At 72.7% G+C, this 57671-nt stretch carries 44 protein-coding genes (1 of these 44 running past the window's edge); 30 read left to right on the top strand and 14 right to left on the bottom strand.

The window, feature by feature from the left end:
- The 3 genes from K2F47_RS29775 to eccCa all read right to left on the bottom strand — a co-directional run.
- Window positions 1-325 carry the 5' portion of a YbaB/EbfC family nucleoid-associated protein gene (locus tag K2F47_RS29775; protein ID WP_242909082.1) on the bottom strand. Its footprint begins 137 nt before the window's first position, so only the first 325 of its 462 coding nucleotides appear in the window; its start codon is at window positions 323-325; the stop codon falls past the left edge of the window.
- Between the two features lie 50 nt (window positions 326-375).
- A complete protein-coding gene (locus K2F47_RS29770; protein WP_242909081.1) occupies window positions 376-1434 on the bottom strand; it encodes a hypothetical protein in 1059 nt (352 codons plus the stop codon).
- Window positions 1435-1558: 124 nt separating this feature from the next.
- Window positions 1559-5533 (bottom strand): type VII secretion protein EccCa, encoded by a 3975-nt coding sequence (gene eccCa / locus K2F47_RS29765; RefSeq protein ID WP_242909079.1) that lies wholly within the window; start codon window positions 5531-5533, stop codon window positions 1559-1561.
- Between the two features lie 398 nt (window positions 5534-5931).
- On the opposite strand from eccCa, the gene eccD reads away from it, so the two are divergent.
- The 7 genes from eccD to K2F47_RS29730 all read left to right on the top strand — a co-directional run bounded on the left by eccD (window position 5932) and on the right by K2F47_RS29730 (window position 12948).
- Window positions 5932-7329, top strand: a complete 1398-nt coding sequence (eccD, locus tag K2F47_RS29760; RefSeq protein ID WP_242909077.1) for a type VII secretion integral membrane protein EccD — start codon at window positions 5932-5934, stop codon at window positions 7327-7329.
- A gap of 9 nt (window positions 7330-7338) precedes the next feature.
- Complete coding sequence (eccB, locus tag K2F47_RS29755; protein WP_242909075.1) at window positions 7339-8748, top strand: type VII secretion protein EccB; 1410 nt, start codon at window positions 7339-7341, stop codon at window positions 8746-8748.
- A gap of 240 nt (window positions 8749-8988) precedes the next feature.
- Window positions 8989-9309 (top strand): WXG100 family type VII secretion target, encoded by a 321-nt coding sequence (locus K2F47_RS29750; RefSeq protein ID WP_272497676.1) that lies wholly within the window; start codon window positions 8989-8991, stop codon window positions 9307-9309.
- 43 nt (window positions 9310-9352) lie between these two features.
- The gene (locus K2F47_RS29745) at window positions 9353-9640 is read left to right on the top strand and encodes a WXG100 family type VII secretion target (protein ID WP_156214012.1); all 288 of its coding nucleotides are present in this window, start codon (window positions 9353-9355) and stop codon (window positions 9638-9640) included.
- Between the two features lie 158 nt (window positions 9641-9798).
- Window positions 9799-10170: a DUF2563 family protein gene (locus K2F47_RS29740; protein WP_242909071.1), complete on the top strand. Its 372-nt coding sequence runs from the start codon at window positions 9799-9801 to the stop codon at window positions 10168-10170.
- Window positions 10171-10205: 35 nt separating this feature from the next.
- Window positions 10206-11465, top strand: coding sequence for a hypothetical protein (locus K2F47_RS29735; protein WP_242909069.1), 1260 nt, complete (start codon window positions 10206-10208; stop codon window positions 11463-11465).
- Window positions 11466-11583: 118 nt separating this feature from the next.
- Window positions 11584-12948, top strand: a complete 1365-nt coding sequence (locus tag K2F47_RS29730; RefSeq protein WP_242909067.1) for a S8 family serine peptidase — start codon at window positions 11584-11586, stop codon at window positions 12946-12948.
- Window positions 12949-13014: 66 nt separating this feature from the next.
- On the opposite strand, the gene K2F47_RS29725 is transcribed toward K2F47_RS29730, so the two are convergent.
- Window positions 13015-13761, bottom strand: coding sequence for a hypothetical protein (locus K2F47_RS29725; protein WP_242909731.1), 747 nt, complete (start codon window positions 13759-13761; stop codon window positions 13015-13017).
- Between the two features lie 350 nt (window positions 13762-14111).
- Between K2F47_RS29725 and K2F47_RS40975 the strand changes: the two genes are divergently transcribed.
- Entirely contained in the window at window positions 14112-15842 is a 1731-nt protein-coding gene (locus K2F47_RS40975; RefSeq protein ID WP_308198481.1) for a CpaE/TadZ family protein, read from the top strand.
- Window positions 15842-16312 carry a hypothetical protein gene (locus tag K2F47_RS29715; protein WP_242909065.1) on the top strand — a complete coding sequence of 157 codons (471 nt, stop codon included), beginning with the start codon at window positions 15842-15844 and terminating at the stop codon, window positions 16310-16312. Before K2F47_RS40975 ends, K2F47_RS29715 begins: the two co-directional genes overlap by 1 nt.
- Window positions 16313-16335: 23 nt before the next feature.
- Here K2F47_RS29715 and K2F47_RS29710 read toward each other — a convergent pair whose 3' ends face one another.
- Window positions 16336-17751 (bottom strand): DUF1266 domain-containing protein, encoded by a 1416-nt coding sequence (locus K2F47_RS29710; protein WP_242909063.1) that lies wholly within the window; start codon window positions 17749-17751, stop codon window positions 16336-16338.
- Window positions 17752-17806: 55 nt separating this feature from the next.
- Window positions 17807-18748: a DUF6177 family protein gene (locus K2F47_RS29705; protein ID WP_242909061.1), complete on the bottom strand. Its 942-nt coding sequence runs from the start codon at window positions 18746-18748 to the stop codon at window positions 17807-17809.
- A 113-nt stretch (window positions 18749-18861) separates the two neighbouring features.
- Here K2F47_RS29705 and K2F47_RS29700 point away from each other — a divergent pair, with 113 nt between their 5' ends.
- Both K2F47_RS29700 and K2F47_RS29695 read left to right on the top strand, forming a co-directional pair.
- Window positions 18862-20334: an LCP family protein gene (locus K2F47_RS29700; RefSeq protein ID WP_242909059.1), complete on the top strand. Its 1473-nt coding sequence runs from the start codon at window positions 18862-18864 to the stop codon at window positions 20332-20334.
- A gap of 197 nt (window positions 20335-20531) precedes the next feature.
- Window positions 20532-21467 (top strand): glycosyltransferase, encoded by a 936-nt coding sequence (locus tag K2F47_RS29695; RefSeq protein WP_242909057.1) that lies wholly within the window; start codon window positions 20532-20534, stop codon window positions 21465-21467.
- Here K2F47_RS29695 and K2F47_RS29690 read toward each other — a convergent pair.
- Together K2F47_RS29690 and K2F47_RS29685 are read right to left on the bottom strand one after the other, a co-directional pair.
- Entirely contained in the window at window positions 21464-24718 is a 3255-nt protein-coding gene (locus tag K2F47_RS29690) for a sialidase family protein (protein WP_242909055.1), read from the bottom strand. The two genes, K2F47_RS29695 and K2F47_RS29690, sit on opposite strands and share 4 nt — an antisense overlap.
- A gap of 170 nt (window positions 24719-24888) precedes the next feature.
- Window positions 24889-26394, bottom strand: coding sequence for a sulfatase family protein (locus tag K2F47_RS29685; protein WP_242909053.1), 1506 nt, complete (start codon window positions 26392-26394; stop codon window positions 24889-24891).
- 122 nt (window positions 26395-26516) lie between these two features.
- Between K2F47_RS29685 and K2F47_RS29680 the strand changes: the two genes are divergently transcribed.
- Entirely contained in the window at window positions 26517-27989 is a 1473-nt protein-coding gene (locus K2F47_RS29680) for a family 43 glycosylhydrolase (protein WP_242909052.1), read from the top strand.
- Here the strand turns inward: K2F47_RS29680 and K2F47_RS29675 are convergent.
- The 3 genes from K2F47_RS29675 to K2F47_RS29665 are packed head-to-tail and all read right to left on the bottom strand — an operon-like array spanning window position 27971 to window position 31388.
- Window positions 27971-28924 carry a glycosyltransferase gene (locus K2F47_RS29675; protein WP_242909051.1) on the bottom strand — a complete coding sequence of 318 codons (954 nt, stop codon included), beginning with the start codon at window positions 28922-28924 and terminating at the stop codon, window positions 27971-27973. The genes K2F47_RS29680 and K2F47_RS29675 overlap by 19 nt on opposite strands.
- On the bottom strand, window positions 28921-30141 hold the full coding sequence (locus K2F47_RS41550) for a hypothetical protein (RefSeq protein WP_242909050.1): 1221 nt from the start codon (window positions 30139-30141) through the stop codon (window positions 28921-28923). The genes K2F47_RS29675 and K2F47_RS41550 overlap by 4 nt, the downstream gene beginning before the upstream one ends.
- Window positions 30138-31388 carry a hypothetical protein gene (locus K2F47_RS29665; protein WP_242909048.1) on the bottom strand — a complete coding sequence of 417 codons (1251 nt, stop codon included), beginning with the start codon at window positions 31386-31388 and terminating at the stop codon, window positions 30138-30140. Before K2F47_RS29665 ends, K2F47_RS41550 begins: the two co-directional genes overlap by 4 nt.
- Window positions 31389-31532: 144 nt before the next feature.
- Between K2F47_RS29665 and glf the strand changes: the two genes are divergently transcribed.
- The 8 genes from glf to K2F47_RS29625 all read left to right on the top strand — a co-directional run bounded on the left by glf (window position 31533) and on the right by K2F47_RS29625 (window position 46585).
- On the top strand, window positions 31533-32699 hold the full coding sequence (gene glf, locus K2F47_RS29660; RefSeq protein ID WP_242909046.1) for a UDP-galactopyranose mutase: 1167 nt from the start codon (window positions 31533-31535) through the stop codon (window positions 32697-32699).
- Window positions 32696-34717 carry a glycosyltransferase gene (locus K2F47_RS29655; protein ID WP_242909044.1) on the top strand — a complete coding sequence of 674 codons (2022 nt, stop codon included), beginning with the start codon at window positions 32696-32698 and terminating at the stop codon, window positions 34715-34717. The genes glf and K2F47_RS29655 overlap by 4 nt, the downstream gene beginning before the upstream one ends.
- Window positions 34714-35583 carry an ABC transporter permease gene (locus tag K2F47_RS29650; protein WP_242909042.1) on the top strand — a complete coding sequence of 290 codons (870 nt, stop codon included), beginning with the start codon at window positions 34714-34716 and terminating at the stop codon, window positions 35581-35583. The genes K2F47_RS29655 and K2F47_RS29650 overlap by 4 nt, the downstream gene beginning before the upstream one ends.
- 2 nt (window positions 35584-35585) lie before the next feature.
- Entirely contained in the window at window positions 35586-36347 is a 762-nt protein-coding gene (locus K2F47_RS29645; RefSeq protein WP_242909040.1) for an ABC transporter ATP-binding protein, read from the top strand.
- A gap of 118 nt (window positions 36348-36465) precedes the next feature.
- On the top strand, window positions 36466-39153 hold the full coding sequence (locus K2F47_RS29640) for an HAD family hydrolase (RefSeq protein WP_242909038.1): 2688 nt from the start codon (window positions 36466-36468) through the stop codon (window positions 39151-39153).
- Entirely contained in the window at window positions 39143-41002 is a 1860-nt protein-coding gene (locus K2F47_RS29635) for a class I SAM-dependent methyltransferase (RefSeq protein WP_242909036.1), read from the top strand. Before K2F47_RS29640 ends, K2F47_RS29635 begins: the two co-directional genes overlap by 11 nt.
- Window positions 41003-41295: 293 nt before the next feature.
- Window positions 41296-43365 (top strand): coiled-coil domain-containing protein, encoded by a 2070-nt coding sequence (locus tag K2F47_RS29630; RefSeq protein ID WP_242909705.1) that lies wholly within the window; start codon window positions 41296-41298, stop codon window positions 43363-43365.
- 196 nt (window positions 43366-43561) lie between these two features.
- Complete coding sequence (locus tag K2F47_RS29625) at window positions 43562-46585, top strand: ATP-binding protein (protein WP_242909034.1); 3024 nt, start codon at window positions 43562-43564, stop codon at window positions 46583-46585.
- Window positions 46586-46589: 4 nt separating this feature from the next.
- On the opposite strand, the gene K2F47_RS29620 is transcribed toward K2F47_RS29625, so the two are convergent.
- Entirely contained in the window at window positions 46590-47666 is a 1077-nt protein-coding gene (locus K2F47_RS29620; RefSeq protein WP_242909032.1) for a flagellar basal body-associated FliL family protein, read from the bottom strand.
- A gap of 140 nt (window positions 47667-47806) precedes the next feature.
- Entirely contained in the window at window positions 47807-49198 is a 1392-nt protein-coding gene (locus K2F47_RS29615; protein WP_242909030.1) for a hypothetical protein, read from the bottom strand.
- Window positions 49199-49556: 358 nt separating this feature from the next.
- Here K2F47_RS29615 and K2F47_RS29610 point away from each other — a divergent pair, with 358 nt between their 5' ends.
- The 7 genes from K2F47_RS29610 (at window position 49557) to K2F47_RS29580 (ending at window position 54768) form a co-directional block, all read left to right on the top strand.
- Window positions 49557-50807: a MurT ligase domain-containing protein gene (locus tag K2F47_RS29610; protein ID WP_242909028.1), complete on the top strand. Its 1251-nt coding sequence runs from the start codon at window positions 49557-49559 to the stop codon at window positions 50805-50807.
- On the top strand, window positions 50797-51513 hold the full coding sequence (locus K2F47_RS29605; RefSeq protein ID WP_242909026.1) for a type 1 glutamine amidotransferase: 717 nt from the start codon (window positions 50797-50799) through the stop codon (window positions 51511-51513). The genes K2F47_RS29610 and K2F47_RS29605 overlap by 11 nt, the downstream gene beginning before the upstream one ends.
- 134 nt (window positions 51514-51647) lie before the next feature.
- The gene (locus K2F47_RS29600) at window positions 51648-52058 is read left to right on the top strand and encodes a VOC family protein (protein WP_242909024.1); all 411 of its coding nucleotides are present in this window, start codon (window positions 51648-51650) and stop codon (window positions 52056-52058) included.
- A complete protein-coding gene (locus K2F47_RS29595) occupies window positions 52055-52594 on the top strand; it encodes a YdeI/OmpD-associated family protein (protein ID WP_242909023.1) in 540 nt (179 codons plus the stop codon). The genes K2F47_RS29600 and K2F47_RS29595 overlap by 4 nt, the downstream gene beginning before the upstream one ends.
- A 72-nt stretch (window positions 52595-52666) precedes the next feature.
- Window positions 52667-53473: an NAD-dependent epimerase/dehydratase family protein gene (locus K2F47_RS29590; RefSeq protein WP_242909022.1), complete on the top strand. Its 807-nt coding sequence runs from the start codon at window positions 52667-52669 to the stop codon at window positions 53471-53473.
- Window positions 53409-54026: an FG-GAP repeat protein gene (locus tag K2F47_RS29585; RefSeq protein ID WP_308198499.1), complete on the top strand. Its 618-nt coding sequence runs from the start codon at window positions 53409-53411 to the stop codon at window positions 54024-54026. Before K2F47_RS29590 ends, K2F47_RS29585 begins: the two co-directional genes overlap by 65 nt.
- A 100-nt stretch (window positions 54027-54126) precedes the next feature.
- Window positions 54127-54768 carry a DUF2238 domain-containing protein gene (locus K2F47_RS29580; protein WP_242909021.1) on the top strand — a complete coding sequence of 214 codons (642 nt, stop codon included), beginning with the start codon at window positions 54127-54129 and terminating at the stop codon, window positions 54766-54768.
- Between the two features lie 12 nt (window positions 54769-54780).
- On the opposite strand, the gene K2F47_RS29575 is transcribed toward K2F47_RS29580, so the two are convergent.
- Window positions 54781-55143, bottom strand: coding sequence for a DsrE family protein (locus K2F47_RS29575; RefSeq protein ID WP_242909020.1), 363 nt, complete (start codon window positions 55141-55143; stop codon window positions 54781-54783).
- 198 nt (window positions 55144-55341) lie between these two features.
- Here K2F47_RS29575 and K2F47_RS29570 point away from each other — a divergent pair, with 198 nt between their 5' ends.
- The 3 genes from K2F47_RS29570 (at window position 55342) to ygfZ (ending at window position 57584) form a co-directional block, all read left to right on the top strand.
- Complete coding sequence (locus K2F47_RS29570; RefSeq protein ID WP_242909019.1) at window positions 55342-55827, top strand: heme-binding beta-barrel domain-containing protein; 486 nt, start codon at window positions 55342-55344, stop codon at window positions 55825-55827.
- Between the two features lie 306 nt (window positions 55828-56133).
- Window positions 56134-56550, top strand: a complete 417-nt coding sequence (locus K2F47_RS29565; RefSeq protein ID WP_242909017.1) for a Fur family transcriptional regulator — start codon at window positions 56134-56136, stop codon at window positions 56548-56550.
- Window positions 56551-56600: 50 nt separating this feature from the next.
- A complete protein-coding gene (gene ygfZ, locus K2F47_RS29560; RefSeq protein ID WP_242909015.1) occupies window positions 56601-57584 on the top strand; it encodes a CAF17-like 4Fe-4S cluster assembly/insertion protein YgfZ in 984 nt (327 codons plus the stop codon).
- Window positions 57585-57671 lie beyond the last annotated feature (87 nt).

Here is a 57671-nt window from a genome sequence, read left to right as displayed (position 1 = left end):
ACAGCATCTCGCGGTATCGGCCCATGTCTCCGAGCAGCGGCGCCACCAGTTCCTGGCTCTCCTTCGACAGGTTCTCCTGGGCGGTCTTCACCGTCTCCAGGATCTGCTCGGCGAGCGCCTCCGAGCCCTGCTTCATGGCCCGCGGGTTGATGGTCAATCCGGAGAGCATGCCGTTCGAGGAGAGGGTGACCTGGACGAAGCCGTCCCTGCTCTCGGCCTCGCCCTTCAACTCGGCCATCGCGGATACCAGGGACAGCGCCTGCTGCAACCGGCCGTTCAACCGCTCGACTTCGCGGTCGAGTTCGGGGTTTCCGGTGCCTGCCATTCTTCCTCCGTGCTGAGCGGTGTTCGTGGGGTGGTCCGTCCGGGCGAGCGTCAGCTCGGAACGGGGACGTTGGGCTGGGCCCAGTTGATGTTGACCTCCTTGAAGGAGGTGCCGCCGCCGCCCTGGTTGACGGCGAGGGTGGCGAAGTTCGCGCCCAGCACGTCGAGCATGTCGCGGAGCGGGCCGAGCCCTCCGGCCACGACGGCGAGGACGGCGGCGATGACGGTTCCGGTGCCGCCGCTCAGGATCAGCCCCTGGATCTCCTTGAGAACCCGGCATATGGGGCCGATGTAGGGAGCGTTCTCGGCCACCGCGAAGGCGATGATGGCGACCAGGCATCCCATGGCGAAGATGAACATGCTGTTCTGGAGATTGTGGATCTGCTTGATGATCTCTTCGAGGGCCGTCTTGTTCTTCTCGGCGGCCGCCTTGGTCTGGTCGACTTCGGCCTTAAAGACCTCCGCCCATGTGTCGTAGGCGTTCTTGGAGTCGCCCTCCCAGTTCTTGTCGAGCGACTTGCTGATGTTCTCCCAGGTCCCGCCGGTCACCCCGGCGATCTGGGTGGCCACCGACTCCCAGCCGCCGACGGCCTTGGACAGCGTCGGGTCGTCCGGGGTGAACATCGCCCACAGGACCGTCGAGACGATCGCGGTCGGCGCGAGCGCGGACGAGGCGCCGCACGCCGTCGCGATCGCGAGGTTCTCCACGGCGAGCGTCACACCGCCGAACAGCGCCGCGCCCTCGGCCATGCTCAGCCCGGACTTGCCGTCGGGCTCTTTGTACTTGAACCCGGGGTCCCGGGCGGCCTTGGTGTCGGCGCTGCTCGCGACCTCGGCCTCGGCGATCGTGTTGGCCACCTTGACCAGGCCGCCCGACGCGATCTCCAGCTGCTTGACGCCCGCCTTGATGCTCTCCGAGAGAGCGTGCCGCGAGTTCTCGTACTCGCTGGAGAGCAGCGCGCTACAGATGACACCGAACGCCAGGGGGTGCATGTGGCAGGCCTTGTCGGTGTACTCCTGAGCCAGCTTCATATAGCCGTAGGGCTCGGACTTCATCTCGCCCGCGTTCTTGGCGATCTCCTCGGCTTTCGCGCGAAGTTCAGGTGCCATCGTCAACTCCTTGGAAAGAACAGAGATTCCCCGGTCTGCCAGATTCCTCAGGCGGAATGCCGCGGGGGAGATGGGTGGGTTCGGGAGCTTGTCGCAGGTTGATCAACATAGCAGGGCGTGCCGGTCACTGAGGGGCGTCTTCGCGGTGGACGGTCTGGATGAGGCGGGTGCCGGTGCGGCGGTCGATGTGGTAGCCGCGGCCGGGCGGGAGTTTGTGCGGTTTGACGTTGCCGAGCAGGATGCCCTCGTCCTTGTTGCCGGACATCAGGAGGCCGGGCGACGCCATTTCCTTGATGCGGGTGATGGCGGGGTCGAACATGCCGCGGCCGGCGCCGCCCATGGCGCGGGCGACGATGAGGTGCAGGCCGATGTCGCGGGCCTGGGGGAGCAGTTCCACGAGTGGACGCAGGGGGTTGTCCGAGGTGGCGACCATCTCGTAGTCGTCGACGATGAGGAACAGGTCCGAGCCCGTCCACCAGGAGCGCGAGCGGAGCTGGTCGGGGGTGAGATCGGCCGGGGGGAGGCGCTGCATCATCGCGCCGCGGATGTCGTTGACCAGGGACGTCGCCGCCGGGGCCGAGGCGCCGAAGCCGATCTGGTGCTCGGTGTTGGCGACGTCCAGCAGCGAGCGGCTGTAGTCGATGAAGATGATCCGGGCCTGCTCGGGGGTGTAGCGGGTGGTGATCCCGGTGGTGATGTGCCGGAGCAGGTTGGACTTGCCGCATTCGGCGTCGCCGAGCATGAGGAAGTGCGGATCCTGCGCGAAATCCAGGTAGACGGGGGAGAGTGACTCCTCGTCGATTCCGATCGGGATGCGCATACCGGTCTCGGCGGGTGTCGGCAGGGACGACAGCGGCAGGACGTCCGGCAGCATGCGGACCTGCGGGGCGCGCGGGCCGTGCCACGCCTCGGAGGCCGCCCGGACCATTTTGAGGACGCCGTCGTTCAGCGACTCGTCGGCGCCGCCGCCGTCGATGCGGGGGACGGCGGTGAGGAAATGGAAACCGTCGCGGGAAAGGCCGCGCCCGGGCCGCCCCTCGGGGACGTTGTCGGCGAGCTTGCGGTCGATCTCCGACTCGTAGGAGTCGCCGAGCCGCAGCTCCAGCTTGGTCCCCAGCAGGTCGCGGACGTTGGTGCGGAACTCCGTCCACTTGTTGGTCGCGGCGATGACGTGGATGCCGTAGCCGAGGCCGCGCGCGGCGAGCTGGGTGATGGTGTCCTGGATCGCCTCGTAGTCCTGGCGGAGCGTCAGCCAGTTGTCCACGACGAGGAAGACGTCGCCGTAGCCGTCGCCGGGGTGCTCGCCGGACGCGCGCATCCGCCGGTAGGTCGCGATGCCGTCGATGCCCCGCTCGGCGAACTCCCGCTCGCGCTGCTCCAGCAGGCCGCTGACCTCAGCGACCGTCCGGCGGACGCGGTCGGCGTCCAGGCGGGTGGCGATGCCGCCGACATGCGGCAGGTCGGCCAGCGCGGCGAGGGCGCCGCCGCCGAAGTCCAGGCAGTAGAACTGCACCTCGGCGGGGGTGTGGGTGAGCGCGAGGGACGCCATCAGCGTCCTGATCAGGGTGGACTTGCCGCTCTGCGGGCCGCCCGCGATGCCGACGTGGCCCGCGGCGCCCGACAGCTCCAGCCAGTACGGGTCGCGGCGCTGGTGGAACGGCTTGTCGACGATGCCCGCCATCGCGTACAGCTTGCCGCGGCCGTCCCACCCGGCGGTGGTGAGGCCGTGCTCCTGGGTGACCTGGAGCTGGGGGAGCATCTCGTTCAGCGCGGGCGGCTCGTCGAGCGGGGGGAGCCAGATCTGGTGCGCCTGCGCGCCGTGCCCGGCGAGCTGCCCGACGACGACGTCGAACAGGGAGGCCTGGTTCTTCCTCTCCTCGGGTTCGGGCTCCTGCTCGGACTGGTCCTCGATGACCTGCGGACGGATGTAGCCCGGCAGGTACGGGACGATCTGGGCCGCGATCTGGCTGCCCTGCCGGTCGTCGTTCTGCTTCGGCTGCTCGTCCACGGGCCCCGACACGTAGGCCGCCTTGAAGCGAACCATCGGCTCGGTGGCGAACTTCAGGTATCCGTTGCCGGGGGCGGGAGGCAGCTCGTACGCGTCCGGGACGCCGAGGACGACGCGCGACTCCATCGCCGAGAACGTCCGCAGGCCGATCCGGTAGGACAGGTGGGTGTCCAGGCCGCGCAGCTTGCCCTCCTCCAGGCGCTGCGACGCCAGCAGCAGGTGGACGCCGAGCGACCGGCCGAGCCGTCCGATCATGACGAACAGCTCGGCGAAGTCGGGCTTGGCGGACAGCAGCTCGGAGAACTCGTCCAGGACGAGGAACAGCGTCGGCATCGGCGGCAGGTTCGCGCCGTCCAGCCGGGCCTTCTCGTAGTCGCGCAGCGAGGCGTAGTTGCCCATGGCCCGCAGGTACTCCTGGCGGCGCACCATCTCGCCGTGCAGCGCGTCGTACATGCGGTCGACCAGCGGGAGCTCGTCCTCCAGGTTGGTGATGATGGCCGAGACGTGTTCCAGGCCGTCCATCCCGAGGAACGTCGCGCCGCCCTTGAAGTCGACGAGGACGAAGTTGAGGATGTCCGGCGCGTGCGTCATCGCGAGCCCGAGGACCAGCGTGCGCAGCAGCTCGGACTTGCCGGAACCGGTCGCGCCGATGCACAGGCCGTGCGGGCCCATGCCGCCCTGCGCGGACTCCTTGATGTCGAGTTCGATCGGGCGGCCCTCGGCGTCCAGGCCGATCGGCACCCGGAACCGGTTGCGCTGGGCGCGCGGCCGCCACACCCGCGCGGGGTCCACCGCGTAGGCGTTCTCGACGCCGAGCAGGGACGTCAGCGTCATGTTGTTCGCCAGCACGTCCTCCTCGTCCACGGTGTCGTTCGCGCTGGACCGGAAGGGCGACAGCTGGCGGGCCAGGCTCTCGGCCTGCGGAACGGTGACCTTGTCGGGCGCGCCGATCGACGTTGGGACGTCCTTGCCCGCGCGGTCCTTGCGCAGCATGTGGACCTTGTCGGCGGTGACGTTCAGCCGCAGCGTCCCGGCCTCGGTGGTGTAGCCGACGGTCTGGGAGAGGTCGATGACGCAGACGCCCTCGATGCCGTCGGCGGCGATCTGCGAGTCGTAGGAGGCCATGCCGCCGTCCACCACGATCACGTGCAGCGGCAGGTCGCTGGACGGGCGGCCGGAGACGAACCGGGCCCGGTCCTTGATCTCCTGGCCGAGCAGCACCTCCAGCTCGGTCATCGTCGGCGCGATCAGCCGGACCTGCCCGGCGGCGTCGTGCTCGGTGGGGTGCAGCGCGTGCGGGAGCCACTTCACCCAGTCCCAGTAGGGCAGCCGCTCCTGCGAGGTGCAGACGCTGACGCGCACGTCGTCGGGGGTGTGGAAGGTGGCCGCCTGCATGAGCATGGCGCGCAGCATCGCCCGCGCGGCCTCCACGTCCCCGAGCAGGAAGATCCGGGAGAACGAGCGGAGGTTGATGGCGACCGGCAGCGCGGGCACCGTCGAGTGCGTCCGGACGAACCGGCGCAGCGCGCCCGCGCTCATCGGTTCGAGGTCCTCGACCGGCTTGGTCTCCGGCGCGATCAGCTGGACGGCCAGCTTCTGCGGCCCGGTGCCCACCCGCACCTGGCCGAAGTCGGAGTCGTCGGCGCGCCGCTCCCACAGCCGCGAGCTCATCGCGATCGACCACAGCCGGGTCGGGTCGGGGTTGTACCACTCCAGCGCCTCGCGCTGCTGGGCGGCGGCCTTGCGGACCTTCGTCCGGACCTGGCCGAGGTAGCGCAGGTAGTCGCGGCGCTCGCCGTTCAGCTTGGTCTTGCGCTCGCCGCTGCGCTGTCCGACCTGGCTGAACATCATGCCGAACATCGACAGGCCCATCATCCCGCCCGCCACCATCTGGAGCGGGTTGGAGTTGGGGTTCAGGAACATGAACGCCATCGAGCCGGACCCGGCCGCCATCGGCAGGAACGTCAGCACGTTGCGGAAGCCGTCGGAGGTGACCTCGGGAAGCTCCGGCGGCGACTCCAGCAGGACCTCGCCCCGCGGCATCTCCGGAGGCTTGCGGCGTTCCTTCCGCCGGACCAGAACGGTGCTCACTGGACTGGCTCCCCCTCCCGGGCGTCAATGTCGCAGCCCAGCATCATACGGGTACAGAACCGCATAATCCTTTGATCATCCGGACCCGCTTCAGCGAGGGGTGCGGGCTCCGACCGGCGGCGCCTTCGATTCGGGGGAAAGCGAAACATTCCACCAGGATCATCCCCTCTGCCCACCATGCGGGGGCGGTGAAAGCGATAGGCCGGGAAAAGTCGTGCGGGCGTGGCATCGTGGACGCCCAACGCCCCCGCCGGGTGGAACCGGGATGGGCGTTACCGCATCGAAGTTGGGCATCTCAGCCGGTCGCAGCGGGCGGTCCGAGAGGTCTATGTTGTTACGGTTCTCGCCGGTGTCCGGGTGCTCCCTGTTGGGGCCGTGCCTACATGTGAGGAAGTTCAGTGGCTTCAGTCACCGGGGCGGAGCTGTGCAGGGTCACGGTGGTGGCCCCCAAGCGCCGCATCGACATCTCGCTCCCCGCCCACGTGCCGTTCGCCCAGTTCTTCCCGGCGATCCTGCACTACTCCGGCAGTCAGATGGCCGACGCCGGCCTCGCCCACGGCGGCTGGGTCCTGCAACGGCTGGACGAGGCGCCCTTCGACGGCGGCGCCACCCCCGCGCAGGCGGGGCTGCGCGACGGCGAGATCCTCTACCTGCGTCCGGGCATGTCCCAGCTTCCCGAGCTGGCCTTCGACGACGTCGCCGACGTCGTCGCCACCGCGGTCAAGGACCGGCGCGACCGCTGGCGGCCCGAGTGGACCCGGGCCTTCTCCCTCGGCGTCGGCGCGGGCGGCTCGGCGTTCGCCGCCGTCGTCGTGCTCCTCGCGGGACCGTCCTGGGTCGTCCCGGCCGCGGCCGCCGGGGTGGTCGCCCTGCTCCTCGTCATCGGCGCGGTGGTCGCCTCGCGCGCCGCGGGCGACGCCAAGGCGGGCACGGTGCTCGCCTTCGCCGCGCTCCCGCACGCCTTCCTCGCGGGCCTGCTCGGCCCGGCGCGCGACCACGGCTTCGGCGACATGGACGCGCTGAACACGCTGGCCGGATTCGGCGTCCTGGTGCTCGTCGCGGTGATCGCGGCCGTCGGCGTCAACGACGGCGCCTCGATCTTCTGGGGCTCGGTGATCGGCGGCGTCCTCGGCGCCGCCGGGTCCGGTACCGCGCTGCTGTTCGAGGACCTGTCGGCGGCCGGGATCGCGGCGGTCGTGGTCGTGGTCGCGATGATGCTGACGCCGCTGACCCCCACGCTGGCCTTCCGCTTCTCCAAGGTCACGCTGCCGCCGGTGCCGCAGAGCGCCGACGACCTGCGGCGCGACACGATCATGGTGGACGGGCAGCAGGTGCTGACCCGCACCGCGCGGGCCGACCGCTTCATCACCGGCTTCACGGTGGGCCTCGGGATCGTCGGCATCCTCGGGCTGATCCCGTCGGCGTTCCGCGACGGCTGGCTCGGCCCGGTCACCGCCGCCGTCATCTCCGTGCTCCTCCTGCTGCGCTCCCGGCTGTTCCGGGGCCGCGTCCAGCGGCTCGCGATGCTGGTGCCCGGCATGCTCGGCCTCGGCGCCCTGGCGATCGCGATCTCATGGGACGCCTCGCCGGTGACGATGGCCGCCGGAGCGCTCCTCCCGCTGGTCGCGGCGACCTCGGTCGTGGTGGGGGTGGGGCTGTGGCTCCCGGGCCACCGGCCCTCGCCGTTCTGGAACCGCGCGGGCGACATCCTGGAGATGTTCCTGCTGATCACCCTCATTCCGATGGCCCTCGGCGAGTGCGGGCTGTTCGCGTACATGCGCGGGCTCGCCGGATAGGAGCGCCGCGTGCAGACTCGCAAGGACCTGCTCCAGGCCCACCGCCTGATGAGCCAGCGCGCCTCGCTCGCGCTGGTCTCCGGCGAGCCCGACAACCCGGAACTGCCGCTGCGCCGGATGAACATCAGCGCGTTCAGCGGGATCATGATCGGCATCCTGCTCATGGCGGCGTTCGGCATCTTCGGCGTCATCCGCCCGGGCGGCGCCACCGGCCTGGAGAAGGCCGGGATGCTGCTCGTGGAGAAGGAGACCGGGGCCCGCTACGTGTGGTGCGAGAGCGGCAAGCTGTGCCCGGTCGCCAACTACGTCTCCGCACGTCTCGTCGCCGGGACGGACGCGAAGAGCCGCCGGACCGTCTCCACCAATTCGCTCACCAAGTACGAGCGGGGACCGGCGATCGGCATCCCGGGCGCGCCGAACACCCTCCCCGACGCCAAGAAGCTGACCCAGGCGCCGTGGGCGGTGTGCGTGCGGGCGTCCGAGAGCACCTCGTTCGGACGCCAGTCGCTGGTCACGCTCACCGCGGGGCGCAAGGTCGGGGGGACCGCACTGCGTCCCGACCAAGCAGTGGTCGTCAAGGCGGACGGGCAGAACTGGCTGCTCTGGCGCAACACCCGCATGCGGATGCCGCCCTACGCGCTGACCACGCTCGGCGCGAGCGCCACCCCGATCGCCGGCAAGTGGCTCAACTCCGTCACCCAGGGGCCCGACTTCGCCGCGCCGCAGATCCAGGGGCTCGGGCGGCCGGTGGCGGGGCCGCTCGGCCCGGCGCGGGTCGGCCAGATCTTCGGCGTCGACACCGCGTCCGGTTCATCCTCCTCGTTCGTGCTGCTCGCGGACGGTCTGGCGCCGATCTCCGCGCTCCAGCGGGACCTGCTGGTCGCCGACCCGCAGACCCGGCAGGCGTATGGGAACCAGCCCGTCCGCCCCCTCCCGGTGGACGCCGGACGGGTGAACTCGACCCGGCAGTCCGCGCGGTCGGTGCGCGACCAGCACCTGGAGGGCAAGGCGCCGAGCATCGTCGCCTACCGGGAGACGAGCCCGCTGTGCGCGGTCTACGCCGACCCGAGCGGCAATTCGGACGCGACGCTGACGCTCGACGGAAACCTGCCCGCGCCGCCCGCCGCCGCGCAGCCGAACGGCGCGGACCAGTTGGCCTTCCCACCTGGGAGCGCGGCGCTCGCCGGCCGGGTACCAAGCCCGGGAAAGGCGAATGAGGTCAGCACTTATTACCTAGTGGCCGAGGGAAAGAGATTCCCCATCAAAGACAATGAGACGGCGGAGAAGCTCGGCTACTCGCTGCCGGGCGATGCCTCGAAGGTGCCCGCCGGAGTCCTGGACCTGATCGCCCAGGGGCCGGTCCTGGATCCGGCCGCCGTCTCCACCACGACTCCCGCGAACACCCCTCCGGGGAACTGATTGTGCGGACTCGCGCCACCACCGAACCGTAAAGGGGGCCAATGCGTCTAAACATCATGTGAAGTGGATGGACAGCATCGAGTAAAGCACCTAAAGTAATGATCACTCTGCGGTGCAACCCCCCGCCATCATCGGCCACAGGGTCCTTTGCGCTGCCGAAACGGGGGCTTACGGCGTTGGCCCGGCGTCTATGCCCACTTCACGATCGCGGGTCACGGTACGAATCACTGGAGGTGACTCATGGGGCAGCAGTCGGCAGTCGACAGAGCATCCATGAAGCAGGCCGCGGATGACATCGACGCGTCCGCGAACATCATCAAGGGGCTGCAGTCGCAGCTCGAGGGCCACAAGCAGCAGGTCCGCTCGGCCTGGGAGGGCAACGCCTCCATGGCCTTCGAGACGGTGTTCAACCGGTTCAACGAGGACTTCGGCAAGGTGCTGCGGGCCCTGGAGGGCATGCACCAGAGCCTCGTCCAGACCAAGATCACCTACGAGTCCAAGGAAGAGATGTCCGAGCAGGCCGTGAACAAGGTTCAGGCCCTGCTCAACGGCTCTACCTGAGCAATCCTCGCTTCAAGGTGACGACGGCTGGAAAAGGAGAATCATGAGCTACACGAGGGCCAATTTCGGTGGCCTGACCGAGGGCGAGGCGCAGTTCAGCCAGGCCGCGCGCGCCCTGATGGACGAGCTGAACGACCTGGAGGGCAAGCTCCGGACGAAGCTCAACCAGTGGGAGGGCTCCGCCCAGGAGGCCTACTGGGTCTTCCAGAAGCAGTGGGACGGCGCCGCCAAGGACATGCAGAACGTCGTCGCGCAGCTCGGTCTCGCGATCCGCGACGCGCACGACAACTACCAGCAGGCCGAGCGCTCCAACTCCGGGATCTGGGGCTGACCGCAGGTTCAACCCCCGTCCGCTGGACGCAGCAGTGAGGTGGCCCTGGCCGTACGAACGGCCGGGGCCCACTTCGCCCGTACCGAACCCAGGTTTGTTCCGTCTTGTCTCCCAGACAGCCGCTCAGGGGGCAAGAGGCTGACAGGAGGTAAGCACAGATGGCACCCCCGGAACCGAAGAGCCTGCCGCGCGCGGGCGGCAAAGAAATCGGCATTCACCACGACACCGTCAAGGACATCGCGGACAAACTCGAGAAGGACCTCCGGGACCTCAAGAACAAGCGTTTCGACAACCAGCTCGAGGACGATTCGCCGACCGAGGCCGCACTCGGCGACTACAAGGCGGGCCACAGCCTGTACAACACCGTCTCGGCCGCGCAGACGCAGATCGGTAACACCTACACCCAGTTCATCACCGCGTACGAGGGCGTGATCGCGGCGCTCCGGGCCTCGGAGAAGACCCACCGCAACGCCGACGACAAATCCAAGCAGGGCGTGCAGAACGCCGCCACTCCGCACAACATCGCGTGACGGTATTACGCACTCGGCGAGGAGGGTGAGCACAGGTGACAAAAGCAACGCAGAAGATCAAGCAAGAGGGCTTCCAGACCGACGGTGAGGGCACTGGTTTCTGGTCGGCGCTCAAGTTCTGGGAAGACCAGTTCGACAAGGTCAAGAAGATCGTCGACAGCATGAACCCCGGCCAGTCGCGTACCGGTGGTACCACCTACACCAACCTGTCGACGCGGATGAACGAGTCTCACGACCTCATCCTCAAGCAGGCGTACCGGCTGGTCGAGGCCTGGGGCGGTGACGACGCCGACAAGGCCATGGAGCAGCTGAACAAGGCCTACCGGCAGGCTCAGGAGATCCAGACCAAGGCCGCCACCACGGGCAGTGCGCTGAAGGCACATGCCGAGCAGCAGGCCAGGTGGCAGGCGCAGTTCGGCTCCGGCAGTGCGAACGAGAGCTGGGTCAGGGACGTCGTGAAATGGGGTGAGCGGGCCATGGTGGTCAACCCCGCCACGGCCCCGGGCGCCATCGCCACCCTGATCGGCAACAACTTCGGCGCCAAAGAGGTGATGAATTCCATCAACCAGGGAACTCAGAGCACCTACAACAACTTCCCGGCGGATATCCGCCAGGACATGCCCGAAACCAACAACATTCGTGACCCAGATCTGCCGCCCGGCCCGGACAACCCCGGTGGCGGCCCCAAGTCGCCCAAGATGCCGGGTGGCGGTCCGGGCGGCGGTCCCGGCGGCGGCGACATTCCCAAGGGCCCCGGTGGCGGTCCCGAACTGCCCAAGCCTCCGGACAACCCCAACGGTCCCGGTGGCCCCGGCGGCGGCCCGGGCGGCGGTCCGCACCTGCCGGGCGGTCCCGGCGGCGGTCCCGGCGGTGGCCCCGGTGGCGGTCCGCACCTGCCGGGTGGCCCCGGTGGCGGTCCCGGCGGCCCGGGTACCGACCTGGCGAGCATGCCGGGTGGCGGCGGCCCGGGAACCGGGCTGAGCGGTGGCCCCGGCGGCGCCCCTGACCTGGGCGGCGGCGGTCTGGGGGGCGGCCCGGGCGCTGGTCCCGGCGGTCTGGGCGGCGGCCTCGGCGGCGGTCCCGGTGGGGGCCCTGGCGGCGGCCTCGGTGGCCCCGGCGGCATGCTCGGCGCCAACGGACTCGGCAAGGGCGGCATGTCCGGCATGGGAATGCCCATGGGAGCCGGCGGCCATGGCGGCGGCGACGGCGAGGAGCGCGAGCGCAGCACGTGGCTTACCGAGGACGAGGATGTCTGGGGCGGCAATGATGACACCGCACCACCCGTGATCGGCTGACTTAGACCACTGTGGTGGCGAACGTGACCGCGTAGGCAGGTCAGGTTTATCCTGACCTGCCTACGCGCTTGTTAGCTAGTGATCTTGTAGACCTGATTGCTGTAGATGAGGAGTGCTAATGCTGCAGCGTGGTCGAAAACTTGTCTGCATGGCTACTGCACTACTTGTCTTCGCGGTGGTGGGCCTGCCCGGAACGGCTGCGGCGGACCTCAAGCCGAGGCAGGGAGAATGGTGGTTCTCTGCCTGGGGTGTGGACGATCTTATGTGGCCCATCTCCAAGGGAAAGGGCGTCACCATCGGTCTCGTCGACTCCGGGGTCGAGGCGGACCTGCCGGATTTGCGGGGCGTCGTGCTGCCTGGCCTGGACGCTGAGAACTGGGGTAGCGACGGCCGACGTGACCTGGCCAAGACCTCCAAGATGGGCCATGGGACGGCGATGGCCTCCCTGATCGCTGGGCAGGGGCGCGGAACAGGGATGGTCGGTGTAGCGCCCGAAGCCAAGGTGCTCCCCGTCTTGGCGCAGAGTGTGCCTGCTTATGTCAAAGGCATCCGGTATGTGGTCGACCATGGTGCCATTGTGGTCAACCTGTCACAGGCGGCGCCAGGCCCCTGTTCGCCCGATCTGCAACAAGCCGTCTCCTACGCATTGGAGAAGGACGCGGTCGTTGTTGCTGGTGCAGGCAATGAGGGGGCTGGCGCAAATCCAAGCAACGCGCCTGCCAACTGCAAGGGCGTCCTCGCGGTGGGTGCGGTCGACGCGAAGTTGGTCCCCTGGGAGAAGACCGAGCGTCAGGACTATGTGACGGTCGCGGCCCCGGGTGCTCACACGGTCGCGCTGGGCCGTGACGGGAAGATCTGGGGTGGCAGCGGGACGAGTGACGCCGCTGCCTTGACCTCGGGGGCGATCGCCCTGGTGCGCGCCAAATTCCCCGAGATGAAGAACCGGGAGGTGGTGCGGCAGCTCATCGCCTCCGCGAAGGATGTCTCCGACCCGGGCCGGGACAACCGCACGGGTTTCGGAGTTGTTCGGCCCTACCGGCTGCTCGCTCAGAAGGTGCCGCAGAGCTCGGCCAATCCCGTCTTCGAGGACTATGACCGGTGGGCCAAGCGACACAAGCCCACAGCGCAGCCGAAGGCCGATTCGGACTCCGGCGACGACGGGATGAGCACCGGCACCAAGTTGGGCTATGCGGGCATCGCCGTCTTCTGGCTCGTGGTGCTCGGGATCGTGCTCATCATCGTCCAGCGTAAGAAGAGGAAGGGTGGCCCGCCGCCCGGCCCGCCTCCATTCGGTCCTGGACCCGGGCCCGGGGTGCCTCCGGGGTTCGGTCAGCCCCAGCAGCCGATGCCGCCGATGCAGCCCTCCGGCGGGCGGCCCGACTTCCAGCCGCCGGTGCAGCCGGGTCCGCCCGGTGGGCAGCAGTACCGGCCGCCGGTCCCGCCGCGTCCGCCGCAGCAGGACGGCGGGCCGCCGCCGCGCTGACGCGGGCCGGCCGAGCGTGCCGTTCGGGCATGGGCGGGTCGCTGCCCATGCCCGTAGGGCGACGCGTCAGTTGCTCCAGAGGAGCGTGTTGGTGATCTCCACACCGAGTTCTCCGGCGGTGGCGAACACCGAGCCGGTGCGGCCCCCGGTCGCGCCGCCGTGCGTCCAGTAGGACTGGGCGTAGATCACGTTCGACCCGCGGGTCCAGGTCCGGGTCCAGTACGCCGGGTTGGCGCGGGGCTGCGGGAGCCCGCTGGCGTCGGACGGGGTGAGCAGCTTCGGCCAGCCCTGGGCGTCGGTCGCGTTGCCGATGCGGCTCGCCGCCGACGGGCTGGAGAACTTGGCGATCGAGATCGACGTGATGATCGTTCGGGACGGGTTGGCGTAGACCGCCGAGTACATGCTTCCGACGCACGGGTCGGTGCGCAGCCTCGACAGCAGCTTCGTGTTGGCGCGGGTGATGCACGACTCGGTTCTGGTTCCGGCCCGGGTGAAGGTGTTGCCCTTCGCCGTTCGGACGGTCGCCGAGAGCAGGCTCGTGGGGTCGGAGCCGCCGCCGATGGACGTCGACGGGCTCGGCTCGATCGACGTCCCGGTGGAGGGGGGCGTGTACGGCGTGTAGGTCGACCGCGAGGACGGGAACGTGATGGCGGGCGGGTCGTCATCGTCGTCGCCGCTCAGCAGGACGAAGGCGCCGACCCCGATGAGGACCAGCAGGACCATCCCGCCGACGATGAGCAGCGGGACCGCCGCGCCGCCACCGCCACGGCGCGGCGGTGGTGGGAAGCCGCCCGGCATGGGCGGTCCGGGCATGGGCGGTCCGGGCATCGGCGGTCCGGGCATCGGCCCGCCGACGGGGGCCCGCGGTGGCGCGGGCGGTGGTGCGGCGGGTGCGGCAGGAGGCGGGTATCCCGGCTGGCCAGGCGGCTGACCGGGCCATTCAGGGGGGTTCATAAGAGCTCCGGGCTGTTCGCGTGCGGGGTGCCGATTGAGATCCGGCCAGACTAGCGGGCGGCCCGTGTTGATTTCATCGGGTATGACACGTCTGCGCCGGTCGGGCCGTTATGGACCGCCGTTCTGGCTTCCGGAATCGTTCTGCCGACCCATCGGCGGTGCACGGGGTGACCGGTGTCTCGTAGGCTTTAAAGGAAGAGGGGAGGCAGGTGTCCGACTCGAGTTGGCAGCAGGCCGTCCTGCGAGAGATCGGCGTTCCGCAGCGGGGATTCCAGGTGCTGGAGGAGGCGCCCGCCCCGTCCCAGGGGGCCTGGGGAGCCGAGGCGCCACCGCGTCCCGCCCCTGGGCAGCCGCCCGCCGCACCGTCCGTCGCGCCGCCGGTCGTGGAGGCCGTCCCGCACGCCCCCGAGGAGGAGGCGGCGGCTCCCGCGCAACCCCTGCCGTCGCCGCCGCAACCGCCTTCGCACGGCGTCGCCGAGCCCTCGCTTCCGGCACCGCCGCCTCCGCCGACTCCGGCCCCCTCGATTCCGCCGCCCCCGACCCCGCCGCCCGCGCCACCGATGGTGCCGGTTGCGCCGGCGGCCGCGGAGGTCGAGGAGGAGATTCCGGCCCCGCCGGCGCCCGTGTTCCCGTCGCCGCACGGTGACGGCCCGGAGCTGCCGCCGCCCCCCGCGCCGCCCGCGCCGCTGCCGATCCCCGAGCCGCCGTCCATCGAGCAACCGGCGGCCGAGCCATGGCAACCCGCCGAGCCGCCGCGACCCGTGGAGCCGTGGCAACCGGCGGAGTCGCCACCGGCCGAGCCGTGGCAACCGGCCGAGCCGCAGCCGCCTGAGCAGCAGCAACCCGCCGAGCCGCTCATGCATCCCGACTTCGACTGGGCGGCGGCCGTCAGTCCGATGCCCGGCGTCTCCTCGACCGAGGCGCCGGACGCGCGGGACGGGGCCGCGCCGACCGCCGGTCACGCGCCGCCGGTCCCGCCGCGTCCCGCCCAACCCGTCCAGCCCCAGCCGCCGGGCCCCGGCCCGCAGCAGCCGCCGTCCCAGATCCCGGCGTCGGACCTCGTCCGCAGGAACCAGCACGGCGACCCCCTCGGACGGCGGGTGCGGCAGAACGTCCGCCGGGTGGTCGGAGGAGGCAGCGGCGCCGAGCGGGAGATGGCGGCGTTCGCCGAGCTGATGCGGCATTCGGTGCCGGGCGCCCGGCAGATCGCGGTCGCGAGTGTGCGGGGCGGCGCCGGCAAGACGACCATGGCGGCGCTGGTGGCCACGGAGCTGGCCCGGCACCGCGCCGACCGGGTGCTGGCCGCCGACGCCGACGCCGAGCTGGGCTCGCTGCCGCTGCGCCTCGGCGTCCGCTCGCAGCTGTCGCTGTTCGACCTGGCCGGGCAGAATCCGCGCACGTTCGAGGAGGCCGCGCAGTTCCTGTCGCGGACGCCCGACGGGCTGTTCGTGCTGTCCTCGACCCGGGACGGGCGGATCGCGGGCGAGTTCACGCTGGAGACGTTCCAGAGCGCGCTCAACGCGGTCGGCCGGTACGTGGCCGCGACGGTCGTGGACTGCGGCGCTGGCATCCTCACCGAGTTGAACCGCGGCGTGATCGCCGGTTCGCACGGTCTCGTGCTCGTGACGCCGGGCACGGTGGACGGGGCGCTGAGCGCGCGCGGCGCGCTGGAGTGGTTCGCGGGCAACAACCAGCAGGGGCTGCTGCCGCGCACCGTCATCGCGATGGTCTCGCACGCCCCGCAGGTCGGCGCCGACCTGGAGCGGGCGCACCAGATGCTCACCGCGTGGGGGCTGCCCGTCGTGTCCGTCCCGTATGATCGGCACCTCGCGACCGGCGGCTCGCTGGACATGTCCAAGATCTCCGCCGCCGCGCGGGCGGCTGTGATCCGGGTCGTGCACGAGGTCTTCTCGCGTTCACTCTCCGCTGGGATGTCCTGATGAGCAGTGACCTGGTCGCGCTGGTGCGGCGGCGGCCCGACGTGCACGCCGTCGCCGACGGCATGATCGCGATGGGCGAGCCGCTGGAGCTGCGCGGCGGCGAGCCGGAGCCGACCCGGCTGTACGACACCGGCGGCCGGCTGCTCGTCTCGATCGAGAGCGCGGTACAGGTCACGGTGCAGGGCGAGGTCGGGCGGCTGCTGGGCGCGGAGTTCGCCGCCCGGGTCGCGGTGCCGGTCTGGTGGGTGGACGTCCGCGCCGTCGCCGACCTCCCGGAGGCGACGCGGGTGGCCCGCAGGTTCGCCGACGCGCTCGTCCACTGGCTCGGCGGGACGGTGTATCCGGACGGGACGATCGAGCCCCCGGCCCTCAGCTGGAAGGCGAGCGACCACGAGGCCCCGACGGCGGGCGGCGGGCCGGGCGAGACCTCCGCGGGCGCCGCCTTCCACGACGGCGTCATCGGCGGCTGACTCCGCGCGGCCTCGCGGTGGGGTCAGGGCCAGTCGCGGGTCAGGTCTTGGGTCCAGGGGACCTGGTTCCAGGGGCTTTCGGCGTCGGTAGCGAGGTGGGCGACGAGGCGGTCGTACTCCTGCTGGGCGCTGCCGCCGCCGCCCGACCACAGCAGCCGGCCCTGGAGGTAGCAGGTGGCCATGTCCTGCCAGGACGTGTAGCGGCGCTGGATGTCGAGGGCGAGCGGGAGCATGCGCTCCCAGCAGTACTCCTCGGTGAGCCAGCCGACCATGTGGCCCCAGCGGTAGAGCATCAGCGCGCGGCCGTAGTCCCAGATCAGGAAGCGGCCGACGTTGGCGCGCAGCGCCGGGTCCTCCAGGGTCTTCAGGCGGTGCAGCTCCTCGGCGGCGTGGTCGCGGTCGTTGAAGAGGCGGTGCAGGAACTGGGCGAGGCCGGCGCCCTCCTCGCTGGCGTCGGCGCCCGGCTCGTCCCGCAGCAGGGGCGGGACGAGGCGCGCGTAGGCGGCGCCCTCCGGGCCGTAGCGGACGCGGACCAGTTCGATCAGCCGTTCCACGAACGGGGGCTCCAGCGCGTCGCGGGCGATGAGGTCGTCCACCTCGCGGAGCAGGGTCGTGTAGGCGTCGCGTTCGGCGGGGGCGCGGGCGGCGAGGTCGGCGTCCTGGGTGAAGTCGGCGCGGTGGCCGTCCTGGACGAGCCAGTTGACGGCGCCGAGGAGTTGCTCCAGGTCGTAGGCGCCCCAGGGGTCGCGGAGGAGTTCCAGGGCGGTGCGGCGGTCGGCGGCCGCGGCGGGGTCGCCGGGGGCGGTGCCGAGCCGGTCGAGGCGGAAGCCGTTGATCGCGCCGTAGGGGGCGGACGCGCCGATGATCCAGCGCTGCACGGGGGTGAGGTCGTCCGCGGCGGTGAGGGCGGGGCCGGAGATCAGCTTCCAGAGCCGGTCGTGGAACTCGGCGGCCTTGCGGCGCTCGCTCTCGAAGAACCCGGCGAGCTGCGTGCGCAGGGCCGGGTGCCGGACGAACAGGCGCCGGAAGAAGCGGCCGTTCTTCCACACGAGGTGCTCGGGGCGCAGCTCCCCGAACGGGACGCGGGTGTGGCGGTGCACCAGCTCGCGTTCGGCGAACCGGAGTTCCGTCACGGGCCACAGCCGCGTGAGCGGGGTGAAGCGCACCACGAGCACGTAGCCGGCGACGAGCGCGAGCAGCGCCGCGCCGGGGGCGAGGGGCCAGCGCGCCGCGTCCTGCATGCCGGTGAGGGACAGGACGGCGCCCGCCAGCAGCAGCCCGATCCCGCCGATGCCGCAGGTCGCGACCCAGGCGGTGGCGAGTTGGAGCGAGACCTCGACCCGCAGGACGGCCGCCTCGCCGTCGATCTCCAGCGACGCCTCGGCGAGGGTCCCCTCGACGGCCCGCTCCAACGCGTCGAGCCGGGGGGCCTGTTCCATGGGCAGGACCGTACCCCATCGTCCGAACGGAGTGATCACCCGCGGGCGCGGAGCGTCAGCCCGACTGGAGGTGGCGCATGAGGTGGCCGTGACGCTGCCAGCCGTCGGGGGAGCGGCCGTCGCCGAGCGGGAACAGCGTCATGGGGGTGCGCGCCGGGCCGACCTGCTGCCCGGGGATGTCGGCGGGGCCGGTGACGGTGCCGGTGACGGCGAGCGCGACCGGGGCGGGAGCGCCCGTCCAGCGGGGCTCGGTGGTGAGGTCGGCGCGGCCCGGGGTGAGCTGGACGAGCAGCGATGACAGCGGCTGGTCGGCGGCCAGCGCACCGACCAGCGAGGGCAGGTGCCGCAGCGGCGGGGGGTCGGTGGGCGCGTAGCCGACGGTGACCGTGGTGACCTCGGCGACGCCGCCGCCCTCGGTCGTGCTGAAGTCGCACATCGCCAGCGCGGGACGCGGGCCGTCGCCGATGACCAGCAGCCGGGCGGTCGAGCGGCCGCGCGCGTACTCCGTGAGCCGGTCGCCGCGCCAGGGGTGCTCCAGCGGTTCGGTGGGGCCGAGCCCGGCGGGCGGCTTGCCGGTGAGCAGTTGCAGGAGCCGCTCGACCGGGCCGGCGAGGTCGCCCTCGGCGCCGTGCCCGATCCGGTAGAGGAGCGTGAGCTGCGAGCCGATCGCCGCGGTCGGACGGGTCGTGAACCCGGGCGCGTAGTCGCGCGCCTCCGGGACGGGGACGAACGTCGCGCCGTCCCATTTCAGTGGCCGTCCGGTGAGGCCCTCGTAGTAGCCGTCGCCGTGCCGGACGACCCATTGCAGGTCGGCCCCGGCGGCGGCGGTGCGCAGCGGCAGCGACAGCCGCGAGTCGAGGGGGGTGACGAGTTGCAGCGTGCGGCCGCTTTCGGCGCAGTCGGTGACGGCCCTGGCCAGCCAGCCGCTGAGCGGTACGACCGGCCGGTCCTGGAGGACGACCATGGCCTGGTCGGTCAGCGCGTCTACGGTGCTCATCGTCGGGGGAGTCTAGTGGTCGGCGGCGGTGATCCGAGGTCGAGATGACCTTGCCCGGATGACTTTGCCGTGACTCGGGTGGCTCTTGTCCATTGTGTGCTGGAATGTTACGGATGCAGCGAGCCGCCGTGCCGACCCCCGTGTACTTCACGGACGCCGCCCCCAGGCCGCCGGAGCCGCCGGCGCGGGGGCGGCTGTGGCGCGTGCTCGGCTGGGTGTCGATCGCCATGTCGGCGGTGCTGGTCGTGAGCAGCCTCACCGCGTACGGGTTCTGGCGGCGGCTGGACGGCCAGATCGACCGCGAGCACGTGGACGACAAGCTCGGCGCGAACCGTCCGGCCAAGCTCAACAACTCGATGAACATCCTGATGATCGGGTCCGACAGCCGCGCGGGCGAGAACGCGCGCTACGGCCAGGAGGTCGGGCAGCGCTCGGACACCACGATCCTCCTGCACATCTCGCCCGGCGGGGAGCAGGCGCTCGGCATCAGCTTCCCGCGCGACTCGATGGTGAACCTCCCGTCCTGCCGCAGGACCGGGGGCGGGACGTCGCCGCCGCAGCTCGCGATGATCAACGCGGCGTTCTCCACCGGCGGCCCGGCCTGCACGTGGCGGACGATCGAGTCGCTCACCCGCATCCACATCGACCACTTCGTCGAGGTGGACTTCGCCGGGTTCAAGCGGGTCGTGGACGCGCTCGACGGCGTCGAGATCTGCGTGCCGCGCCGCATCGACGACCCGAAGGCCGAACTGCACCTGCGGGCCGGGCGGCAGACCGTGCACGGCGACCAGGCGCTCGGCTACGTCCGCACCCGGTACGTGCTCGGCGACGGCTCCGATCTCGACCGGATCAAACGGCAGCAGGCGTTCATGGCCTCGGTCGTGAAGAAGGCCACCGACAAGGGCATGCTCACCGATCCCGGACGGACGTTCTCGTTCCTGTCCGCCGCGACCAAGTCCATCAAGGCGGACGACCGGCTCACGCTGTCGGTGATGCAGAAGCTGGCGGGCAGCCTGCGCGGGATGAGCGCGGGCAAGGTGCGCTTCGTGACCGTCCCGGTGCAGCCGTATCCGCAGGACAAGAACCGCGTCCAGTTCAATGCGGCGCTCGCCGAGCCGCTGTTCAGGTCGATCCGCGAGGACAACGCGCCGCCCGCCGAGCCCGCGCCGCCCGCGCCCGTCCCCGCGCAGCAGCCGGGCGGTACCCCGGCGAACCCGCCGGTGCCGCCTGTCCCGCCCGCGCAGGTCAGGGTCGCCATCTACAACGCGACGCGGGTGAAGGGCCTCGGCCAGCGGACCGCCGACCAGCTCACCGGGCGCGGCTTCCGGGTCGTCAAGGTCGGCACGCGCGAGGCGTCGGCCACCGCCCGCACGCAGATCCTCTACGGCGCCGGGGCCGAGCGGCAGGCGGCGCGGCTCGCGATCGCGCTGCCGGGGCATCCGCCGCGCGCGTGGCCGGCCGGCAAGCCGGGCTACGTCTACCTGGTCATCGGTACGGACGGCGCGGTACTGTCCGGGGCGAAGCGACCGATGCCCCAGGTCCCGGGGGAGATCAGGGCCGACCGGAACATTTGCGAACGGACGTAATGGCAGCGTGACGCGGCACCCGGGTTTCGCGGACGTGGAGAACCGGTCAACCAGGACGTAGTGACCACCGCATCCCGGTATCTTGGCGGCGCAACAGCCGAAAAACATCACATCTAGGACCGCCCACCAGGACCAGCCCCCCCGCCACGGGCTCTGCCGGGCGATGCGCCCCAGCCGGAACAGACCGATAGGGACCGATGCAGCCCGAGCCCTTCACCCTGTTGATGACCGTCTACGGCGGTGATCGGGCGGACTACGTCCGGGACGCGTTCCGCAGCGCCGTCCACCACCAGACGCTGCGTCCCGACCAGGTCGTGCTGGTGCAGGACGGGCCCATCTCGCCGGAGCTGGCCGACTGCCTGCGGGGGCTCATCCTGGACAGCCCGTCCGAGGTGACGTTCGTCCCGCTGGCGCACAACCGCGGCCTCGGCCCCGCGCTCGACGCGGGCCTGAACGCCGCCTGGTACGACATCGTCGCCCGCATGGACGCCGACGACGTCGCGATGCCGCACCGCTTCCAGGAGCAGGTGCCGCTGGTGCGGGCGGGCGCCGACCTGGTCGGCGCGGGACTGCTGGAGTTCGGCTCCGACACCTCCGACATCGTCGGCCGCCGCATCCCGCCGAGCGACCCCACCGACATCGCGCGGTACTCGCGGCTGCACGACCCGTTCAACCATCCGACGGTCGTGTACCGGCGCAGCGCCGTGATGGCCGTCGGCGGCTACGGCGACCTGCCGCTGATGGAGGACTACTGGCTGTTCGCGCGGATGATCGCGCAGGGCGCGCGGGTGGTGAACCTCGCCGAGCCGCTCGTCTACTACCGGGTCGGGGACGGCGCGTACGCGCGCCGCGGCGGCCGCGACCTGCTGCGCTCGGAGCTGCGGTTGCAGCGCGCGATGCGCGTCGAGGGCTTCATCACGCGGCCGCAGTACTGGCGCAACGTCATCGTGCGGGGCGGGTACCGGCTCGTCCCGACGCTGGTCAGGCGCCCGTTCTACCGCATGCTCGTGGCCCCCTACGGCGCGCGCCGCAACCGCTCCCGCGCCTCCGCCGCGCCGGACTACGTGCCGAGGCACGCGCGGCCGTCCGAGGCGGAGCCCGAGACGGCTCCGCCCCAGCATCCGGCCGGTTAGGGGACGGGACGGCTCCACAGCACCGGCTGGTCGGCGTTCCCGTCGGTGCTGCGCCCGACGCCCAGTAGCGAGTTCTTGAACGCGGCGAGCCCGGTGACCTGCTGGTCCCCGGCGCCGCCGAGGCCGGTGCCGCCGGGCGTCGCGCTCTTCCAGGACGAGCCGTCGGGGGACGTCCACGAGACCACGTCGGCCGCGCCGTCCTTGAGCACGGTGCCGGTCCCGGCGAAGCCCTTCGGGGTCGCGGCCAGCGAGGTCACGATGGTCTCCTGCGTCCCGCCGCCCGGCACCGGCAGCGGGCGCCACGTCCGGCCCGCGTCGGGCGAGACGTAGCCCAGCCACACGAGGCCCTGCGGGGTCGCGCCGATCCCCGCGGCGACCAGGGTGTTCCCGCGCGCGGCGACGTGCGTCAGGTGGCCCTCGGTGATGCCGCCGGGCAGTTGCAGGTTCTGGAGCGACCAGCGCTTGCCGTCGCGCGACGTCCACACCGAGGGGTGGTTGCCCTTGGCGTCGCGGCCGCCGCCGACGGCCGCGAATCCGGCCGAATCGGCGGAGGCGACGTCCAGCATCCAGTGGCTGCCGTTCTTGTCGCCCTCCAGTGCGTTCGCGCTGCCGCTCGTCCCGCGCTCCCAGCTCTTGAGGTCGCTGGACGACCAGGTCACGGCCGAGAACCCCTCGGTGCCGACGACCACGTACCCGCCGGGCCCGGCTGCGGCGGCGGAGGTGACCGGGATGCCGTTCCGGGTGGCCCGGAACGCGGCGGCGTTGTCGGCGGCCTGCCACGTCGAGCCGTCCGCCGAGGTCACCACCAGCGCGCGGCGCGGGGACGCCTGGTCGTAGCCGACCGCGAGCCAGCCCGCCTTCCCGCCCGCGACGTCGATGAGCTGCTGCGGCCCCGGCCGGGTGAACGCGGCGCCGAGCCCCTGCGCGGGCTTCCAGGCGCCGCCGTCCGTGGACGTCCACACGGCGGCGTCGCCGGACGCGCTGCCCACCGCGACCGCGAGGTCGCCGTTCGCCCCCACCGAGCGGACCGTGTGGTCGGGACGGATCGCGCCCGGCACCTTCGCCAGGTCCACCGGGACGGCCGTGCCCGCCGCGTCCCACACGCCGAGCATCGGGTCCATGTCGCCGCCGCCGGGCTCGCGGCCGACGACGACCGTCTGCTCCCCGGCGAGCGCGCCGCCCTTGATCTCCCGCTGCGGCCTGGTCTCGACGGTGCCCGCGTCCTTCCACGCGGCGCCGTTCGCGCTGCGCGCCAGCAGCACGTCGCGGCCGCGCACGACGACCGCCGCGAAGCCCTGCTCGTCACCGAGCACCTGGCTCGTGTGCTCGTATCCGCCGGTGGTGAGGTTCCCGGCCTTGCGCCACTGCGAGCCGTCCTTGGACGCGAACGCCTGCCCGTACGCCCTGCCGCCCGCCCTGATCTCGCGCACCGCGAGGAACCCGGCCTCGCCGCCGCCGATGATCAGACCGCGGCTGCCCTTGGGCACCGGGACGTCCGAGGTCGACCAGGTGCGGCCGCCGTCGTCGGACCGCCACACCTTCCGGTAGGACGGCTTCCTGCGGCCGGGCGTGACCAGCCCCTCCAGCAGGATCACCTTGCCGCTCGCGGCGGCCTCGACCAGCGAGAACGTGCCCCGGTCGACCTGCACGCCGATCTGGTCGCCGGTGCGGGCCTCCCAGCGGCGCCCGTCGGCCGACAGCCACACGGCGGGCGCGGCGTCGCTGAAGTCGCCCTTCTGCGAGTGGTCGCCGATCGCCAGGTACCCGCCGCCGGACGCGACGATCCGCCGGACCCGGTCGTTCGCGCCGAACACGCTGCCGACCGCGTCGGGTTCGCGCCGCCATTCCCGGCCGTTCTCGCTCGTCCACACGACGCCGGTGCCGCCGGTGCGGGTGCCGACCGCGACCCAGCCGCCCGACGACCCGCCGACCGCCTGGGGCGTCTCGCCCGGACGCGGCGCGCCGCCGTCCGGGCCCTGCTGCGCGGCGGGCTTGAACGTGCGCCCGCCGTCCGTGGACACCAGGAACAGGCCGCGCGAGGCCAGCACGTCGCTCTCGCCGCCGACCGCGACGACCACCTGGCCCACGGCGGCGACGCCGTTCAGCTCCTGGTCGCGGCCGTCGGTGCGGGCGCCGCCCTCCACCGGGAACAGCGACGCGGCGAGCCGGGCGCTCTCCTTGCCGCCGCCGTCCTCGTCGTCACCGCCCAGGCCGTTCACGACGAAGAAGCCGCCGGCGGCCAGCACCGCCGCGACCGCGACGCCCGCGACCCCGATGAGAAGCGGCTTCTTGTTGCGCTTGCGCTTGGGCTTGCCCGGCTCCGCCGTCCGCCACGGCTCGTCGATCGCGGGCGGGGGCGGGAGCGGCGCGGGCTGCGCGCTCGCGTAGGCGGGCTGCTGCGGGGGCTGCTGCTGGCGGCCCGGGATCTCCTGCGCGTAGGGGAACGGATCGGCGCCGCCCCCGAGGGGCGGCAGCGGACGCGCACCTCCGCTGGGGATCTCCTGGGCGTATGGGAAGGGCTCGGCGGCCGGAGGCCTGGACGACGGGCTGGGCGCCCCCGGGATCTCCTGCGCGTAGGGGAAAGGCTCGGCGGCCGGGGGACTGGACGACGGGCTGGGCGCTCCCGGGATTTCCTGCGCGTACGGGAAGGGCTCCGGGGCGGGAGCGGGAGCGGGCGCGCCGGGGATCTCCTGCGCGTACGGGAACGGCGGAGGCGCGGACGGTGCCGGCGGCGCGGCGGGACGCGGCGGCGCGGGCGGCTGGGCGGGCGGACGCACGGGCGTGTCGATGTGCGTCACGTCGGGATCGACCCGCGTGTGGTCGTTCTGCGGGGAGTCGTCCGGCGCGTAGGGGAACGGCGGCGGGAACGGGATGTCGGTCGAGGTCAGCGAGGCCGGGTCGGGCTCCGCTTCAGGCTCGGGCTCATCGTCCGCCGGTGCTTCCTGCTGCTCGGCCGGCTCTTCATCCGGCGGGGGCTTCTTCTCGAAGACCTGCGTCTTGTAGGCGCCCGCGAGGTCGCCGACGATCGTCTTCTCGTTGTCGGACTCGCCCTCGGGCTCGTCGGCCGGTTCGGGTTCGGCGACGGTCTCCTCGGCGGGCGCCGGTGCCGGGGGAGGCTCGGGCAGCAGGTCCGCGCCCCCCGGCTGCGGGCCGTCCGAGAGCCACTGGGGCGGCGGCGGGGCGCCGAAGGCCGGGGGCCCGTCGTGGCCGTTCTCGTCGTCCGGCGTGTCCGGAGCCTTGGGTGGGGTCACGCCCGTCTCCCCCAGTCGGTCGGTCGGGTCGGTCGGCCAGTTCGGTCGATCAGGTCGGGTCGATCAGTTCGATCAGGTCGGGTCGGTCAATTCATGACGTCCGCGGACCAATGTGTCGCCAGCGATGATAGCGATCGGTCCGCGTACCCCCGCTCCGCCCCGTGCGGCGCCTACCGTGTGCGCCCGGCGGACACGCAGCCCGCCCCGGCGCAGTGCGTCAGCGCGTAGAGCAGCGCGGACAGCTGCCGCTGCCGGTCGGGCGGGAGCCGTCCTCCCAGGTTGTCGAGCTGGTGGGGGTCGCGGGTCGTGTCGTAGTACTCGCGTTCGCCGTTCTGGTACTCGACGTAGAGGGCGTCCGGGAGGCGCAGCGCGTTGTAGGTGGGCGGCGCACCGGGCGAGGAGTCCTGCCGGTCGGGGTCCTGCGGCGACGGCGGCGGCTTGACGTGCTCGACCAGCGCGGCGTTCCGCCAGTCCGGCGGCTGCGCGCCGCGCAGGAACGGGACGAGCGAGCGCCCGTCGGTGGCGGGCGGGACGGCGGCGCCCGCGAGTTCCAGGAACGTCGGCGCCAGGTCGGTGTTCTGGACGATCGCCCCCGTGCGCCCGCCCGCCTTGACGCCCGGCCCGACCACGACGTACGGGACGCGGATGTCGGTGTCGAACGCCGTCATCTTGCCGCCCGCGAGCCGGTGCTCGCCCATGTGGAAGCCGTTGTCGGAGCCGAACACCAGGTAGGTGTCCTTGTCGAGGCCCTTGGCGGCGAGCGCCTGCCGCAGCCGCGCGATCATCCCGTCCACCGCCTGGACCATGCGGGCGCGGTCGCGGAACCCGCGCTCGATGCCCTGGAGCCCCGGCCTGCGCAGGATCGGATGCGAGCGCAGCCAGGACGGTTTGTCGCTGACGTCGGCCTCGTTGAACGCGGGCGTGCGCGGCGCGCGGACGCCCGGGAGCACGCCCGCGTGCCGGGGCGCAGGGACGAACGGCCCGTGCGGCGCGAACGTCGCGACCTCCATGAAGAACGGCTTGCCGGTGGCGCCCGCCCGCTGGACGAAGTCGAGCGCCTTCCCCGCCAGCACGTCGGTCAGGTAGTCCTGCGGCGCCTGCCCGTGGTGGACGAGCCGTCCGTTCTCGTTCAGGTTGTAGTTGTACTCGGGGTAGCCGTTGCCCGTGACGTACCACTCGGACCACCCGGGCGGGACGTACGGCGCGGGCCCGCCCTGCCGGTCGCCGGGCTGGTAGCCGTTGAGGTACTTGCCGAGGAACGCCGTCCGGTACCCGGCCTGCTGGAGGCCCGCGCCGAACGACGCCTGCTCGCCGCCGTGCGCCTTGAAGACGCGGTAGCCGCCGTCCGGCGGGAAGTTGGTGCGCACGCCCGTGTTGTGCGGGAACCTGCCGGTCAGGATCGTGGACCGGGACGTGCAGCACAGCGAGTCCGCGACGAAGAAGTTGTCGAAGGTGAGGCCGCGCGCCTGCATGTCGCGCACCTGCGGCATGTGCGCGATGAGGTTCCACGAGAGGTCGTCGGTGAGCACGAAGACGATGTTCGGCTTGCGCGGCGGGGCCGCCCTCGGGCCGTCCTTCTTGCCCTTGCCGTCCGAGCACCCGACCAGCGCCAGCGCCAGGACCAGGGAGAACAGGATCGCCGGCGTGGGTCTCGGGAGCCGCCGTCGTTGGATCAACCCGCCGCTCCGTCCCCCTGTCGATGATCAAGCACCGTTGGCAGCGTAACGACTCGATGGGTGTTTCGCTGGGTGCGTGCCGGTTCGCGGAGGCCGCCGGGTTGTTGGCATCATGCGGGGGGATGAACAGATGGGCCGGGGATCCGCGACTGCGTGGGCCGCTGACGCCGCTGATCGCCGGAGCCGCCATCAGCGCGGTCGTGGCGCTGGTCGTCGCGGTCGCGAACGCGTGCGTGCCCGGATCGGGGAAGCCGGAGGCGCGGCCGAGCAGGCCAGGGCCCGCCGCGTCGGGGGCGCCCGCGCCGAGCCCCGCCGGAACGCCCGGGCCGATCACCCCGCCCGGGTACGCGCCCGACAAGCCCGTGCTGAACCAGCCGTTCGCCGACCCGTCCGTGATCAAGGTGGCGGGCACGTACTTCGCGTACGGGACCAACAACGGCGAGGCGGCGATGCCCGTCGCCACCGCGCCCTCGCCCACCGGCCCCTGGACGCGGACGCCCGGCGACGGCCTCGCCCGGCTCCCGGCCTGGGCCACCACCGGACGGACGTGGGCCCCGGAGGTCGTCCCGCCGCGCCCCGGCTCACCGTCGGTCTACACGCTCTATTTCTCCGCGCGCCGCAAGGACCACGACATCCAGTGCATCGGGGTCGCGACCGCGTCGTCGCCCGCCGGGCCGTTCGTCCCGGTGGACGGGGACCCGCTGGTGTGCCCGCAGCAGCTGGGCGGCGCCATCGACCCCGCGTCCCACATCGAGCCCGACGGGACCCGCTACCTGCTCTACAAGAGCGACGCCCGGGAGAGCTCGGCGATCTTCCTGGTCCGGCTGAGCCCGGACGGCCTCGGCATCGCCGCCGCGCCGGTCAAGCTCATCGGGCGCGAGTCCGAGCCCGTCCTGGTGGAGGCGCCCGACCTGGTCAGGCGGGGCGGGAAGTACGTGCTGCTGTACTCCTCCGGCTGGTACTTCCGGTCGAACTACCAGACGCGGTACGCGACCGCGCCGTCGATCGAGGGCCCCTACACCAAGGCCCCGGCGCCGCTCCAGTCGACCGAGGCGTACGGGCGGAAGGTCGACGGGCCGGGCAGCGCGGACGTCCTCAGCGACGACACCGGCGACTACCTGGTCTTCCACGGCATCATCGGCTACCACGGCGGCTCGACCGTGAACCGCGGCATGTACGTGGCGCCGCTCGGCTGGGACGGGGCGCGGCCCGTCGTGCGCGGCGTCCCCGTCCGGTACGAGGCCGAGGCGGGACGGCTGAACGGCTGCGTCTCCGCGCTCGACCGCCCGGGCGCCTCGGGCCGCAAGGCGGTCGGCCCGTTCGACCGGGACGGCTGCCGCGTGGAGGTCCCGGTGTTCGCGCCCACCGCCGGGCGCTACACCGTCCGGACGCAGTACGCGAACCGGTCGGGCCACGACACCGACCTGGAGCTGTCGGCGAACGGGACGGCGGGCGCCCAGGTGCGGCTGCGCGTGACCAAGGGCGCCGACTGGACCTCGGTCGCGGCCGACGTCGAGCTGGGCGCCGGATGGAACACGCTCGGGCTGCGCCGCCTGAACGGCCAGGGCCAGGTCGACTACCTCGAAGTCCGGTAGGAAGAGGGCGGTTCCACGCCCACGTCGCGCAGCAGCGCCTCGGTCGGCCGCGGACGCGAGAACACCCCCGCGCGGACGCCGCGCGCCAGCGCGCGCCGCAGCACGGCCCGGTCGTCGGACGCGGCGAACGTGCGCGCCCACCGACGCACCGTGGACCCCGCGTACAGGACGCGTTCGGGCGGCGCGAGCCCGCGGCTGCCGGTGAACAGCCAGATCTTGTTGCGGACCTCGTAGAAGAACCGGTCGCCGGGGTCGGTCTCGGTGCCGCCGAACGCCCTGGTCTTGTGGACGACGACGCTGTCCGGGCAGAGCAGCCCGCGCCGCCCGCGCAGCAGCCGGGTCGTGAACTCGAAGTCGTCGTTCCACAGGAAGTAGTCGGCGACGGGCAGTCCGCGTTCGCGCACGGCCGCCGCGTCCACCAGCACCGACACGAACGACGCGGAGCGGATCGGCACGCAGCCCGCCGCCCGCGCCGCCTCCGTCTCGGCGGCCGATGCGCAGGGCTTGGCGCGCGGGGTGTTCATCGGGTGGTCGCGCCCGTCGGTCCACACGACGCGGCTGGCGACGAGCACCGGAGGCTCGGCGGCGCGGTCGCGCGCGTCCAGCAGCGCGCGGAGGGCACCGGGCTCCGGCACGGTGTCGTCGTCCAGCAGCCATAGGACATCGGCCTCGCCGGACAGGGCCAGCGCCATCCCGGCGCCGAAGCCGCCCGCGCCGCCGACGTTGCGCGGCAGTTCCCGCAGCTCGACGCCGGGGAAGCGGTCGCGGACCATGGCGGCGGTCCCGTCCCGCGAGGCGTTGTCGACCACGACGATCCGGTCGGGCGGACGGGTCTGGGCGCCGAGCGCGGTCAGCGCCTCGTCCAGCAGCTCGCGCCGGTCGAACGTGACCACGACCGCCGCGACGACCGGCGCCCGGCTCGGCGCCGCGCTCACGAGCTGCGCCGTCCGGTGGCGCGGCGGGCCGCGCGCTGCAACGCGGGCGACGGCGTCGCGGCGGCCTCCAGCAGCCGTTCGAGGTTCTGCCTGACCTCGGCCATCTCGCCGTGCAGGTGCGCCAGCCCGATCCGCTCGTGCGCGCGGGCCAGTTCCTCCAGCAGGTGCGCGACAACGCCGACGGACGCGGCCGCGATCAGGTCCTCCGGGACGTCGCCGGGCAGCAGCGCCGCCTCCACGGGCGTCCGCGCGGTCGTGAGGTCGTCGAGGTCGCCCGCCACGTCGTAGCCGGACGCGCGCAGCGACGCCGCGATCTCCCGCGTCCGCTCGGCGGCCCATGCCCGGTGCCGCTCGGGCAGGCCCATGGGGACGCGGCCCGTCTCTCCGGCGGCTTCGGCCAGGCCGTGCCCCACCAGGTGGTCGCGGACCATCCGCTCGTAGTCGCCGCCCAGCGCGGGCGCGATCCGCACGTTCAGCCGCCGCAGCAGCTCGGCCTCGACCGCCGACAGCGGCTCGCCCGCGTCGATGCCCTCGATGTCGCAGGCTCCGGCGTCGATGCCGGTCAGCGCGCAGAACCGCGCCCACAGCGGCGCCGGGGACCCGCCGGGCGGCGGCAGCGTGAGCACGTGGACGCGCTCCCTCGGCACGGCCGTCGCCCACGTCCGCAGCACGCGCACCGGGTCGTGCAGCCCCCAGAACATCTCCCCGTACGGCTCGGGCGCGTCGATCCCGAGCTCGACCAGGTCGTCGACGAACCGCTCGAACGCGATCGAGTGGGTGTGCCGGACCTGCTCCTGCCAGTCGAGGATGAACTGCCAGCCGAGGTCGCGGGTGGCGAACACGACGTGCACCTCGGCGGGCTCCAGGTCCGCGACCGCGCGCCCGACCTGCTCCTTGGACGCGCCGCCGAGGAGTCCCTGGGAGAACACGACGGTCTCGCCGTCCCACTCGCGGGCGCGCCGGGCGACGCGGTCCCACGTCCCGTCCCAGGACGGGTCGCGGTGCCCTCCCCAGCTCATCTCGCGCAGGTCCATGACCGCCGCGAAGTCCTCCTGCGGGCCGGCGACCGGGTAGCAGACCCCGGCGTCGCCGAGCCGCCGCCGGTTCGCCCACAGCGCCCGCTGGAGGAACGCGTCCCCGGCGGTGGGCGCGCCGACGTGCAGCCACACCTTCTTCCCCGGACGTCCCGGACGATGCTCGCCCACGCGCTCCCTCACCTCCTGTCCTGGATGCGGCGGTAGGCGCCCCTGACCCGCCGCACGGCCGGGTACCGCTCGGACGCCTGCCGCACCGCCCGGTGGACCAGCGGCACCGTGTCATCGAGCAGCTGCCCGGTGCGGTCTCTCAACTCGACCGCCTCGCCGCGCATCAAGTCAATCTGATCGCGAACCGGAGGCGCCGACCCGGCCTGCCGTTCCCGCTCAAGCACGCGCAGCAGCAGCGCCGCGACCGCGTCCACACCGACGTCGGCCAGGTCGGCCGGGGGAGGCTCGGTCAACTCCACCCCCACGGCACCCTCCGCCGGGACGAGCTCGTACAGGTCGCCGACCACGTGGTATCTGGCCGCGCGCAGCCCCTCGGCCGTCTCGATGGCCCGCTCGGTCGCCCACCGCAGATCGTCGGCGGGCAGCCCGATCCGCACCGGCGCCGGACGGGCGGTCAGCACGTCCTGCGCGAGATAGTGCTTGATCGCGTCGTTGTAGACGGGCCAGCCGAGGCCCTCGTCCAGCGCGCCGTTGAGGAGCCGGAGGAATTCGGTCTCGGCCAGCCCCAGCGACGGGTTCGCGAACGACACCGACAGGTCGTACTCGTCCGGGACGAGCCCGACCGCCGCGCAGAACCGCTGCCAGAGCAGGTCGCGGGGCGCGCCGGGGCGGGGGAGCGTGACGACGTGCACCCGGTCCGGCGGAAGCGAGGCGCCCCACCGCGCCAGCACCGCGACCGGGTCCTGGAGCCCCCAGAACAGCCGCGCGCTGTCGATCTCCCGCCAGTTCCGGTGCCGCAGCGACGCGACGAAGTCGGGGAAGGAGGTCGTGAACCGGTTCTTGACGTCCTCCTGCCAGTGCGCCGGGATCTGCCGCGCGAGGTCGCGCGCCGTGAACACCACATGGACGTCGAGGAAGTCGAGATCGCCGAGCGCCCGCGCGATCTCCTCCGGGGTGGCGGGCGCGAACAGCTCCTGCGAGAGGATCACGTCGCCGGGCCAGTCGCGGGCCTCCTCCACGAGGCCGCGCCACGTCCCCTGGACGGACGGATCCGACCCTCCGCCGAAGAACGTCCCGCGCAGGTCGAACGCCGCGCGGACGTGCGAGGCCGAGTCGACGCCCGGATACAGGAACCCGTTCCCGCGCAGCCGCTCCCGGTTGTGCCACAGGATGTTCTGGAGGTAGGTCGTGCCGCTCTTGGCCGCCCCGACATGCAGGTAGAGCGCGGAACGCGACGCTCCGGAAGGGGGTGGGGCCACCGCGATCCTCGGGTTCTTGCCGGTACCGATCGAACCCCGGGTATCTTAGCCGCATTCCCTACCAATAGACCGGTGCGTCGCGTTCGTACCGCCGTTCGCGCCGCCGGGTCTACCGCTCCCCCCGCAAGGGATGGACGCCGTCCAGTGAATGTCGATCTCGTGGTGGCCGGTTCCGGGTTCTTCGGGCTCACGGTCGCCGAACGGTGCGCCGCCGACCTCGGCCTGCGCGTGCTGGTGCTCGAACGGCGCGGGCACATCGGCGGGAACGCCTACAGCGAGCCCGACCCGGAGACGGGCATCGAGGTCCACCGCTACGGGGCGCACCTGTTCCACACCTCCAACCGGCGCGTGTGGGAGTACGCGAACCGGTTCACGACGTTCACCGGCTACCGGCACCGGGTGTTCTCCACGTTCAAGGGCCGCGTGTACTCGATGCCGATCAACCTCGGCACGATCTGCGCCTACTTCGGCCGCGTGTTCACCCCGGACGAGGCGCGCGCGCTGGTCGCCGCGCAGGCGGCGGAGGTGTCCGAGCCGTCCAACCTGGAGGAGAAGGCGATCTCGCTGGTCGGACGCCCGCTCTACGAGGCGTTCATCCGCGGCTACACGGCGAAGCAGTGGCAGACCGACCCGCGCGAGCTGCCCGCCGAGATCATCACGCGGCTGCCCGTCCGGTACACCTTCGACGACCGGTACTTCAACGACACCTACGAGGGGCTCCCCACCGGCGGTTACACCGCCTGGCTGGAGCGGATGGCCGACCATCCACGGATCGAGGTGCGGCTGGACACCGACTTCCTCGACGTCCGCGACGACGCGGCCGGGAATGTGCCCGTCGTCTACACCGGCCCGCTCGACCGCTACTTCGGCTACGCCGAGGGCGACCTCGGCTGGCGGACGCTCGACTTCGAGACCGAGGTCAGGCCGACCGGCGACTTCCAGGGCACGCCCGTCATGAACTACGCCGACGAGGACGTCCCCTACACGCGCGTCCACGAGTTCCGGCACTTCCACCCCGAGCGCGACTACCCGTCCGACAAGACCGTGATCATGCGGGAGTACTCGCGGGCCGCCGCGCGCGGCGACGAGCCGTACTACCCCGTCAACACCGCCGAGGACCGCGCCCGGCTGCTGGCCTACCGCGAGCTGGCGAAGGGCGAGCGGGGCGTGCTGTTCGGCGGCAGGCTCGGCACCTACAAGTACCTCGACATGCACATGGCGATCGCCGGAGCGCTCAGCATGGTCGACAACAAGCTGCGTCCCCACTTCACCGGGGCCGCGCGCCTGACCACCGGAGGTGTGGACGAGTGACCGAGGGCACGACCGCGCACAGCACGACCACGCACAGCACGACCGAGCTGCGCGTGCTGCAACGCGTGGTGATCCCGGTCGACCGCGATCTCGACGTGCTCAAGCTGTACGTCGAGGGCGAGATCGGACGCGGCGCCGACGCGCTCGCGGCCGAGGCCGCCGCCGAGGACGGCGCCGCGTCCGCCGACGCCGTCGGGCGCCGCAGCGTCGTCGTCCCGGTCGGCGGGCGGGTCTCGTTCGCGACCTACTTCAACGCGTTCCCCGCGAGCTACTGGCGGCGCTGGACGTCGGTGGACGAGGTCGTGCTGCGGGTCCGGATGCGCGGCCAGGCCAACGTGATCGTCTACCGGTCGAGCGCGAAGGGGCACGTGCAGCGCGTCGCGTCCGTCCGGTTCGACTCGCGGGCGGCGCGCGAGGAGACGTTCCGGCTGACGCTCGACCCGTTCATCGACGGCGGCTGGTACTGGATGGACGTCCTCGCGGGCGAGGGCGAGGCCGTGCTGGAGCGCGCGGACTGGTGCGCCGAGGCGGGCGGCGTCCGCCAGGGCCGGGTCAGCCTCGGCATCACCACCTACAACCGTCCCGACTTCTGCGTCGCCCAGCTCGCCGCGCTCGGCGCCGCCCCCGAGGTCCTGGACGCCGTGGACGAGATCTTCGTCGTCGACCAGGGCACCCGGCTCGTCCGCGACGACGCGGGCTTCCCGGCCGCCGCCGACGCTCTCGGCTCGAAGCTCCGCCTGATCCGGCAACCGAACCTCGGCGGGTCGGGCGGCTTCTCCCGCGCGATGGACGAGACGCTCCGGGCCGGGACCAGCGACTACGTCCTGCTGCTGGACGACGACGTCGTCACCGAGACCGAGGGCGTGCTGCGCGCGGTCGCGTTCGCCGACTTCGCCCGCACCCCGACGATCGTCGGCGGGCACATGTTCAACCTGTTCGCCCGCTCGCAGCTGCACGCCTACGGCGAGACGATCGGGCGGTACCGCTGGTGGTGGGAGGAGGCCCCGCACACCAAGCGCGAGCACGACTTCGCCGTCGAACCCGACACGAACCCGAACCCCCGGCTGCGCAAGAGCTCGGGCGGGCTGCGCGAGACCAAGTGGCTGCACCGGCGCGTGGACGTCGACTACAACGGCTGGTGGATGTGCCTCATCCCCGTCGACGTCCTGCGCAAGGTCGGGCTGTCGATGCCGATGTTCATCAAGTGGGACGACGCGGAGTACTGCGTCCGGGCGGGCGCGGCGGGCTTCCCGACCGTGACGCTGCCGGGCATGGCCGCCTGGCACGTCCCCTGGCAGGACAAGGACGACGGCATCGACTGGCAGGCCTACTTCCACGAGCGCAACCGCCTGGTGACCGCGCTCGCGCACTCGCCCTACGAGCGCGGCGGGAACCTGCTCAAGGAGAGCTTCATCATTTCGGTGAAGCACGCCCTCGCCATGCAGTACTCCACCGCCGAGCTGATGCTGTCGGCGATCGAGGACGTGCTGAGCGGGCCCGAGCACATGCACGCGGGCATCACCGGGAAGCTGGCGGAGATCACCGCGTTCCGGGCGGAGTTCCCCGACGCGCACAGCCGTCCGAGCCACGAGGAGTTCCCGCGCGTGCGGCGCGTCAAGCCGCCCAAGCGCGGGCGCGGGTTCAAGCCGCCGCGCGGCAAGGTGAACGTGCTGGCGAGCGCGATGCTCGGCACGCTGAAGCAGCTGCGGCCGCTGGACCCGGCCGGGCGGACGCACCCGCAGGTCGTCGTCCCGCACATCGACCGGCACTGGAGCCTGCTCGCGCAGGTCGACAGCGCACTGGTCTCCTCGGCGGACGGCACGAAGGTCGCCTGGTACCAGCGCGACCCGGACCGGTTCCGCCGGCTGCTCACCCGGTCGTCGCTGCTGCACGCCCGGCTGAGCCGCGAGTGGCCCGAGCTGAGCCGCCGCTACCGGGACGCCGTGGACGAGCTGACCTCGCCCGAGGCGTGGCGCGCCACCTTCGCGGCCGCCACCGACGAGTCCGGCGGGAAATGACGGCGACGGCGTTCCAGGACGATCCGCCGCTGCGTCCCCCCGGCGAGGACGGCGGCCTGCGGCAGACGTTCCGGAACAGGTACCTGCTGCGGCTGCTCGTCCGCCGCGAGCTGCGGGCCCGCTACAAGGGGTCGCTGCTCGGCCTCGGCTGGTCCTACGTGCGGCCCGCCGTGACGTTCTCGGTCTACTTCTACGTCGTCGGGGTCTTCCTCGGCATGGGCAAGCAGATCGACGACTTCCCGGTCTACCTGTTCTCGGGCATGGTGCTGGTCAACCTGTTCACCGAGACGCTGCACTCGACGACCCGGTCGGTGACGGGCAACGCGCCGCTGGTCAACAAGGTGTTCCTGCCCCGCGAGCTGTTCCCGACCGCGTCCGCGCTGGTGTCGCTGGTGCACTTCCTGCCCGGCATGATGATCCTGCTCGGCGGCGCGGTCGCGTCCGGCTGGCGCCCCTCGCCCGCCGCGCTCGCCGCCGCCGTGCTCGGCTTCTCGATCATCGTGGTCCTCGGGCTCGGCCTCGGGCTGGCGTGCGCGGCCGTCAACGTGTTCTTCCGCGACCTGGAGCAGGTCGTCGACATCTCGGTCATCGTCATCACCTGGTCGGTGCCGATGATCTACCCGTGGACGCACGTCCGGGAGCACGCGCCCGGCTGGGTCCTGGCCGTGTACCTCGCCAACCCGCTGGTCAGCGCCGTGTCGCTGTTCCAGCGCGCGTTCTGGCTGCCCGGGACCGGCGACGACTTCGCCCTCCCGCCGGACCTGTACGCGCGCGCCGCGCTGTCGCTCGGCGTGAGCCTGCTGGTGTTCCTCGCCGGGCACGCGGCGTTCGCCCGCATGCAGAAGCGATTCGCGCAGGAGCTGTAGCCGTGACCCCCTCGATCGTCATCGACGACGTCACCAAGCACTTCACGCTGCGGCACGCCCGCTCGATCAAGGAGATGAGCGTCCGCGCGCTGCGCGGCGAGCGGCTGTCGGACCGGTTCCGGGCGCTGGACGGGGTGAGCCTGACCATCGACCGGGGCGAGACCGTCGCGCTGATGGGGCTGAACGGCTCGGGCAAGAGCACCCTGCTCAAGCTGATCTCCGGGGTCATGCGGCCGGACGCGGGCCGGGTGCTCGTCCGGGGCCGCATCGCCGGGCTCATCGACGTCGGCGCCGGGCTGCACCCCGAGCTGACCGGGCGCGAGAACGTCCACCTCAACGGCGCGATCCTCGGCATGACCAGGCCGGAGATCGAGCGCAAGTTCGACGCGATCGTCGAGTTCTCCGGCATCGGGCGGTTCCTCGACGACCAGGTGAAGTTCTACTCGTCCGGCATGTTCATGCGGCTGGCGTTCTCGATCGCCGCGCACACCGAGCCGGACGTCTTCCTGATCGACGAGGTGCTGGCCGTCGGCGACCCGCCGTTCCGCGAGCGGTGCCTGGAGCGGATCCGCGAGCTGCGCGGGCAGGGCCGCACGATGGTCATCGTCGCCCACGACATCCAGATGCTCATCGGACTGTGCGACCGGGGGATCACGATGCGGCAGGGCCGGGTCGCCTTCGACGGCCCGACCGCCGAGGCGGGCGCGCTCGTCCGCGCCGACCGCCAGGCCCGCCGCGCCGCCGCCGCGATGCCCGAGGGATGAAGCTCTCATATCCGAAATTGACTTAGATAAGGTGTCTCGGGCCGTGGCGGGCAACGGCCCAGAGCAAGGCAGACCCCGCTCCCAGTCCACGCCCGGGGTTCGGAAGAGAGGTGCGGCGTTGACCAAGCAGGAGAACGCGGTCCCGCTGCTCGACAACGTCCATCGCGTCATCGCCGACCGGGCGTGCGCCGTCCTGTCGCTGGACGTCTTCGACACGATCCTGTGGCGCCGCGTCCCGCGCCCGGCGGACGTGTTCGCGCTGCTCGGCGCCAGGTTGCGCGCCGAGGGGGCGGCCCCGGCCTGGATGAGCGACGCGACGTTCCGGCGGATGCGGATCGGCGCCGAGCAGACCGCCCGGCGCAGCCGCGACGGCCTCGGCTCCGAGGTCTCGCTGGCCGACATCTGGCGGGCCATGCCGCTCGACAAGCCCGGCGCCCCCTTCGGCGACACGCCGCTGGAGCGGCTCGTCGCCGCCGAGGTCGCGCTCGAACGCGAGCTGACCGTCGTCGACCTCGACATCGCCGAGGTCGTCAGGGCGGCGCGCAAGCAGGACATCGAGGTCGTGCTCGTGTCCGACACCTACTTCACCGAGGACCAGCTCTCCCACCTGCTCGACCGTCCCGAGCTGGGGCCGATGCAGGACGTGCGGGTCTTCCGCTCCAACCAGCACGGCACCGCCAAGGCGACCGGGCTGTGGGACATCGTCCTGCGCGACCTCGGCCGGGCGCCCGAGCAGATCGTGCACATCGGCGACCACCCGATCGCCGACGACGAGGTCCCGGCGGGCCTCGGCGTCCGCACCGTGCACTACCGCAGGCTCGACGACCCCTACCGGGACGTGCTGCGCCGCGAGCGCGAGCCCGTCGAACGGCACGGCGACCACGCTCCCGACCTGGACGAGCGGCACGGCGACTTCGGGCTGACGAGCCTGCGCGCCAAGGCCGTCCACTCCGGCGTCCCGTACTCGACCTCGGCGCTGGACGTCGCGTGGCGGTTCGGCGCGGGCGTGCTCGGCCCGGTGCTGACCGGGTTCGCGGAGTGGGCCGCGCGGCGCGCGCACGACACCGGCACCCGCGTGCTGTGGTGCACGATGCGCGAGGGCGAGCTGCTCTCCCGGCTGATCAACAACGCCGCGAAGGCGCGCGGCCTGGACGTCGAGGCCAGGCCGGTGTGGCTGTCGCGGTTCGTGACCTCGCTCGCCGGGCTCGACGCGCACGACACCGAGGCCGTGCACGCGTTCATCCGCACCGGCTACCGGCTGACCGTCCGGCAGGCGCTGTCGGTGCTGGAGCTCCAGCCCGGCGACGTGCCCGGACTCGCGACCGAGCTGGACACCGTCATCGACAACGGCGACGTCGCCGACCGCGTCGCCCGCGCGCTGACCGAGACCCCGCATCTGTGCAACCGGCTCGCGGTGACGGTCACCGCCGCGCGCGAGCGGCTGATCCGCTCGCTGCGCGAGGCGGGCGCGCTCGACGGGGCCGACCTGACGCTGGTCGACCTCGGCTGGGGCGGGACGATCCAGCGCCAGCTCGCCCGCGCGCTCGACATCGCCCGGATCGACATCGCGCCCGCCGGGCTCTACCTCGCCACCGACGCCCGCGCCGAGCGCGTGTACCTGGCCGGGCTGCGCGCCGAGGGCTACCTCGCGCAGGCCGGGCATCCCGCGCACGTCGCCGCGACCGTGACCCGCAGCCCCGAGATCGTCGAGCAGTGCGTCAACGCGCTGTGCGGGTCGCTGATCGGGTTCACCGAGGACGCCGCGCCGATCCTCGGCACCGCCGCGGACTCCCCGTCGCAGAACGCCGAGCGCCGTACCGTCCAGGACGGGGTGCTCGCCTTCCAGCGGCTCTGGAACCGGTACGTGACCGCCGCCGCGAACGCGGGCGAGGCGGAGTGGCCGGACCTCGCCGCGCCGCAGGCCGCGCGGAACCGGCTGGCGCGGATTCTCGTCGCGGCGCTGGAGTCGCCGACCGCCGACGAGGCCGCCGTGTTCGGCAACTGGGTGCACGAGGACAACTTCGGCTCCGCGACCGTCACGACGCTGCTGCCGCGCGACCTCAAGCCCGCGATCCCGTACCTGTCCCCGGGCGACCTCGGCGACCTGGACATGCGCGACTCGTTCTGGCCCGCGCTGATCTCCGCGTCCGACACCGGGCTCGGCGCGATGGCGCGGGCCGTCGCCGAGGGCGCGATCGACCGCGAGGCGTTCGACCCGGCGGGCGAGCCCCACGACAGCAGGCTCCGCTACCGGACCGCCGACGACCAGTGGCACGAGCCGATCCGGCGGCGCGTCCGGATCAACCACAACGGGCTGTCGTTCGCGCGGTTCCGCTTCGAGCACCACGACACCGTCGACATCTCGATCGCGATCCCGGGGCGCCCCGCGATCGTCCGGGTCGACTGGATCGAGGCGGAGGTCGTCGCGGGCGGCCGCCGGCACGGCGAGGTGCTGCGCTGGGACCGGCCCGAGGACTTCGTCGGCCTGCACTACGCCGACTGCCGCTACCTCGGCGGCAACCTGATGGAGTTCGACACCCCCTGGGCGGCGGTGTGGCTGCCGCTCGCCCGCCGCGCCGGGACGCGGGTCGTCTCCTCCGCGCAGGTCACGGTCGCGTTCGCGATGCTGCCGCAGTCGATGACGGGGCTGGCGCCGCGGATGCCGGTGGACCGGCGGGCCGAGCGGTCGGCGCGCGCCGCCCGGCTCACCGAGCGGCTGCGCGAGGAGTACCGCGCGGCGGGGGTCAGGGGCGTCGCGGCGGGCGCCCAACGAGTGGCCAGGAGGAAGCTCGGCGATGGCACATGACGACTTGGCGGCGGGCGTGAGCGGGACGCGGGACGACCCGCACGCGCAGGCCCGCGCGGCCCGCGGGCTGCCCCTGCTCGTCCACTCGATGTCGGTGTTCCGGGAGCTGTTCGAGGCGATCGCGCGGTGCCGGAAGATCGGCACGGTCGTCGAGGTGGGCGTGGAGTCCGGGCAGGTCAGCTCCCTGTACGCCGACCTCGGCGCCGACGTCCACTGCGTCGAGCCGAGCCCGGACGCGCAGATGCGCGCCGTCCTGTCGGCCGACCCCCGGCTGCACCTCGTCGAGGGCGCGTCCCCGGCGGCGCTGGCCGAGGTGCCCGCCGCCGACCTGTACGTGCTGGACGGCGACCACAACTACGCGGTCGTCCGCGCCGAGCTGGCCTGGATCATGGCGAACGCCCCGGACGCGGTCGTCGTCCTGCACGACGTGCTGTGGCCGAGCGGGCGCCGCGACACCTACTACCAGCCGTCCCCGGTGCCGCCCGGCGACGTCCACCCCGACAGCCCCGACGGCCCCACCGTCTGGCACGACGACCTCACGCCCGCCGGGTTCGTCGGCGGCGGCGCGTACACGGTCGCGCGGCACGCGGGCGGCGAGCGCAACGGCGTCCTCACCGCCGTCGAGGACGCCGTGGCCGAGGCCGGGGGCTGGCGGTTCGCGGTCGTCCCGGCCGTGTTCGGGTTCGGCGTCCTCGTCCGGGACGGCGCGCCCGGCGCCGCGGAGATCTTCGAGGAGCTGCGGCCCTACACGTCCTCGGGCCTGCTCTCGACGCTGGAGAACAACCGGATCGCGCTGTACACGCGCGTCCTCCAGTTGCAGTACGAGGCGGAGGCGCGCGCCGAGGACGCGAACCGGCTCGCGGAGACCATCACCGCGCAGCGGCAGGAGATCGAGCGGCTGCGCGCCGGGGACCGCGAGACGGCCGAGGCCCACGACGAACCGGCGGGGAGGTCGGCGGTGAGCGGATTCATCGAGAGCGTCGCCATGCACGACGAGCGGTGGGGCACCTTCCTCGCCCCCGACGAGAGCCTCGCCGACACAGCCGACCTGCACGACCTGCTCGGCATCCCGATCCTCAGCGGCCACCACGCCGACCTCGGCGCCTTCGCCGGGCGCAACGCCGTGTTCGACCGCATCGCCGCCCGCGCCGCCGGCGTGGACCTCGCCTACGAGGACCAGTGCAGCGCCCAGCACTACTTCGACGTGTTCGGCTGCGTCGAGCGCGAGCACCGCTCGATCACCCGGCTCGTGGACGTCGGCGTGTTCATGGGCGGGTCGGCGGCCGTCCTCGCGGGCTGCGTCGAGCCGATGGGCCTGGAGCTCGACCTCGTCGACGTCAACCCGAACTTCCTCCAGTTCGCCCACGAGCGGGTGCGGCGCATCTTCCCCGGCGCGATGCCGCGCGTCCGCATGTTCCTCGGCGACCTGCCCACCTACGTGCGGAACGTCCTGCTCGCCGAGGAGGGGACGCGCGCGCTCGTCCACCACGACGGCGCCCACGACTTCAACCAGGTCGTCAAGGACCTCAGCGCCCTGTACTTCGCCCGCGACCGGGTGCACGGCGTCGCGGTCCAGGACACCCACCTGCGCGGCGTCATCGAGCACTACAACTTCGTCGACGCCGCCGTCTACGCGATGTTCGGCGTGGACGTGAAGTACCACCCGCTCGGCGCCCGCTACCCGGCCGACTCCCCGGTGACGCACCCGAACCAGTGGAACGGCAACTACTTCCTCGCCGACACCCCGGAGGGCATGTACGTCCCCTTCGACGGGGCGGACTGGAAGTACCCGCACCCGACGATGGAGCTGGACGCGTTCATGCCGGTGAAGGCGCCCCCGGCGGGCTGAACCGCCCTTGTGGGGTGCCCGTCGGGTGCGGGTGGGGCTCGCCGCACCGGTCCATGCCAGTTCCTGGTGGCCGGATCCGGCCATCCTCCGGACCGGGCGCGCCCGATGTTTCCCGCAGGTCGACCTGGTGACCGAATTGAAAGGCCAAGTCGGTCATCTTGGCTCCTGTTCCGCGAACGACACGCGGAAACCCGGCAAGCTCTTTACTGTGTGTGGTGTAAGAAACCAACCCGACAACCCCCAGGTGTTCCTCCTCGTCCCGCAACTCCCAGGGGTCTCTCGACGTGACTGACATGGCGAGCGGGTCCGCGATGGCGCGGCTCACCCAGGCCGACCGCGTCCATGTGGGCTGGCGCTATGCGCAGGCGCACCCGGACCCCGGGCCGCCGCCGGGCCTGCCCGAGCGCCCTCCGACCGGTCCGGCGCCCTCGCCCGCCCGGCGTCCGGCCGAGCACATGGCCGCCCGCCCGCTGCGAACGGCCGCCGGCGGCGCGGTCGCCGGGGCCGTGCTGTTCCTCGCCTGCGGGATCGCGGGCGTCCTGCCGTGGCCCTTCGCCGCCGTCGCGCTGCTGGCCTGCGCGGTCGTCCTCGGCATCACCGGCGGCGCGCTCTGGCGGGACGAGCAGGTCGTGCGCGAGCGCATCGCCGCTGAGCGGGAACGCGACGAGCGCGAACGCGCCGCCCGCGACCGCGAGCGCGCCGAGGCCGAGCGCGCCTACGGCGAGGCCAAGACCGAGTGGGAGCGCCGCCACGCCGCCTACGAGAGCCAGCGCGAGTGGTACCCCGTCGCCGTCCCGCCCGGGGTCGACCGGGTGGACGTCGTCGGCGGGACGCTCGCCGGGTGGTCCGCCGCCGTCACGACCATGGGCGCCGCGCGGCTGGCCGTCGGCGCCCGGCTCACCGTCATCGACCTGTCCGAGGGCGCGGTCGCGCACGATTTGCTGCGCCTCGCCGCCGACCGGGGCGACGACCCGCTCGTCTGGGTGCTGCCCGCCGACCTGCCCCGGCTGGACGTCACGCGCGGCCTGCGCCCCGAGGCGCTCGCCGACGTCCTGTCGCTGGTGGTCTCGGCGGGCGAGGAGCAGGACGGCACCCGCGACCTGTCGTTCGACAACTCCATCCTGGAACGGCTCATCGACGTGCTCGGCCCGGACGCGACGATCCCGCGCATCACCGCCGCGCTGCGCGTCCTCGCCCAGGTCGGCGACCCCCGCGACGACCTGCGCCGGGGCCTGCTGACCGACGAGCAGCTCGAACGCATCGCCACGCTGTTCGGCCGCGACGCCACCGACCGCATCGTGATCCGCCGCGCCTGGGCGCTGGAGGCGCAGCTGCGCAAGCTGGAGCGGCTCGCCGCCGAGCAGGTCGCGCTGCCGCCGTCCCGGCTGCACGTCGTGTCCATGGACCGGCGCGCCGGGGTCCTCACCAACCGGATCCTCGGCACCTACGTGACGACCGCGCTGACGCACCGCGTCCGCGAGGCGCCGCCCGGCGGCCGCTGGGACCACACGCTGTTCCTGTGCGGGGCCGAGAAGCTGCGCGGCGACGTGCTGGACCGGCTCATCGACGCCTGCGAGGCCACCGGCACCGGGCTCGTGCTGATGTACCGCTCGATCCCGCCGCACGTCCGCGAGCGGCTCGGGCGGCGCGGCCACGCCGCCGTCGGGTTCATGCGGCTCGGCAACCCCGAGGACGCCCGCGTCGCCGCCGAGCACATCGGCGCCGACCAGCCGCTGCTCGTCGCCGAGATCACCGACTCCGCCGGGGAGACGCTGCTGCACTTCGCGGGCGAGAGCTACGCCAGCACGGTCGCCTACGCGCGCCCGCGCGGCGACGGCCTCACCGACCCCGCCTGGTCGCCGCTGCCCGCCCCCGCCGCCGACGACACCGCGCTCGTCGAGGGCATCAGCTCCGCCACGGCCTGGGCCCGGACCGTCACCCCGCCCCGCGCCGACAAGCAGGGCTTCCGGGAACTGCTCGCCGAGCCGCCGCAGCTCCAGGAGCTGCCGCCGACCGCGATGGTGTTCACCCACGCGGGGGCCACCGGCCGCCGCATCATGCTCGTGGACGCCAACCCCGGCATCATCACGCTCCCCACCGCGCACTCGATGGAGTTCGAGGAGTACGTCCGCGAGTTGCGCACCCAGTCCCAGGCCCAGGCCGCGCCCGCGCCCGCGCCGGAGGTCGCCGAGGCGGAACCGCCTGAGGAAGGCGCGGCGGAGCGGGCGCCCGCGTCGCCGTCCCGGCCCGGCTCGGCGCCGCGTCCGCGCCACGCGCTGCCCCGGGGCGCGAACGGGCGCGGGGCCCGGATCGTCCCGCCGCGCAGGCCGGGCGGCCGCCACAAGGCCGACCCGCCGTCCTGACGACTCGCCGACCCATGGACCCACAGTCCCGACCGCGGCCGTCTGGCGCGTCGGGCGGACGGAGCGCAAGGATGCTGGGGTGATGTCAGGCATGCCGCCCAGGCGGGACAGGGAGATGCCGGGCGTACCCGGAAGGCCGGGCACGCCGCCGCGACCACCGGGCGCGCCGGGCATGCCGGGGACGCCGCCTCCCGGAATGTGGGGAACCGATCCCCGGCCGTCCACCGTGCGCGGTCCGGGGCCCGGACGCGCGGCGGCGCCGGAGCCGTTCGCGCTGCCCGGCCCCTGGTACCGCATCCAGGCGATCCCCGCGCCGGAGCGGCAGGCGTCCGCCGGGTCGGACTTCGTCAGCGTGCTCCCCGCCGCGCTGTCGGCGGCCATGCGCGGCACCCCGTTGGTCGTCGGCTGGCTGTCGGCGGGCGGCGGCGCGCCGCTGGAGCTGATCACCAACGCGGGCCCGATCGGCGCCGGGACCGCCGTCCCGGCCGAGGGCGGCGAGGCGCGCGGGCTGCTGTTCCCGAGCGGCGCCCGCGGCGTCCCCATCGGCGACGGCTGGCTGCGGCAGGCCGAGCGCATGGCCTGGACGCGCTGCCCCGGACGCCTCGCCCCGCAGGCGGGCGCCGCCCCCGCCGCCGCGCCGCTCGGCCCCGGCCTGTTCGAGTCGACGCTCGTCACGTTGATGGAGCGGCCGTTCGGCTGGTTCGTGGTCGCCGACCCCTGCGACGAGCGGCTGATCGACACCGAGATGCGCGAGCTGCACCACGAGCTGCGGATGCTGCGCCGCGGCGAGGACGAGCAGGCCAGGCTCGCCGTAGCCCGCGCCGACCAGCGACTCGCCGAGCTGGACGCGTTCCGCGAGGCCGGGCTGTGGCAGGTGCGGGTCGTCGCGGGCGCGGCCGACCAGGGCGAGCTGAGCCAGATCGCGCCGGTGCTCGTCGGGTCGATGGAGCTCGGCCACCACCCCTACCGGCTCCGGTCCGGGCACGGCAGCGGGCCGTTCGGCGAGACGCTGCGCCCCGCCGCCGACGCCGCCCCGGCGCGTCCGATGGCCGAGTCCGAGCAGCGGTTCCCGTTCGTCGCGACCGCCGGGGCGCTCGCCGCGCTCGCGGGCCTGCCGCGCCGCGAGGTGCCGGGGCTGCGCGTCCTGGACGCCGGGTACTTCGACGTCACCTCCGAGACCGACGACCACGCCGCGCGGGCCCCGCAGCCCGAGGCGCGGATCGAGCTGGGCGCCATCCTGGACGGCCAGGACCGGCACGTCGGGCGGCTCACGGTCCCGAGGTCCACGATCAACCGGCACGTGTTCGTGACGGGCGCGACCGGCGCGGGCAAGTCGCAGACCGTCCGGCACCTGCTGGAGCAGCTCACCCGCGCGGGCATCCCGTGGCTCGCGATCGAGCCCGCGAAGTCGGAGTACGCGGCGATGGCCGGGCGCATCGAGGACCTCGGCGGGCAGGTCACGGTCGTCAACCCGTCCGACCCGGGCTCGGTGCCGCTGTCGGTCAACCCGCTCGCGCCCGAGCCCGGCTACCCGGTGCAGGCGCACATCGACATGGTCCGCGCGCTGTTCCAGGCCGCCTTCGACGCCGAGGAGCCGTTCCCGCAGATCATGGCGCAGGCCCTCCAGCGCGTCTACGAGACCAACGGCTGGGACGTCGTGACCGGCGCGGGCGTCCCCGGCTCGCTGATCGAGCCCGCCGTCCCGACGCTGGAGCAGCTCCAGAACGCCGCGCTCCAGGTCATCTCCGACGTCGGCTACGGGCGGGAGCTGATGGCCGACGTCCAGGGCTTCGTGGACGTGCGGCTCCGCTCGCTGCGCATCGGCTCGGCCGGGCGGTTCTTCGAGGGCGGCCACCCCGCCGACGTCGGCGGCATGCTCCGCGACAACATCGTCCTCGCCATCGAGGACGTCGCCAACGACGAGGACAAGGCGTTCCTCATGGGCACGCTCATCATCCGCATCGTCGAGCACCTGCGGATGCGCGAGCGCCGCCGCGACCGCACCGGTTCCGCGGGGCCGGCGCTGCGGCACGTCATCGTGATCGAGGAGGCGCACCGGCTGCTGCGCAACCGCGGCCCCGAGCGCACCAGCTCGCACGCCGTGGAGCTGTTCGCCGGGATGCTCGCCGAGATCCGCGCGTACGGCGAGGGCATCATCGTCGCCGAGCAGATCCCGACCAAGCTCGTCCCCGACGTCATCAAGAACACGGCGCTGAAGGTCGTGCACCGGCTGCCCGCCCACGACGACCGGCACCAGGTCGGCGCCGCGATGAACCTCGACGCGGACCAGTCCCGCGAGGTCGTGTCGCTGCGTCCGGGCGTCGCCGCCGTGTTCGCCGACGGCATGGACCGGCCGCTGCGCGTCCGCGTCCCGCTCGGCGAGGGACGCGAGGCCGAGCTGCCGGGCCCGCCGCCCCCGGTCGACGGCCGCCGCTCAGCGGCCTGTGGCTGCGAGTGCCGCTCCGGACGCGCCTGCACCCTCTACGAGCTGCGCGAGGCCGACCTCGTCGCGGGCCACCCCGACCGGGGCTGGCTGCGGCTGTGGGCCGACACGCTCGTGCTCGCGCACGTGGTGAACCGGCCGCTGCCCGCCGTCCCGCCCGACCTGCTGCGCGGCTGGTCGCGGCTGCGGCCGAGGCTGCGCGAGTGCGCGCTCGCGACCGTCCTCGAACAGGCCGTGTCGCGCCGCTCCCGCGCGCTCCGCACCGCCTACCCGCCGTCGGACCTCACCGGCCGGGTCGCGGACGTGGCGCAGCGCATCCTCGGCGGCGGCGCCACCGGCAGCGCGCCCGGCCCGGCGTTCGTCATCCCGCAGGTGCGGTGGCTGCACGAGCTCGACCGGCTCTTCCCGCAGGGGCAGGGCGTCCCCGACAAGCACGCGCCCGCCCCGCCGCTGGACTACCAGCTCCCCGGCCTCAAGCAGCCGCCGGACGCGCGGCTCGGCCACCGGCTGCGGGCGCTGCGCCGCCATCCGCTGTCGATGGAGCTGGAGCGCAACCGCCCGCTCGCCCTCACCGCCCTGTACGGCGACGACGACCACGCGGGCTTCTTCCGCGACCTGCCGGTCGTCGCGCTCGGCGTCGACGAGGACGAGCAGGTCGCGCACGTCGCCGAGACGATGCGCGTCGACTCCTGGCTGGAGCCCGTGCTGTGCTGGGCGGACCGCTTCATCGACCCCTTCGAGGACCCGTCGGCCGCCCTGCCCTTCCTCACCGAGTGAGGAGTCAGATCACCGATTCGCTGCGCGGGTCGAGGCCGACCTTCTCGGCATTCGGCGTCCAGAGCCGGATGAACTCGCTCTTGGCGTCGCTGGCCTCCTGGTTGATGCCCGCGACCTCGTCGTCGGACGGGCAGCCGGGGGCCGCGTCGAGGTAGCGCTGGTTGGACTCCACCGACGCCTCCAGCGCGCGGACCAGCGCCTCCTTCATCGCATCGCCCTCCAGCAGCGCGCCGACCTCCAGCGCCTTCGCCCTGCCGAGCTGCTCCTGCCGCTGGTCGCGGATGCGCTCCAGGCCCGTCGTGCCGCAGCCCGCCGCCACCACCGAGCCGAGGTCGGTGCGCGTGCCGGACATCTCCTTGAGCAGCCCGTCCACCGCTTTGGCCTGCGCGTCGAGGTCGCCCTCGGCCGCCGGGGGACTGGTCGAGGCGTCGGGCGTCTCGGGGGCCTCGGGGGTGACGCCGGGGCTCTGCTGCGCGCCCGCCTTCGCCGCCGGGGGCGACTCCGAGCCGTCCGGCCACAGGACGATCGCGAGCGCGATCCCCGCCAGCAGCACGATGCCCGCCGCGATCAGCAGGTAGGGCGCCTTGCTCTTCTTGGGCGGCTCCGGGGGACGCCAGATCTGCGGCTCCGCCCACGGCTCGGGCGACGCCCAGGGCTCGGGCGACAGCGGGATCGACGTCTCGCCGGACGGCGGCATGTGCAACGTGTGATCGGGCGGCCCGGGCGGGTTCGGCGGCCCGGCCGGACCGGGCGGGCCGGGCGGCCAGGGCGAGGGCCCCTGCGCCTGCTCGGCCCACGGCGGCGACGCCCACGGCGGCGGCATCGGATCGTCGTCGCGCGCGGTCGCGTCATGCGCGAACGGATTGCGGTGACGCGGCTCGAACAGGTTGCCGCCCGGCGCCGGATCGTCCGGCACGGGGTTGTTGGGCCCGGGGTTGTTGGGCCCGGGGTTGTTCGGCCCGGGGTTGTTCGGCGGAGGGTTGTTCGGCGGGGGGCCGCCGGGGGCCGTGCCGAAGACCGCCGTCTCGTCGTCGCCGGACGCTCCGTCCAGCGGGGCGTTGCATCGGGTGCACCGAGGCAACGCCGCCGTGGTGTCGCTACCACAGCCCGGACACCGCATACCGACCCCTTAGCCGTCAGGTTCGCCGGTGGCCAAGATAACGCGCCGTCCCCGGGCGTGGACGCCCCGGCGCCAGTCGCAACGCGGTCGTGATCGGCGGATCACACCCGCTGCCAGCTCCGCTGCGGCTGCCCGGTGGCCTTCGCGACCGGGTTCCACGCGACGACGAACTGCCGCTTGGCGAGCGTGGCGCGGCGCTCCCCGGCGGCGCGGCCGGGGACGTGCGCCGCGTCCGGACGCGGCTTGCCCTTGCACTTGGCCTGGTTCCGCTGCGCCCACTGGAGCAGCACCTGGTCGACCTGGAGGGAGGCCAGCAGCGCCTGGTTCAGCGAGCCGCGCAGCCGCTCGCCGTTCCGCAGCTTGTCGAGCTTGAGGTTCTTGGTGCGCCGCAGCTGGTTCTGGCGGCGCTGCGCGACGGTCTGGAAGCCCTGGATCGCCTGCGGCAGCTCCTTGCAGGTACCGGCCCGGCTGAGCGCCCCCGCGAGGACGCGGCGGGTGTCGACGCTGGCGTCCAGCACGGCGTTCATCGCCTCCGCCTGCTCCCGCGCCGCGCTCGGGATCTTGTTGGTCTGCGCGACCTTGCTGTTGGCCGGGGTCGGCGTGCCGCCCGCCGCGGGCCCGTTGTCGTCGCCCGACGGCCACATGACGAACGCGACGGCCCCGACCGCGACCGTGACCAGCGCGGAGACCACGACGACGAGCGGCTTGCTCGTCCCGCCCCTGGACCGCGTCGGGCCCTGCCCCGGGTAGCCCGCGTACGGGGGCTCGCCGGGCCCCATCGGACCGCCCGGACCCATCGGTCCGCCCTGGCCCATCGGCGGCGACCCCATCGGCGCGCCCATCGGGGCCGCGCCGGGGTTGAAGTCCAGGCGCGTCCCGTCGCCGAGGCCCATCTGCCCGGGGTGGCCCATCGGCGCGATCTGGGTGGCGCCGTTCGCGTCCATCATCGTCGGCTGCGGCTGGACGGGCGGCTGACCGGGCGGCTGAGCGCCCCACCCCTGGTCGGCCGGCCCGGGCTGCGGCGCGTACACCTGCGTCGCGTCCGCCTCCACCGGCTGGGGCTTGCGCGGCTGCGCGTACCACGACTCCGGGACGATCGACTGCGGCCCGGACGGCTCCGGGTCCGGCGCGGGCGTCTCGGTCCACTTGGGCGGCGGCGGGACGGTGTCGTAGGCGCCGCTGTCGGCGTCGGGGTCGAACGCCCACGGCGAGGTCGACTCGGAGTCGACGGGCTCCAGCGCCCCGGACCCCTGCCGCGCCTGCTGCGCGGGCGCAACCCCCGGTGTCTCCGGCGCCCACGTCGGCGCGGGCGGCGCGGGGGGTGCGGGCGGCGTCGGCGGCGGCACCATCAGCGTCTTGTCGCCCAGCGCGCCGGCGGTCGGCGCCGCCAGCGGAGCGGCCGGGCCGACCGAGTACACGTCGATCGGCGCCTCGCAGTTCGAACACTTGCCGAGCGTCCCGGGCGTGTTGGAACCGCACGTCGGACACTGCATCGCTCAGACCTCGCCTTGTCGCCGCTTCGTCCACGCTTGCGATCCCGGTCCGCCCTCGCGGCGGACAGCTTCCCCGCAAACCGCAGGGCTCCCGACAAAAGTAGTGGGTGACGTCGATCCAGGACGCGTGGATGGGAATCTGGCTCACCGCAGTCGGGGGTGGCACCGAATCACGACACCTCCCCGAAGGTCAAGATTGCCGAGAGTGGTTTACACGATCCGCTGTGATGCTCATCGCATTGCCGGGGTCCCGGCGCCCTCCATGGAGCGTCCGGCGTCGTGGCTCCGCGCGCGTGCGGACGGTCCAGCGGCTAGGCTCGGAGCGGTTTCCCCGGCGCATCCAGAGAAGACGGAGTCAATGAGCGATCTTCCGCTGCGTTCGCAGCTGGCCGTCGCGCTCGGTCGTACGGCCGCCAAGATGTCCCGCATCGCGGGCCGTGGGGACGGTTCGGTGATCGGCGGGCGTATCGGCCTGCGCCTCGACCCCGAGCTGCTGACCAGGCTCGCCAAGGACCGCAAGCTCGTCCTCGTCAGCGCCACCAACGGCAAGACGACGACGACCCGGCTGATCACCTCGGCGATGACGCCGCTCGGCGAGGTCGCGACCAACGCGTTCGGCGCGAACATGCCGACCGGGCACGTGTCCGCGCTGGCGTCCGCCCCCACCGCCCGGTACGGCGTGCTGGAGTGCGACGAGAAGTACGTCCCGATGGTGCTGTCCGAGACCGGCGCGAACATCGTCGCGCTGATGAACCTCAGCCGCGACCAGATGGACCGCGCCGCCGAGATCTGGCTGCTGGCGGGCAAGTGGCGGCGCGCGCTGGAGGCGTCCCCGCACAGCCATGTCATCGCCAACTGCGACGACCCCCTCGTGACGTGGGGCGCGTCCACCGCCAAGAGCGTGACGTGGGTCGCGGCGGGCCAGCACTGGCGCGAGGACTCCTGGTGCTGCCCCGAGTGCGGCGGCCCCCTCGACCGGCAGGACACCGGCGAGGACAGCGACTGGCGCTGCCGGCAGTGCCACTTCGCCCGGCCGCGTCCCGACTGGGCGCTGCACGGCGACCTGATCACCGCCCCCGACGGCCGGACGTTCGGCCTGACCGGGCTGTCGCTGCCCGGCCGCGCGAACCGCTCGAACGCCCTGATCGCGCTCGCGGTCGTCGCCCAGTTCGGCGTCCCGCCCGAGCAGGCGCTGCCGCTGCTGTCGCAGGTCACCTCGGTCGCGGGCCGCTACACCACGGTCGAGCACGAGGGCCGCAGCATCCGCCTGCTGCTGTCGAAGAACCCGGCGGGCTGGCTGGAGGCGTTCGACGTCCTGCAACCCGCGCCGGGCCCGGTCGCGCTGTCGATCAACGCGCAGGGGCCCGACGGCCGCGACACGTCCTGGCTCTGGGACGTCGACTACCGCATCCTGCGCGGCCGCCCGGTCTGGGTCGCGGGCGAGCGCCGCATCGACCTCGCCGCCCGGCTGGAGGCCGCCGACGTCGGCTTCACGCTCGTCGACGACATCGACCAGGCCGTCATGGCCGTCCCGCCGGGGCATCTCGACGTGATCGCCAACTACACCGCCTTCCAGCACATCCGAACGAGGTACGGCCGTGTCGTCTGACCGCATCAAGATCGTCTGGATCTACCCGGACCTCCTCGCCACCTACGGCGACCAGGGGAACACGATCGTCCTGGAGCGCCGGGCCGCGCTACGCGGGATCCCGACCGAGACCGTTCACATGCGCTCGGACGAGCCCGTCCCGCAGGACGGCGACATCTACCTGCTCGGCGGCGGCGAGGACCGCCCGCAGATCCTCGCGGCGCAGCGGCTGCGCAACGACGGCGGCCTCCAGTACGCGGCGCAGCGCGGCGCGGTGATCTTCGCGGTCTGCGCGGGCTTCCAGATCCTCGGGCACGAGTTCGGCGGCGAGGAGGGGCAGCCCGTGCCCGGCCTCGGCATCCTCGACATCCACTCCGGGCGCGGCCAGAACCGCGCGGTCGGCGAGGTCGTCGGCGACGTGTCCGCCGAGCTGAACGTCCCGCGCATCACCGGGTTCGAGAACCACCAGGGCGCCACCAGCATCGGCCCCGGCGCCAAGCCCCTCGCCAAGGTCGTCGCCGGGGTCGGCAACGGCGACGGCAGCGGCTTCGAGGGCGCCTACGCCGGACGCGTGGTCGGCACCTACATGCACGGGCCCGCGCTCGTCCGCAACCCGGGCCTCGCCGACCTCCTCCTCACCTGGGCCGTGGGGCAGCAGTTGCCGCCCATCGACGACTCCTGGGCGGGCCGCCTGCGCGAGGAGCGTCTCAACGCCGTGCTCAGCTGATCCCGCTTCACCGGGCCGTGGACGCGAACCCGCGTCCACGGCCTTTTTGTGCGCGGCCGTCCTAGTAGGACGTTCGTTGACCTATTGGGCTCCTAACGTGGTGGTCAACGGCACGACGGAGGGGGAGAACCGTGATGTTGCGAGGACCTGCCACCACCAACTTCTGGGCGGACGACCTGGACGCCGCCAAGCGCTGGTACACCGATTTCCTGGGCTTGGAGCCGTACTTCAGCCGCTCCGGGCCGGACGGGCGCCCCGCCTACCACGAGTTCCGCGTCGGCGACCGCGAACACGAGCTGGGCCTGATCGACGGACGCTTCGCGCCGCCCGGCAGGACGGCGTCCGAGCCGGGCGGGGCCCTCCTGTACTGGCACGTCGACGACCTCGAAGGGACGCTGGCGAAGCTGCTCTCCATGGGCGCGACGGAGTACCAGCCGATCACCGAGCGCGGCGAGGGGTTCGTCACCGCGTCCGTGGTCGATCCGTTCGGGAACGTCCTCGGCATCATGTACAACCGGCACTACCTGGACGTGGTGGGACGATGATGGACTTCGCGGACGCCGCCGGGTTCGAGGCGTGGCTCGCCGACCACCACGGGGACGAGGGCGGCGTGTGGCTGCGGATCGCCAAGAAGGGCGCGCCGGTCGGCTCGATCACCATCGCGGAGGCGCTGGACGTCGCGCTCTGCTACGGCTGGATCGACAGCCAGCGCAAGTCCCTCGACGAGCACGGCTACCTCCAGCGGTACTCGCGCCGCCGCAAGGGCGGCGCGTGGTCGCGGGTCAACGTCGAGAAGGCCGAGGCACTGATCGCGGCGGGCCGGATGCGCCCGCCCGGCCTGGCGGAGATCGACGCGGCGAAGGCCGACGGACGCTGGGACGCGGCCTACGCGCGGCAGCGCGACGTGACCGTCCCGGCCGACCTGCTCGCGGCGCTGGAGGCGTCCCCGCGCGCCGCCGCCCGGTTCGAGGCGCTCGGCCGGACCGGCCGCTACCAGCTGATCCTGCCGCTGCTGAAGATCAGGACGGCCGCCGGACGCGCGGCGCGCATCGAGCGGACGGTCGCCGACCTGGCCGGCTGATCCGGCGGAATCCCGCGCGGGTGCGGATCACTACGCTGTCGGGCGGATATGCCACCCAGACCAGGGGACGTGATGACGATGGGTGCGGAGCGAATTCTCATCACCGGCGCGGCCGGGCTCATCGGATCGTTCCTGCGGCCGAGGCTCGCCCGGCCGGGCCGGACCCTTCGCCTGCTGGACGTCGCCGACATGGGAAAGGCGGAAAGCGGCGAGGAGCATATGCGGGCGTCGGTGACCGATCTGGCCGCGCTGGAACGGGCCTGCGAGGGCGTGGACGCCATCGTCCATCTCGGGGGATTGGCGTCCGAGGCGCCCTGGAACGACATCGCCGACGTGAACATCCACGGCACCTACAACGTCTACGAGGCCGCCCGCCGGACCGGAGTCGGCCGCGTGGTGTTCGCGTCGAGCAACCACGCCGTGGGATTCCATCCGACCGACGACGCCCCGGTTCCCGACTACCGGTTCCCCGCGCCCGACACCTATTACGGCGTCAGCAAGGTCACGGGCGAGGCGCTGGGCAGCCTTTATCACAGCCGTTACGGGCTGGACGTCATCGCGATTCGCATTCTCACGTGCGAGGAGCGTCCGCCGGACCTGCGCTCGCTGGCGACCTGGCTTTCCCCCGGCGACGCGGCGCGGCTCTTCGAGGCGGCCCTGTCCGTGCCGAGCCCCGGATTCCGGGTGGTGTGGGGCGTGTCCGCGAACACCCGGGCATGGTTCTCGCTGGACGAGGCGCGGGCCATCGGATACGAACCCGAGGACGACGCCGAGCCCTACGCGGCCGAACTGACCGAGCGATTCGGGCCGCTCGATCCGGAGTCCCCGGAAGGGCGGTGGCTCGGCGGCCGTTTCTGCGGCCCCGACTACGACGCCTGAGAGCATCCGGGGCGGTAAACCCCGGCTGAACGCGGGGCGTCCACGTAGTGGATCTTGGTTTCGGTTCGTCCCCCCGCCGAAGGAAGCGGACACCGACGGCGTTCCGGGGACGCAGGAGCCGGGCGACGCGTTCGGCGCGTCCGTCGCGGCCGGCGACGTCAACGGCGACGGCCTGGCGGACGTCGCGGTGGGCGCACCCGACGAGGCGATCGGCACCACCACCAGGGCCGGGGCGGCGACCGTCCTGTACGGCGGTCCGGGCGGGGTGACTGGCACCGGCGCGCAGCAGTTCGGACAGGCCAGCGCAGGCGTCCCGGGCTCGGCGGAGCAGAACGACCTCTTCGGCTCGCAGGTCTCGCTCGCCGACCTGAACGGCGACGGGAAAGGCGACCTGACCGTCGGTTCGAGCGGCGAGAACGGCTCGGAGGGATCGCTTCACATGCTGAACGGCACGGCGTCCGGCGTGACGGTCAATGGCGTCAGGGCCTTCAGTTCCGGGACCCTCGGAGTTTCCGGACGCTACGCCCGCATCGGCGAGGTCGTCCTCGGCTGAGACCCCGTACAGGCACTGCTGAGACTCCGTACAGGCACTCAGGAAGACCTGAGTATCCGCGCCGATGTGGAAGGGCGGCCGGGCCCGGGAGAGTACGGGCATGGACACCTCACGGTGGCGCCCGCCCGCCCTTCTCGCGAAGGCCGCCCTGGCCGCGCTGCTCGCCCTCGCCCTCGTGTTCCCGGAATGGGACCGCTTCGCCGACAAGGCGATGGACGTGCGGGCGTTCACCTATCCCGGCGCGGTCATGGTGGTCGCCCTGATCTGGCTGCTCCGGGGCCGTGACCGGAAAGCGCCTTTTCCTTGGGATATCGACCTGCTGGTGACGGCGCCGTTCCTCATCGACGTCGCGGGCAACGCCGCCGACCTCTACGACACGGTCGAGAGGTTCGACGACGCCTGCCATTTCGCGAACTGGGCGCTGCTCGGCGCCGCCGCCGGGATCGCCCTGCACCGCTGGGCCTCTCTCAAGCCCTGGGTCGTCGCCGTGTCGTGCGCGGGAATGGGGGCCATCGCCGCCATCCTCTGGGAGTTCTTCGAGTACTGGGTGTTCATCCTGGACACCCCGGAGACCGTCACCATCTACCGCGACACGATCGGCGACCTGATGCTCGGCCTGGCGGGCGCTACCACGGCGGGCCTCGCCTGCGCGGCGGTCGCCGTCCGTTCCCGTTCGCGCGTCCGGCCGACGCCGACGCCGAAACCGCTGAAGGTCGCCGAACTCGACCGCGCGGCCCGGTGAGTCATGGCCGGTCTAGTACACGAGGGCCTGGACGTCCGGCGCCGCGATCTCCTCGACGAAGGTCGGCGCACCGGCGATGCGGATGCCCGGGAGGACGTCGTCCGGTCCGATGTCGCGGCGGGCCGCGCACTGCGTGCACAGGGTCACCCGTCCGGCCGCGAGGATCACGGTGAGCAGGTCCTCCAGGGGCGTGGCGTGCGCGAGCATGAACTCCGCCGCGCGTCCGGGCAGGGAGAACCACGCCGACTCCCCGGTCAGCCACAGCGAGATCGGCACCCCGCTCGCCGCCGCGGCGGCGGCCACCGTGAACGCCTGGTTGCACCGCTCCGGCGCGTCCGCCCCCGCCGTCACCTTGATCACCAGTGGTCTCGCCATACGAAAACTCTAGCCGGGCTGTAGCATCCGTGCCGTGGGCGGCATGGTGAACGCGGGAGTCCTGGTCGTCGTGCTCGCGCTGGTGGCGGTGTCGGCCGTCCTGCTGGTGGTCAAGCTCGGCCGGTTGCGGTAACCCTCCGGACGTATCGACGGCGGGCGCGTCCCCTCGCGCGCGCCGCGCCGCTACGCTCGGTCTTCATGGAGCCTGAGCTGCACCTCGACCTTGAGCCTCTGAAGTTCCTGCTGGGCACGTGGGAGGGCGCCGGTGTCGGCGGCTACCCCACGATCGAGAACTTCAACTTCGGGCAGGAGATGTCCTTCAGCCACAACGGAAAGCCGTTCCTGATCTACGCGAGCCGGACGTGGATGATCGAGAAGGACGGCACGCTCGGACGCCCCCTCGGCACCGAGACGGGCTACTGGCGGCCCCGTCCGGACCACCAGGTCGAGGTGACGCTCGCCCACCCGACCGGGATCGTCGAGATCTACGTCGGCAACGTCGCGTTCAACCGCGTCGAGCTCCAGACCGACGTCGTCGCCCGGACGGAGTCCGCGAAGGAGGTCACCGGCGGCACCCGCCTCTACGGCCTCATCGGGGAGGACCTCGGGTGGGCCTACGACATGGCGGCGATGGGCCAGAAGCTCCAGTCGCACCTGTCGGCCCAGCTGAAGCGCGTCGCCTGAAACGTCCAGAAAATGAGCGATCCCCGGACCTTCCCGCATGGGCGGGGCGACGGACAGGACTGGTCCATCGGTCCGGGGATCGGGTAACTGCCTGGGATTCGCCGGTCACCGTCGCGACCGGTTGCCACCGCCGGGGGCGGCGGCGCCGAGGCGGAACGGCGACTAGCGGACAGTCACCTCGCGAGTCCTACAATCAACCACCATCTTGTTGGACCACCTCCTTTCGCGCGTACTCGGCACGTTATGTGAGCCGTCGGGAGGAGGCAAGGGAGTTTTCGGCGGGCCCGTCCGGCATACACTCGACGCATGGTCGAGTCGTGGCAGGAGGAGCTGCGGGCGAAGGGATACCGGGTCACGCCCCAGCGCCAGTTGGTGCTGGAGGCGGTCACCAACCTTGAGCACGCGACCCCCGAGGAGATCTGCACCGAGGTACAGCGCACAGCCCGGGGCGTGAACATCTCCACCGTCTACCGGACGCTGGAGCTGCTGGAGGAGCTCGGGCTCGTCAAGCACGCCCATCTCGGGCACGGCCCGCCCAACTACCATCTGGCGGCCGACGCCGAGCACATCCACCTCGTCTGCCGCGAGTGCCAGACGGTCGAGGACGTCGATCCGCGCGCGGCGGCGGGCCTGGCCGGGGGCCTGGAGCGCGACTTCGGGTTCCAGACCGACGTCCACCACCTCACCGTGTACGGGCGCTGCAAGGACTGCCGCACCACGTAGGTCGGTATCGGGGCCGCGTAACCGCGGCGCGGGCGCATAACCTGGAAATCATGGAGAGCCCGCTACTGCAATCGCCCGGTGCCGTCCCCGCCGACGCGCCCGACCAGGAGGTCGCCGCCCACTACGGGGAGCCGTCGCAGGAGCAACGCGCGCTGGAATCCGGGACGGCGTTCGTCGACCGGAGCAACCGCGGCGTCGTCCGGGTCACCGGCCCCGACCGGCTGAGCTGGCTGCACAGCCTCCTGAGCCAGCGGCTGGACGGGCTGAAGCCGTACGAACCCACCGAGGCGCTACTGCTGAGCCCGAACGGGCATATCGAGCACCATCTGCATGTCATCGACGACGGCGAGGCCGTCTGGGCCCACGTGGAGCCCGGGGCGGCCCCGTCGCTGGTGGAGTTCCTCGACAAGATGCGGTTCATGCTCCGCGTGGAGGTCGCGGACGTTTCGGCGGAGTACGCCGTCATCACCGGGCCGCCGCAGGGCAAGGGCCTGGCGTGGCCGGACGTTTCCGGGACGGAGACCCGGATCGTCCCGCGCGAGGACGGTTTCCCCGCCGACCTCCGTCCCGCCGGGCTGTGGGCCTACGAGGCGCTCCGGATCGCCGCGTACAAGCCCCGGTTCGGCCTCGACACCGACCACCGCACGATCCCGCACGAGGTCGGCCTCGTCGAGACCGCGGTGCACCTGAGCAAGGGCTGCTACCGGGGGCAGGAGACCGTGGCGCGCGTCCACAACCTGGGCAGGCCCCCGCGCCGCCTCGTCTTCCTCCACCTGGACGGCAGCGTCGACCGGCTCCCCGCCAAGGGCGACCCCGTCGACATCCCCGGCGGCCGGACGGTCGGCGCCGTCGGCTCCTCCGCCCGGCACCACGAACTAGGCCCGATCGCGCTGGCGCTCGTGAAGCGGAACGTCGCGGTGACGGACGAACTGCTGGCGGGCGGCATCGCGGCGGCCCAGGAGGTCGTGGTGTCGCCGGACACGGGCGCGAACGCGCAGATCGACCTTCGCCGCCGTCCGGCGAACCGCGCATAGCGGGGGCGTAGCGCGAGAACCGGGCTCAGCGGGGAACCGGGCTGAGTGCGGGAACCGGGCTGAGTGCGGGAACCCGGCGCAGCGCGG

Source organism: Actinomadura terrae (assembly GCF_022751215.1).
Lineage (GTDB): Bacteria > Actinomycetota > Actinomycetes > Streptosporangiales > Streptosporangiaceae > Spirillospora > Spirillospora terrae.
This window is presented reverse-complemented; position numbering and strand designations above follow the sequence as displayed.

Coding starts and splice junctions, on each gene's coding strand:
- K2F47_RS29625 (WP_242909034.1), top strand. CDS start 43,562: ATGTGGGGAACCGATCCCCGGCCGTCCACCGTGCGCGGTCCGGGGCCC.
- K2F47_RS29590 (WP_242909022.1), top strand. CDS start 52,667: ATGACGATGGGTGCGGAGCGAATTCTCATCACCGGCGCGGCCGGGCTC.
- K2F47_RS29725 (WP_242909731.1), bottom strand. CDS start 13,761: ATGCCCGGACCGCCCATGCCGGGCGGCTTCCCACCACCGCCGCGCCGT.
- K2F47_RS29610 (WP_242909028.1), top strand. CDS start 49,557: ATGAGCGATCTTCCGCTGCGTTCGCAGCTGGCCGTCGCGCTCGGTCGT.
- K2F47_RS29650 (WP_242909042.1), top strand. CDS start 34,714: ATGACGGCGACGGCGTTCCAGGACGATCCGCCGCTGCGTCCCCCCGGC.
- K2F47_RS29615 (WP_242909030.1), bottom strand. CDS start 49,198: ATGCAGTGTCCGACGTGCGGTTCCAACACGCCCGGGACGCTCGGCAAG.
- K2F47_RS29580 (WP_242909021.1), top strand. CDS start 54,127: ATGGACACCTCACGGTGGCGCCCGCCCGCCCTTCTCGCGAAGGCCGCC.
- K2F47_RS29635 (WP_242909036.1), top strand. CDS start 39,143: ATGGCACATGACGACTTGGCGGCGGGCGTGAGCGGGACGCGGGACGAC.
- K2F47_RS29595 (WP_242909023.1), top strand. CDS start 52,055: ATGATGGACTTCGCGGACGCCGCCGGGTTCGAGGCGTGGCTCGCCGAC.
- K2F47_RS29570 (WP_242909019.1), top strand. CDS start 55,342: ATGGAGCCTGAGCTGCACCTCGACCTTGAGCCTCTGAAGTTCCTGCTG.
- ygfZ (WP_242909015.1), top strand. CDS start 56,601: ATGGAGAGCCCGCTACTGCAATCGCCCGGTGCCGTCCCCGCCGACGCG.
- K2F47_RS29680 (WP_242909052.1), top strand. CDS start 26,517: ATGAACAGATGGGCCGGGGATCCGCGACTGCGTGGGCCGCTGACGCCG.
- K2F47_RS29710 (WP_242909063.1), bottom strand. CDS start 17,751: ATGGAACAGGCCCCCCGGCTCGACGCGTTGGAGCGGGCCGTCGAGGGG.
- K2F47_RS29695 (WP_242909057.1), top strand. CDS start 20,532: ATGCAGCCCGAGCCCTTCACCCTGTTGATGACCGTCTACGGCGGTGAT.
- K2F47_RS29715 (WP_242909065.1), top strand. CDS start 15,842: ATGAGCAGTGACCTGGTCGCGCTGGTGCGGCGGCGGCCCGACGTGCAC.
- K2F47_RS29705 (WP_242909061.1), bottom strand. CDS start 18,748: ATGAGCACCGTAGACGCGCTGACCGACCAGGCCATGGTCGTCCTCCAG.
- K2F47_RS29745 (WP_156214012.1), top strand. CDS start 9,353: ATGAGCTACACGAGGGCCAATTTCGGTGGCCTGACCGAGGGCGAGGCG.
- K2F47_RS29740 (WP_242909071.1), top strand. CDS start 9,799: ATGGCACCCCCGGAACCGAAGAGCCTGCCGCGCGCGGGCGGCAAAGAA.
- K2F47_RS29730 (WP_242909067.1), top strand. CDS start 11,584: ATGCTGCAGCGTGGTCGAAAACTTGTCTGCATGGCTACTGCACTACTT.
- K2F47_RS29700 (WP_242909059.1), top strand. CDS start 18,862: ATGCAGCGAGCCGCCGTGCCGACCCCCGTGTACTTCACGGACGCCGCC.
- K2F47_RS29770 (WP_242909081.1), bottom strand. CDS start 1,434: ATGGCACCTGAACTTCGCGCGAAAGCCGAGGAGATCGCCAAGAACGCG.
- K2F47_RS29630 (WP_242909705.1), top strand. CDS start 41,296: ATGGCGAGCGGGTCCGCGATGGCGCGGCTCACCCAGGCCGACCGCGTC.
- K2F47_RS29750 (WP_272497676.1), top strand. CDS start 8,989: ATGGGGCAGCAGTCGGCAGTCGACAGAGCATCCATGAAGCAGGCCGCG.
- K2F47_RS29565 (WP_242909017.1), top strand. CDS start 56,134: ATGGTCGAGTCGTGGCAGGAGGAGCTGCGGGCGAAGGGATACCGGGTC.
- K2F47_RS29600 (WP_242909024.1), top strand. CDS start 51,648: ATGTTGCGAGGACCTGCCACCACCAACTTCTGGGCGGACGACCTGGAC.
- K2F47_RS29575 (WP_242909020.1), bottom strand. CDS start 55,143: ATGGCGAGACCACTGGTGATCAAGGTGACGGCGGGGGCGGACGCGCCG.